Source organism: Mesorhizobium sp. XAP4 (assembly GCF_029269325.1).
Taxonomy (GTDB): Bacteria; Pseudomonadota; Alphaproteobacteria; order Rhizobiales; family Rhizobiaceae; genus Mesorhizobium; species Mesorhizobium ciceri.
This window is the reverse complement of record NZ_JARIXW010000005.1, coordinates 447,682-502,883: the sequence shown is the minus strand read 5'-3', so window position 1 is coordinate 502,883 and position 55,202 is coordinate 447,682. Positions and strand designations below refer to the sequence as shown.

The 55,202-nt window shown below is 63.3% G+C and carries 56 protein-coding genes, 1 tRNA gene and 1 riboswitch (2 of these 58 only partly in view); of the genes, 33 read left to right on the top strand and 24 right to left on the bottom strand.

What is annotated here, in order from left to right; translation table 11 throughout:
* A protein-coding gene (locus tag P3C39_RS23830) for a CbtA family protein (RefSeq protein WP_275954236.1) crosses the window boundary here: on the bottom strand, positions 1 to 146 show its 5' portion. 106 nt of this gene lie to the left of the window's left edge; 146 of the gene's 252 nt are visible here — the first part of the coding sequence; it begins with the start codon at positions 144 to 146; the stop codon falls past the left edge of the window.
* Positions 147 to 148: 2 nt separating this feature from the next.
* On the opposite strand from P3C39_RS23830, the gene P3C39_RS23825 reads away from it, so the two are divergent.
* Positions 149 to 694 (top strand): histidine phosphatase family protein, encoded by a 546-nt coding sequence (locus P3C39_RS23825; protein ID WP_275954237.1) that lies wholly within the window; start codon positions 149 to 151, stop codon positions 692 to 694.
* Positions 695 to 1,448: 754 nt separating this feature from the next.
* Here P3C39_RS23825 and P3C39_RS23820 read toward each other — a convergent pair.
* A tRNA-Leu gene (locus P3C39_RS23820) sits at positions 1,449 to 1,533 on the bottom strand.
* A 468-nt stretch (positions 1,534 to 2,001) separates the two neighbouring features.
* On the opposite strand from P3C39_RS23820, the gene P3C39_RS23815 reads away from it, so the two are divergent.
* Positions 2,002 to 2,589 carry a YqaA family protein gene (locus tag P3C39_RS23815; protein WP_013529435.1) on the top strand — a complete coding sequence of 196 codons (588 nt, stop codon included), beginning with the start codon at positions 2,002 to 2,004 and terminating at the stop codon, positions 2,587 to 2,589.
* A gap of 34 nt (positions 2,590 to 2,623) precedes the next feature.
* A complete protein-coding gene (locus P3C39_RS23810) occupies positions 2,624 to 3,142 on the top strand; it encodes a disulfide bond formation protein B (protein WP_013529434.1) in 519 nt (172 codons plus the stop codon).
* 470 nt (positions 3,143 to 3,612) lie between these two features.
* Here P3C39_RS23810 and P3C39_RS23805 read toward each other — a convergent pair whose 3' ends face one another.
* Together P3C39_RS23805 and P3C39_RS23800 are read right to left on the bottom strand one after the other, a co-directional pair.
* Positions 3,613 to 4,170 (bottom strand): HNH endonuclease, encoded by a 558-nt coding sequence (locus tag P3C39_RS23805; RefSeq protein WP_006328497.1) that lies wholly within the window; start codon positions 4,168 to 4,170, stop codon positions 3,613 to 3,615.
* Positions 4,171 to 4,298: 128 nt separating this feature from the next.
* Positions 4,299 to 4,940, bottom strand: a complete 642-nt coding sequence (locus tag P3C39_RS23800) for a DNA-3-methyladenine glycosylase (protein ID WP_275954238.1) — start codon at positions 4,938 to 4,940, stop codon at positions 4,299 to 4,301.
* A 74-nt stretch (positions 4,941 to 5,014) separates the two neighbouring features.
* Between P3C39_RS23800 and gluQRS the strand changes: the two genes are divergently transcribed.
* Both gluQRS and P3C39_RS23790 read left to right on the top strand, forming a co-directional pair.
* The gene (gluQRS, locus tag P3C39_RS23795) at positions 5,015 to 5,890 is read left to right on the top strand and encodes a tRNA glutamyl-Q(34) synthetase GluQRS (RefSeq protein WP_275954239.1); all 876 of its coding nucleotides are present in this window, start codon (positions 5,015 to 5,017) and stop codon (positions 5,888 to 5,890) included.
* Positions 5,891 to 6,035: 145 nt separating this feature from the next.
* Complete coding sequence (locus P3C39_RS23790; protein WP_013529431.1) at positions 6,036 to 6,932, top strand: DMT family transporter; 897 nt, start codon at positions 6,036 to 6,038, stop codon at positions 6,930 to 6,932.
* 86 nt (positions 6,933 to 7,018) lie between these two features.
* Here P3C39_RS23790 and P3C39_RS23785 read toward each other — a convergent pair whose 3' ends face one another.
* Positions 7,019 to 7,870, bottom strand: a complete 852-nt coding sequence (locus tag P3C39_RS23785) for a YihY/virulence factor BrkB family protein (RefSeq protein ID WP_032809466.1) — start codon at positions 7,868 to 7,870, stop codon at positions 7,019 to 7,021.
* Positions 7,871 to 7,925: 55 nt separating this feature from the next.
* Here P3C39_RS23785 and P3C39_RS23780 point away from each other — a divergent pair, with 55 nt between their 5' ends.
* The 7 genes from P3C39_RS23780 (at position 7,926) to P3C39_RS23750 (ending at position 13,566) form a co-directional block, all read left to right on the top strand.
* The gene (locus P3C39_RS23780) at positions 7,926 to 8,792 is read left to right on the top strand and encodes an SDR family oxidoreductase (protein WP_084652739.1); all 867 of its coding nucleotides are present in this window, start codon (positions 7,926 to 7,928) and stop codon (positions 8,790 to 8,792) included.
* A 24-nt stretch (positions 8,793 to 8,816) separates the two neighbouring features.
* Positions 8,817 to 9,008: a twin transmembrane helix small protein gene (locus tag P3C39_RS23775; protein WP_013529428.1), complete on the top strand. Its 192-nt coding sequence runs from the start codon at positions 8,817 to 8,819 to the stop codon at positions 9,006 to 9,008.
* A gap of 25 nt (positions 9,009 to 9,033) precedes the next feature.
* Positions 9,034 to 9,615: a cob(I)yrinic acid a,c-diamide adenosyltransferase gene (locus P3C39_RS23770; protein ID WP_013529427.1), complete on the top strand. Its 582-nt coding sequence runs from the start codon at positions 9,034 to 9,036 to the stop codon at positions 9,613 to 9,615.
* Positions 9,616 to 9,643: 28 nt separating this feature from the next.
* A complete protein-coding gene (locus P3C39_RS23765) occupies positions 9,644 to 10,444 on the top strand; it encodes a rhomboid family intramembrane serine protease (RefSeq protein WP_275954240.1) in 801 nt (266 codons plus the stop codon).
* A 198-nt stretch (positions 10,445 to 10,642) separates the two neighbouring features.
* A complete protein-coding gene (locus P3C39_RS23760) occupies positions 10,643 to 11,392 on the top strand; it encodes an electron transfer flavoprotein subunit beta/FixA family protein (protein WP_275954241.1) in 750 nt (249 codons plus the stop codon).
* 158 nt (positions 11,393 to 11,550) lie between these two features.
* A complete protein-coding gene (locus tag P3C39_RS23755) occupies positions 11,551 to 12,480 on the top strand; it encodes an electron transfer flavoprotein subunit alpha/FixB family protein (RefSeq protein ID WP_275954242.1) in 930 nt (309 codons plus the stop codon).
* A 207-nt stretch (positions 12,481 to 12,687) separates the two neighbouring features.
* Positions 12,688 to 13,566, top strand: coding sequence for a 3-hydroxybutyryl-CoA dehydrogenase (locus P3C39_RS23750; protein WP_013529423.1), 879 nt, complete (start codon positions 12,688 to 12,690; stop codon positions 13,564 to 13,566).
* A 56-nt stretch (positions 13,567 to 13,622) separates the two neighbouring features.
* On the opposite strand, the gene P3C39_RS23745 is transcribed toward P3C39_RS23750, so the two are convergent.
* The 3 genes from P3C39_RS23745 to P3C39_RS23735 all read right to left on the bottom strand — a co-directional run bounded on the left by P3C39_RS23745 (position 13,623) and on the right by P3C39_RS23735 (position 17,009).
* Positions 13,623 to 15,683 carry a PAS domain S-box protein gene (locus tag P3C39_RS23745; protein ID WP_275954243.1) on the bottom strand — a complete coding sequence of 687 codons (2,061 nt, stop codon included), beginning with the start codon at positions 15,681 to 15,683 and terminating at the stop codon, positions 13,623 to 13,625.
* Between the two features lie 134 nt (positions 15,684 to 15,817).
* Positions 15,818 to 16,456 carry an NrsF family protein gene (locus tag P3C39_RS23740; RefSeq protein WP_013529421.1) on the bottom strand — a complete coding sequence of 213 codons (639 nt, stop codon included), beginning with the start codon at positions 16,454 to 16,456 and terminating at the stop codon, positions 15,818 to 15,820.
* A gap of 1 nt (position 16,457) precedes the next feature.
* Complete coding sequence (locus P3C39_RS23735; RefSeq protein WP_275954244.1) at positions 16,458 to 17,009, bottom strand: sigma-70 family RNA polymerase sigma factor; 552 nt, start codon at positions 17,007 to 17,009, stop codon at positions 16,458 to 16,460.
* Positions 17,010 to 17,270: 261 nt separating this feature from the next.
* Between P3C39_RS23735 and P3C39_RS23730 the strand changes: the two genes are divergently transcribed.
* The 3 genes from P3C39_RS23730 to P3C39_RS23720 all read left to right on the top strand — a co-directional run bounded on the left by P3C39_RS23730 (position 17,271) and on the right by P3C39_RS23720 (position 21,112).
* Positions 17,271 to 18,278, top strand: a complete 1,008-nt coding sequence (locus P3C39_RS23730; protein WP_275954245.1) for an iron ABC transporter substrate-binding protein — start codon at positions 17,271 to 17,273, stop codon at positions 18,276 to 18,278.
* 174 nt (positions 18,279 to 18,452) lie between these two features.
* Positions 18,453 to 20,033, top strand: a complete 1,581-nt coding sequence (locus tag P3C39_RS23725; protein ID WP_275954417.1) for an iron ABC transporter permease — start codon at positions 18,453 to 18,455, stop codon at positions 20,031 to 20,033.
* Positions 20,030 to 21,112: an ABC transporter ATP-binding protein gene (locus P3C39_RS23720; protein ID WP_013529417.1), complete on the top strand. Its 1,083-nt coding sequence runs from the start codon at positions 20,030 to 20,032 to the stop codon at positions 21,110 to 21,112. The genes P3C39_RS23725 and P3C39_RS23720 overlap by 4 nt, the downstream gene beginning before the upstream one ends.
* Positions 21,113 to 21,148: 36 nt before the next feature.
* Here P3C39_RS23720 and P3C39_RS23715 read toward each other — a convergent pair whose 3' ends face one another.
* From P3C39_RS23715 to ugpB, 4 genes are all read right to left on the bottom strand, one after another.
* Positions 21,149 to 22,210: a sn-glycerol-3-phosphate import ATP-binding protein UgpC gene (locus tag P3C39_RS23715; protein WP_275954246.1), complete on the bottom strand. Its 1,062-nt coding sequence runs from the start codon at positions 22,208 to 22,210 to the stop codon at positions 21,149 to 21,151.
* Between the two features lie 7 nt (positions 22,211 to 22,217).
* Positions 22,218 to 23,066 (bottom strand): sn-glycerol-3-phosphate ABC transporter permease UgpE, encoded by an 849-nt coding sequence (gene ugpE, locus P3C39_RS23710; protein WP_013529415.1) that lies wholly within the window; start codon positions 23,064 to 23,066, stop codon positions 22,218 to 22,220.
* 9 nt (positions 23,067 to 23,075) lie between these two features.
* Entirely contained in the window at positions 23,076 to 23,996 is a 921-nt protein-coding gene (gene ugpA / locus P3C39_RS23705; RefSeq protein WP_275954247.1) for a sn-glycerol-3-phosphate ABC transporter permease UgpA, read from the bottom strand.
* A gap of 157 nt (positions 23,997 to 24,153) precedes the next feature.
* Positions 24,154 to 25,464, bottom strand: coding sequence for a sn-glycerol-3-phosphate ABC transporter substrate-binding protein UgpB (gene ugpB, locus P3C39_RS23700; RefSeq protein ID WP_013529413.1), 1,311 nt, complete (start codon positions 25,462 to 25,464; stop codon positions 24,154 to 24,156).
* A 361-nt stretch (positions 25,465 to 25,825) separates the two neighbouring features.
* On the opposite strand from ugpB, the gene P3C39_RS23695 reads away from it, so the two are divergent.
* A complete protein-coding gene (locus tag P3C39_RS23695) occupies positions 25,826 to 28,258 on the top strand; it encodes an EAL domain-containing protein (RefSeq protein ID WP_275954248.1) in 2,433 nt (810 codons plus the stop codon).
* A 1-nt stretch (position 28,259) separates the two neighbouring features.
* On the opposite strand, the gene P3C39_RS23690 is transcribed toward P3C39_RS23695, so the two are convergent.
* Positions 28,260 to 28,949 (bottom strand): TlpA disulfide reductase family protein, encoded by a 690-nt coding sequence (locus tag P3C39_RS23690; RefSeq protein WP_063169085.1) that lies wholly within the window; start codon positions 28,947 to 28,949, stop codon positions 28,260 to 28,262.
* Positions 28,950 to 28,984: 35 nt separating this feature from the next.
* On the opposite strand from P3C39_RS23690, the gene argH reads away from it, so the two are divergent.
* From argH to P3C39_RS23660, 6 genes are all read left to right on the top strand, one after another.
* The gene (gene argH / locus P3C39_RS23685) at positions 28,985 to 30,385 is read left to right on the top strand and encodes an argininosuccinate lyase (RefSeq protein ID WP_275954249.1); all 1,401 of its coding nucleotides are present in this window, start codon (positions 28,985 to 28,987) and stop codon (positions 30,383 to 30,385) included.
* A gap of 151 nt (positions 30,386 to 30,536) precedes the next feature.
* On the top strand, positions 30,537 to 30,743 hold the full coding sequence (locus tag P3C39_RS23680; protein ID WP_013529409.1) for a lipoprotein: 207 nt from the start codon (positions 30,537 to 30,539) through the stop codon (positions 30,741 to 30,743).
* Between the two features lie 62 nt (positions 30,744 to 30,805).
* Positions 30,806 to 32,074, top strand: a complete 1,269-nt coding sequence (gene lysA, locus P3C39_RS23675) for a diaminopimelate decarboxylase (RefSeq protein WP_027162899.1) — start codon at positions 30,806 to 30,808, stop codon at positions 32,072 to 32,074.
* 39 nt (positions 32,075 to 32,113) lie between these two features.
* Positions 32,114 to 33,055 carry a threonine/serine dehydratase gene (locus P3C39_RS23670; protein ID WP_275954250.1) on the top strand — a complete coding sequence of 314 codons (942 nt, stop codon included), beginning with the start codon at positions 32,114 to 32,116 and terminating at the stop codon, positions 33,053 to 33,055.
* A gap of 238 nt (positions 33,056 to 33,293) precedes the next feature.
* Positions 33,294 to 35,882 carry a TIGR02302 family protein gene (locus P3C39_RS23665; RefSeq protein ID WP_013529406.1) on the top strand — a complete coding sequence of 863 codons (2,589 nt, stop codon included), beginning with the start codon at positions 33,294 to 33,296 and terminating at the stop codon, positions 35,880 to 35,882.
* A 112-nt stretch (positions 35,883 to 35,994) separates the two neighbouring features.
* Positions 35,995 to 36,366, top strand: coding sequence for a glyoxalase superfamily protein (locus P3C39_RS23660; protein ID WP_063169090.1), 372 nt, complete (start codon positions 35,995 to 35,997; stop codon positions 36,364 to 36,366).
* Here the strand turns inward: P3C39_RS23660 and P3C39_RS23655 are convergent.
* Entirely contained in the window at positions 36,345 to 37,226 is an 882-nt protein-coding gene (locus P3C39_RS23655; protein WP_024503767.1) for a LysR family transcriptional regulator, read from the bottom strand. The two genes, P3C39_RS23660 and P3C39_RS23655, sit on opposite strands and share 22 nt — an antisense overlap.
* Positions 37,227 to 37,448: 222 nt before the next feature.
* Here P3C39_RS23655 and P3C39_RS23650 point away from each other — a divergent pair, with 222 nt between their 5' ends.
* Complete coding sequence (locus tag P3C39_RS23650) at positions 37,449 to 38,396, top strand: DMT family transporter (protein WP_024503766.1); 948 nt, start codon at positions 37,449 to 37,451, stop codon at positions 38,394 to 38,396.
* Here P3C39_RS23650 and P3C39_RS23645 read toward each other — a convergent pair whose 3' ends face one another.
* The 3 genes from P3C39_RS23645 to P3C39_RS23635 all read right to left on the bottom strand — a co-directional run bounded on the left by P3C39_RS23645 (position 38,397) and on the right by P3C39_RS23635 (position 40,212).
* Positions 38,397 to 38,768, bottom strand: a complete 372-nt coding sequence (locus tag P3C39_RS23645; protein WP_024503765.1) for a response regulator — start codon at positions 38,766 to 38,768, stop codon at positions 38,397 to 38,399.
* Between the two features lie 74 nt (positions 38,769 to 38,842).
* Positions 38,843 to 39,385: a hypoxanthine phosphoribosyltransferase gene (gene hpt, locus P3C39_RS23640; RefSeq protein ID WP_027162903.1), complete on the bottom strand. Its 543-nt coding sequence runs from the start codon at positions 39,383 to 39,385 to the stop codon at positions 38,843 to 38,845.
* Between the two features lie 182 nt (positions 39,386 to 39,567).
* Positions 39,568 to 40,212, bottom strand: a complete 645-nt coding sequence (locus P3C39_RS23635; protein ID WP_027162904.1) for a hypothetical protein — start codon at positions 40,210 to 40,212, stop codon at positions 39,568 to 39,570.
* Between the two features lie 192 nt (positions 40,213 to 40,404).
* Here P3C39_RS23635 and ftsE point away from each other — a divergent pair, with 192 nt between their 5' ends.
* From ftsE to P3C39_RS23620, 3 genes are all read left to right on the top strand, one after another.
* Positions 40,405 to 41,064, top strand: coding sequence for a cell division ATP-binding protein FtsE (ftsE, locus tag P3C39_RS23630; protein WP_010911739.1), 660 nt, complete (start codon positions 40,405 to 40,407; stop codon positions 41,062 to 41,064).
* Positions 41,057 to 42,052, top strand: a complete 996-nt coding sequence (locus P3C39_RS23625; RefSeq protein ID WP_013529399.1) for an ABC transporter permease — start codon at positions 41,057 to 41,059, stop codon at positions 42,050 to 42,052. The genes ftsE and P3C39_RS23625 overlap by 8 nt, the downstream gene beginning before the upstream one ends.
* Positions 42,053 to 42,185: 133 nt before the next feature.
* Complete coding sequence (locus tag P3C39_RS23620; protein WP_024503762.1) at positions 42,186 to 42,911, top strand: YdcF family protein; 726 nt, start codon at positions 42,186 to 42,188, stop codon at positions 42,909 to 42,911.
* Here the strand turns inward: P3C39_RS23620 and P3C39_RS23615 are convergent, their stop codons facing one another.
* Positions 42,912 to 43,544 carry a pyridoxamine 5'-phosphate oxidase family protein gene (locus tag P3C39_RS23615; RefSeq protein ID WP_027162905.1) on the bottom strand — a complete coding sequence of 211 codons (633 nt, stop codon included), beginning with the start codon at positions 43,542 to 43,544 and terminating at the stop codon, positions 42,912 to 42,914.
* A 24-nt stretch (positions 43,545 to 43,568) separates the two neighbouring features.
* Positions 43,569 to 44,039 (bottom strand): DUF1348 family protein, encoded by a 471-nt coding sequence (locus P3C39_RS23610; protein WP_013529396.1) that lies wholly within the window; start codon positions 44,037 to 44,039, stop codon positions 43,569 to 43,571.
* Between the two features lie 118 nt (positions 44,040 to 44,157).
* Between P3C39_RS23610 and P3C39_RS23605 the strand changes: the two genes are divergently transcribed.
* On the top strand, positions 44,158 to 45,060 hold the full coding sequence (locus tag P3C39_RS23605) for a LysR family transcriptional regulator (RefSeq protein WP_275954251.1): 903 nt from the start codon (positions 44,158 to 44,160) through the stop codon (positions 45,058 to 45,060).
* Positions 45,061 to 45,178: 118 nt separating this feature from the next.
* On the top strand, positions 45,179 to 45,979 hold the full coding sequence (locus tag P3C39_RS23600; protein ID WP_013529394.1) for a 1-acyl-sn-glycerol-3-phosphate acyltransferase: 801 nt from the start codon (positions 45,179 to 45,181) through the stop codon (positions 45,977 to 45,979).
* 25 nt (positions 45,980 to 46,004) lie between these two features.
* Here the strand turns inward: P3C39_RS23600 and P3C39_RS23595 are convergent, their stop codons facing one another.
* From P3C39_RS23595 to P3C39_RS23585, 3 genes are all read right to left on the bottom strand, one after another.
* Positions 46,005 to 46,631 carry a LysE family translocator gene (locus tag P3C39_RS23595; protein WP_063173156.1) on the bottom strand — a complete coding sequence of 209 codons (627 nt, stop codon included), beginning with the start codon at positions 46,629 to 46,631 and terminating at the stop codon, positions 46,005 to 46,007.
* A gap of 90 nt (positions 46,632 to 46,721) precedes the next feature.
* Positions 46,722 to 47,669, bottom strand: coding sequence for an aldo/keto reductase (locus P3C39_RS23590; RefSeq protein WP_275954252.1), 948 nt, complete (start codon positions 47,667 to 47,669; stop codon positions 46,722 to 46,724).
* A 120-nt stretch (positions 47,670 to 47,789) separates the two neighbouring features.
* Positions 47,790 to 48,311 (bottom strand): gamma-glutamylcyclotransferase, encoded by a 522-nt coding sequence (locus P3C39_RS23585; protein ID WP_224674428.1) that lies wholly within the window; start codon positions 48,309 to 48,311, stop codon positions 47,790 to 47,792.
* Positions 48,312 to 48,453: 142 nt separating this feature from the next.
* Here P3C39_RS23585 and P3C39_RS23580 point away from each other — a divergent pair, with 142 nt between their 5' ends.
* Both P3C39_RS23580 and P3C39_RS23575 read left to right on the top strand, forming a co-directional pair.
* A complete protein-coding gene (locus P3C39_RS23580) occupies positions 48,454 to 49,452 on the top strand; it encodes a DUF2125 domain-containing protein (RefSeq protein WP_224674429.1) in 999 nt (332 codons plus the stop codon).
* A gap of 7 nt (positions 49,453 to 49,459) precedes the next feature.
* The gene (locus tag P3C39_RS23575; protein WP_275954253.1) at positions 49,460 to 50,383 is read left to right on the top strand and encodes a sugar kinase; all 924 of its coding nucleotides are present in this window, start codon (positions 49,460 to 49,462) and stop codon (positions 50,381 to 50,383) included.
* A 7-nt stretch (positions 50,384 to 50,390) separates the two neighbouring features.
* Here the strand turns inward: P3C39_RS23575 and P3C39_RS23570 are convergent, their stop codons facing one another.
* Positions 50,391 to 51,326 (bottom strand): prephenate/arogenate dehydrogenase family protein, encoded by a 936-nt coding sequence (locus P3C39_RS23570; RefSeq protein WP_224674431.1) that lies wholly within the window; start codon positions 51,324 to 51,326, stop codon positions 50,391 to 50,393.
* A 5-nt stretch (positions 51,327 to 51,331) separates the two neighbouring features.
* Entirely contained in the window at positions 51,332 to 52,441 is a 1,110-nt protein-coding gene (gene hisC, locus P3C39_RS23565) for a histidinol-phosphate transaminase (RefSeq protein ID WP_224674432.1), read from the bottom strand.
* 137 nt (positions 52,442 to 52,578) lie between these two features.
* Positions 52,579 to 52,656: riboswitch (SAM riboswitch) on the top strand.
* Positions 52,657 to 52,770: 114 nt separating this feature from the next.
* Here hisC and P3C39_RS23560 point away from each other — a divergent pair.
* From P3C39_RS23560 to P3C39_RS23550, 3 genes are all read left to right on the top strand, one after another.
* Entirely contained in the window at positions 52,771 to 53,940 is a 1,170-nt protein-coding gene (locus tag P3C39_RS23560; protein WP_013529386.1) for a homoserine O-acetyltransferase, read from the top strand.
* 58 nt (positions 53,941 to 53,998) lie between these two features.
* Positions 53,999 to 54,613 carry a methionine biosynthesis protein MetW gene (gene metW / locus P3C39_RS23555; RefSeq protein ID WP_013529385.1) on the top strand — a complete coding sequence of 205 codons (615 nt, stop codon included), beginning with the start codon at positions 53,999 to 54,001 and terminating at the stop codon, positions 54,611 to 54,613.
* A 160-nt stretch (positions 54,614 to 54,773) separates the two neighbouring features.
* On the top strand, positions 54,774 to 55,202 hold the 5' end (the start) of the coding sequence (locus P3C39_RS23550; RefSeq protein ID WP_063169100.1) for a glycosyltransferase. 564 nt of this gene lie beyond the right edge of the window; the window shows 429 of its 993 coding nt (coding positions 1-429); it begins with the start codon at positions 54,774 to 54,776; its stop codon lies off the right edge, out of view.

The window sequence follows — 55,202 nt, the reverse complement described above, 5'->3', positions numbered from 1 at the left end:
TGGATGCCGAGTGAAGCGACGCGGAAATCCCACAATACAACAGCGGAAAACTGCTCGGGCACCTCGTTGATGGGCGGCAGCGCATATTCAGCGATCGCCATCACGACGATATAGGCAGCTACCGCATGGCAGGATGAGAGCAACACGCTTGACGCTGGTTTGCAGCGGTATCACGCACCAGATGCGCAAGGGTGGATTTCCGCTCGACGCGCCGCTGGAAAAGCGCTCGATCGAATTGGCGCGGGCTCTTGGGCAGCATTTTTTAAGGGCAGATCGTGTGTTCGTGGCGCCATCGCTGCGCGCCAGGCAGACAGCCGAGTTGCTGGGGCTTAGTGCAACGGTGATCGACAGCCTGCGAGACCAGAACTACGGCTTTTGGGAAGGCAAGACGTTGGAGAATATCGAGGCGGAGCAGCCTGGAGCCCTTGCCGCATTTCGAGCGGATCCCGCTTACGTTCCTGGAGGCGGTGAGTCACTCACTCAAGTTGCCAGCCGAACCGCAGGATTCCTGGATTCGATGCGGTCGGCAGGCGGGCAACTGATAGTGATTACCCACCCGGCGGTGGTGCGGACAGCCATGATCCACATATTGGCGGCGCCGCTGACTTCATACTGGCGAATCGATACCCCGCCACTTTCCTTGATTAGTCTTTATTCAGATAGTACGCGCTGGGTACTTCGCACATCTGGTTGACGTCGCATTTTCGCTGGAACTCGACGACCTGGACTCGTCGCTTTATGTGTCATGTTTCGCGGCCAGCGCTCTGTTTCTGGCAAACTGCTACTCTATTTTAAATAGAGAAATGACCCAAACCGGCGCAACCATGGTTACCTGGTCGCTGGCGATGTCTGCGTTCAAAAGCGATAAATTTTATCTCTACGGCCGACATAGGGCGCAAAGCTGCAGTTCAAAAGGTAGCACGCTTGGAAGTTCGTGCTGATGCGCAATCTGGCGCATGTGCCAGAAGTCGACGCGTTCATGATGCCCAAAACCGGATCGAGTGCCCCATTTTGTCCAAAAGCAACCGCAATTCGGGCTGAGGCGCCACCCAGAAAGTTCGAAAAGCTTCCAGAAACCTCAGGGGAATTGGAGGCCGCATCAGACATTACGGCCCACGGATATTGCAGCGAACGTCCGCGATGAAGCGGCCAATATCGTCGGCAAAAGAGCGTCCAAATAGGACTGTCGGCGGCTCTGTCGTGCGAACGAAAAAAGAAGAGAAGCAGAACTTTCGTGTGCGGTTTTTGCACATGACCTTCCGCAACTATTTGATTTTGCTTACCTGTCTGTCCCATCCATCACTGGTGCGGTCGCTGCAACGGCGTCCAAAGCGGCTGAATCGCGTGATTTCGGAGAATTGTGACGGTGAAGCCAATCGAACGCCCGAAACCATGACGCCATTGCCGGATGAGTTTCAGCAGAAGGCAACGTTAAGAGATCGAAAAGATGGTGCGGGTGGCCGGGGTCGAACCGGCACTCCTTTCGGAACTGGATTTTGAATCCAGCGCGTCTACCAATTCCACCACACCCGCACATTTGCCGCCGATTCTGTCCGTCGCTCTCTGCACCTATACTGCACCTAGAGCGAATTTCCAGTTTCGAGGCCTCAAACTTCTGTTTCATTAACCCCTTGAAACCACGACTTTTTCACTTCGTTGTGATTTCTGTGGATATGGTAGACAAAACCCTTTTTGAGTCGAGCGCGTCTACCAATTCCGCCATAGGGGCTCAGGCCGGGCGGCCTGGATGGCGCGGGACTATACGGTTGGAGGCCTGTTCGTCAACTGGCCAATTCCTCGTCGCCCCGGATGCGACCAAACTGCGCCTTTCGATTTCGTGACGGGGCTGCCATTGTGCAGCGCGGAAAATCTTTCTAGACAGGCGGCGCATCAAAGCGCGGCACGTCTGCGGGGACGGATGGCGTGCGCTGGGTCTTTGTTCTGTGCATGCCGTTACACCCCAACCTGCCTGCAATTGAACGACACGCATTAGGAGTGCCGATGCTTCGCGGACTTTACGACTGGACCCTGTCGCTGGCGGCCCGCAAATCCGCCGAATGGTGGCTGGCCTTCATCGCCTTCGTCGAAAGCTCGGTGTTCCTGGTGCCGGCCGACGTGCTCTATCTGCCGATGGCGCTGTCGCGGCCGGATCGCGCCTACCGCTATGCGCTGATCGCCACCGTCGCCTCGGTGCTGGGCGGCATCGCCGGCTGGTTCATCGGCCACTATGCCTATGACGCGGTCGCCAGGCCGATCCTCGAATTCTACGGCAAGTACGACGAGTTCGAGCAACTGCGCGCGGGCGCCGGCGTCGGCTTCATCGTCCTGATGCTGATCACATCGGGTGCCGCCCACCTGCCGCCGATCAAGGTGGTGACGATCCTGTCCGGCGTCATCGGCGTCAATTTGCTGCTGTTCATCGTGCTGGCGATCGTGGCCCGCGGCGCCCGCTTCCTGCTGCTCGCCTGGCTGCTGCGCCGCTATGGCGAACCGATCCGCGAATTCATCGAAAAGCGCCTCGGTCTGATCGCCGGCGCCGGCGCGGTTGCCCTGATTTTGCTCTATATCCTGGTCAAATACGCGTTCTGAACATTACCATTGCGAGCCGGACGGACCGATTGAAATGACAGCGACCATGAATGCCGACACCGGACGCCAGCGCACGCTGACCGCCTTGTTCCTCGCCGTCGCCATGGCCGCCACCGTCGGCTCGGCGCTCGGCTTCCAGTATCTCGGCGGCTACATCCCCTGCCACCTCTGCCTCGAACAGCGCACGCCCTACTATATCGGCGTGCCGCTGATGGTGCTGGCGGTGATTGCGTCGATGCTGCACGCACCCAGCTGGCTGACGCGCGGCCTGCTGGCCGTCGGCGGCATCCTGATGCTCTACGGCCTCTATCTCGGCGTCTACCACTCCGGCGTCGAATGGCAGTGGTGGGCCGGCCCGACCGATTGCACGGCGGGCGCCGGGCCGGTCGACACCGGCGGCAAGGGCGTGCTCGACGCGCTCGACAAATTCGTGCCGCCATCCTGCGACAAGGCCGCCTTGCGCATCCTTGGCCTGTCGCTGGCCGGCTGGAACGCCATCGCCAGCCTGATCCTCGCCGCCGTCGCCTTCCGCGGCGCCCTCACCCGCGACTAAGCCAATTCGATTGAACGGCGCGACGCAGAGTTCGCGCAAAAATTCGCCGGGCTGAGTCGGATAGGCGCAGCTTTCGACATCCGAGCCAAGTCGACCCCCACTCCGTCTCGGCTTCGCCGAGCCACCTCTCCCCCGATCGACGGGGTAGAGGAAGGGCGCGAGCCTGTTGTAGCCAGGACTCCTCTAAGAGAGGCTCCCTTCCTCTCCCTCCGGGGGGGAGAGGTGGCGCTGCGAAGCAGCGACGGAGTGGGGGAAGCCGGTCCTTAAGCGCGAAGCCGCTGATAAGTGAGCGCGACTGAGCCCGCGATATCGGGGAGCGTCAGATTATCATGGTCTGAGGAACCCGTGAGCACCGGCCTATGCCGACCGTAGCCTCAACCGCCACGAACACCACGAGTGCTTCGGCCGGCGAAGGCCGGAAGCGCAGAAAATCGCTTCAGGCGGCCAGCCTCCCGAATTCTCGAACGATCTCAGGGTTCGAGTTCGACATCCCAGTACAGATAATCCATCCAGCTCTCATGCAGATGGTTGGGCGGAAACAGGCGGCCATTGTTGTGCAGATCGTGCACCGTCGGCTGGAAAGGCTTCTGCAGCGGCCACATCTTGGCGTGCGCCGGCATCATGCCGCCCTTCCTCAAATTGCACGGCGAGCAGGCGGCAACGACATTCTCCCACGTCGTCGCGCCGCCGCGATGGCGGGGGATGACGTGATCGAAGGTCAGGTCCTCCGGCGTGCCGCAATATTGGCACTGGAAGCGATCGCGCAGGAAGACGTTGAAGCGGGTGAAGGCCGGGTGCCTGGAGGGCTTCACATAGGCCTTAAGACTGACAACGCTCGGCAGCTTCATCGAGAAGGTCGGCGAGGAGACGGCGTGCTCGTATTCGGCGACGATGTTCACCCGGTCGAGGAACACCGCCTTGATAGCGTCCTGCCACGACCAGAGCGACAAGGGGTAATAGCTGAGCGGACGGTAATCCGCATTCAGCACCAGTGCTGGAAGCCCATCCGGAGATACGGCAACCGTCACGTGTTCACCTCCTTGGTTCTAGACCCGAACGGCACGGATACTGTAAGCCCGACATGACAGGGATGTGAAGCGGATTGTCGCGTCGCTAAAGCGCCAAAAATGCATGATTTTTATGATTTTTCGCGGATTCAGGCCGGCGGCGCGGCGTCCCGCCCTCTGGTTTCACGATAATAGGACCAGAAAAGCCGCGATGCGACACCTCGCCACGGGCTCCATGATTCGGCCAATGCGATCAGCGTTTTCTCCGGCGGACGCGGCTCGATGCCGAGCGCGTGGCCGACCGCGCTCTGCAGCGCGACATCACGCGCGGGGAAAATGTCGGGGTGCCCGGCGGCGAATAAAAGGTACACTTCCGCCGTCCACGGACCGATGCCGGACACCGCCGTCATCGTCGTGATCGCCTCCTGGGCATCGAGGGAACAGAGGTGATGCAGGTCGAGGCCGTCGACCACGGCCTGGGCAATTGCGATCAGGCCACGCTGCTTCGGCCGCGACAGGCCGGCCTCGCGAAACATGTCCTCGCCGGCGGCCAGGATGGCCTGCGGCGTCAGCGGATCGACGAGCTTGGTCAGCCGGCCGAAGATCGCATCGGCGCTGGCGCGGGACACTTGCTGCGAGACGACGATCGACGCCAGGCTTCGAAACCCCGGTTCGGACAGCCGCAGCGGCACCTCGCCGGCCATGCCGCGCACCTTTTCCAGGCGCGGGTCGATCACGCAAAGCGCATCGAGCCCCCGGGCAATGTCGTCCGATGTCGCGATACGCTGCATGCTTTCTTGTTCCTGAACCGGCAGCACGGTAGCAATTGGCAAAACCGCCGCACAACCCGATTGCCGCCGCAGAGATGACACTCCTGACATTCCGCTTCGCGCCCAGCCCCAATGGCGACCTGCATCTCGGCCACGCCTATTCGGCGCTGCTCAACCGGAAGCTGGCGGCACGGGCAGACGGCCGCCTGCTGCTGCGCATCGAGGATATCGACACGACGCGCTGCACGCCGCAATTCGAGGCCGGCGTGCTTGCCGACCTGAAATGGCTGGGGCTTGGCTGGGAAGAGCCGGTGCGCCGCCAATCCGAGCATTTCGCCGAATACCAGGCGGTGCTCGAGCGGCTGGTCCGGGAGGAACTCGTCTATCCCGCCTTCATGAGCCGTGGCGAGATCCGCGCCTTCATCACCGACAGTGAAAAGCGTGGGCGCGACTGGCCGCGCGATCCCGATGGCGTGCCGCTCTACCCCGCCGCTGACAAGGCGCTGCCAGTCAAGGAACGCCAGCGGCGGATCGCCGGGAATGCGCCCTTCGCCTGGCGGCTGGATGTCGATGCCGCCTTGGCGCGTGTCGGCAAGGACCTGTCTTGGACCGAATTCGCCGACGAGACGCTTTCCGCGACACGCTCGATCGAAGCCCGTCCGCAGGACTGGGGCGACGTGATCGTGGCGCGCCGCGATATCCCGACCAGCTACCACCTCGCCGTCGTCATGGACGATGCCCTGCAAGGTGTCAGCCACGTCGTGCGCGGACAAGATCTGTTTTCCGCCACCGGCGTGCAGCGCCTGCTGCAGCAACTCCTGGGACTGCCGCAACCGGCCTATTTCCATCATCGCCTCATCCTCGGGCCCGACGGGCGAAAACTGTCGAAGAGCCTGGGCGATACCGGCCTTGCCGCCTTGCGCCATGCCGGCGCATCGCCTGACGACATCAGGCGAATGGTCGGGCTTTGAGCCCGGTGAGACCAAGAAGCCACCCCAGATGGGCCGGCGTTGAATTCCGGTGATCTATGGATCAACCGTTTCGCTTTGCGCGCCGGGGTGAACGGGATTAGAGCATCGCCACGGCAATTCTCTCCAGTGCGGCGGACTCCGGAACATGCACAGCATCAAGCGGTTCATTCCCGCCACCTTCGTCGTTCTGTGGGCGACCGGCTTCATTGGCGCACGCTACGCCATGCCATGGGCGGAGCCGTTCACCTTCCTCGCCGCGCGGTTCGTCATCGCCGCCATCCTGCTGGCCGTCCTGATGCTTGTATTGGGTTCGAAAAAAGCCACCCGCGAGGAGGCGCTGCATGCCACCGGCGCGGGCATCCTGATGCATGGCGTCTATCTCGGCGCTGTGTTCTGGGCCATCCACAGGGGCATGCCGGCCGGCTTTTCGGCCCTCATCGTCGGCCTGCAGCCGCTGATCACGGCGGTGCTTGCCGGCAAGTTTCTCGGCGAGGCGATCCTGCCGCGCCATTGGCTTGGCCTTGGCATCGGCCTTATCGGCATCGTCATCGTGCTGTGGCCGAAGCTCGGCGCGCTCGGCGGCGGCGTGACCGCGGCGACATTGACAGCCTCGCTGGTTTCGGTGCTCGGCATGAGCGCCGGCACCATCTGGCAGAAGCGCTTTGCCTCCGGCGGCGACCTCGTCGCGGCGACCATGTGGCAATATGTCGGCGGTGGCTCGCTGATGCTCGTCGCCTCCCTCGCCTTCGAAACCCACACCGTCGTCATCAATGGCGAACTGATCTTCGCCATGGCCTGGCTGGTGCTGGTGCTGTCGCTCGGCGCCATCTTCCTCCTGATGGTGATGATCCGCGACGGCGAGATGTCGAAGGTGGCCTCGCTGTTCTACCTGGTGCCGGCGGTGACGGCGATCATCGCCTGGGCCCTGTTCGACGAGCAACTCAACGCACTTCAGATTTCCGGCATGGCGATCACGACATTCGGCGTTGGCCTGGCAACGGCGCGGCAGGCCAAGGGAAGAACTGTGGAATTGAGGAATTGAGGAATTGAGGAAGAAGCACAGACAGCGCCGGATATGGCCCGCTTTTTCTCCAATTCTTCAGTTCTTCAATTCCTCAATTCGACCTGTCATCCGACCCGCGCGCGCGCCTCCAGGTAGCGGCTGATCGCGGCATTGAGCTCGCCGCCGAGGATGAAGATCGCCGAGACCATGTAGAGGAAGACCACGGCGATCATGATCGAGGCCAGGCCGGCATAGGTCGTCACATAGGACGAGAAGTGGTCGAGATAGGTGGCGAAGATGGTCGAACCGATAAGCCATGCCGCCAGCGTGAAGACGATGCCCGGCACCAGCGAGACGAAGCGGCGCTTGCCCGCCGGCAGCCAGAAATGGACGGCAAACAATCCGCCGACAATGACCGCCGAAGCGATGACGTAACGCCATAGCGTAATGGTGCCCATATAGGGCTTGATCCAGTCGATATGGGCTTCCGCGAGCCGCGCCAGCAGCGGCGCGAACACCAGGAGCACGCTGATCGCCAGGAAACCGGCCGTGGCGATGAGAACGAAGACGATGCTCTGCACCCGGCGGTAGATGATGCCGCGCGTTTCCGAGACGCGGTAGGCGCGGTTGAGCGACGTGCGCAGCGCCTCGATGCCGTTCGAGGCAAAATAGGCCGCAAGCACCACACCATAGGTCAAAAGGTCGGTGCGCCTGACGGTCAGCACATTGAGCACTTCGCGCGCGATCGGCTTGGCGATCTGTTCGGGCCAGGTGTCGAAGACCAGATGCACGGCCGTGTCGGAGAACGCCTGCGCGCCGAGGAAGCTCGCCAGCGTCGTCGCGAAGATCAGGAACGGGAACAGCGCCATCAGCGAGGTGATCGCCAGATGGCTGGCCATCGCCCAGCCGTCATCGGTGTTGAAATGGCCAAGTGCGTCGTAGAGGACCCGCTTGAGGGCTACGATCTTCCGCAACAAGAACCGCGCCCTCCAATTGTCTCCACGCCGGGAATATGGGAAGGGATTGCGGCAAATGGCAACCCTTGGCGAAACCACGAACAGTCCGGCGCAGAAGTTGCGCTCGATTATCATCACCGGTGCGTCTTCGGGAATAGGCGCGTACTGCGCCCGCGCGTTGAAGGCGGAGGGCTGGCGGGTGTTCGCAACGGCGCGCAAGCCACAGGACCTCGCCGCGCTCGAAGCCGATGGCATCGAGGCCTTCTATCTCGATTATTGCGAGCCGGACTCCATCGCCGCGCTGGTGACGGCGGTGCTCGACCGCACCGGCGGCCGGCTCGACGCCCTGTTCAACAACGGCGCGTATGCGCAGCCGGGCGCCGTCGAGGATCTGCCCGTTGCCGCGCTCAAGCAGCAGTTCGAGGCGAATTTCTTCGGCTGGCATGATTTGACCCGCCGGCTGGTGCCGGTGATGCGCCGCCAGGGTCACGGCCGCATCGTCCACTGCTCCTCGATCCTTGGCCTCGTGCCGGTGCGCTTTCGCGGCGCCTATTCTGCGTCGAAGCACGCACTGGAGGCCTTGATGCTCTGCCAGCGCCAGGAACTGGCGGGCAGCGGCGTCCACGTTTCGCTGATCGAGCCGGGGCCGGTGAAGTCGAAGATCGCCAGCAATGGCCTCATTTGGTTTCTCAGCAACATCGACCACGAGAATTCCGTGCACCGCGTGGACTATGCGGCGCAACTCGAGCGACTGCGGGCCGGCGGCAGCCAATCGGCCTTGAAGCCAGGGCCGGAAGTGGTTCATGCGGCGCTGCGCCATGCACTTCTGTCGCGGCGCCCACGCCCGCACTATGTGGTAACAGTGCCCGCCAGGATCGGTGCGGTGCTCAGACGCATCCTGCCGGCATCGATGCTTTACCGCCTGATGGCCAAACGCGCCTGAACGCCAAACAACTGGAACGAAGCAATGGCAACCGTCTTCAACATTCTCGCCATTCTGGTCATGGTCGCCGTTGCGGTCGTGCTTGTTCGCGGCCTCATCAACATGATGCGCGGCGGCTCCGGCGTCACCTCGAACAAGCTGATGCAGGCACGAGTCATGCTGCAGGCCGTGGCGCTGGTGCTGATCCTGCTGGCGGTGTATTTCACCCGCAAGTGAGGATGCCGGCGGCCGGGGAGGCGAAATGGTCAAGCTCAACAAGATCTACACCCGCACCGGCGATGATGGCACCACGGGTCTCGGCACCGGCGAGAGGCGGCTGAAATCCGATCTGCGGGTAGAGGCCTACGGCACGGTCGACGAGGCCAATGCCTGCATCGGCATCGCCAGGGTCCACACGGCCGCGGCCCATCCCGCGATCGACGCCATGCTGTCCCGCATCCAGAACGATCTGTTCGATCTCGGCGCCGATCTCGCCGTACCCGACGACGGCAAGCCGCTCGGCTATGAGCCGCTTCGCATCGTCGCCGTGCAGACCGACCGGGTCGAAAAGGACATCGACCTTCTCAACAAGGAGCTTCAGCCGCTCAAATCCTTCGTGCTCAATGGCGGCACAGCGGCGGCGGCGGCACTTCACCTTGCCCGCACCGTGGCAAGGCGAGCCGAAAGGCTGATGGTCGCCCTGGCCCAGGACCCGAACGAGCACGTCAACCGCGACGGTCTGAAATACATCAACCGCGTCTCGGATTTCCTGTTTGTCGCCGCCCGGGCGGTCAATGACAACGGAAACGCCGACGTGCTATGGGTTCCCGGCAAGAACCGCTGATTGTCGAAAGCGGAAGAGGGCCTGGGGCATGTTCATCCCGCTTTACGACACCAACAGGCTGCGCCACATCCGCCTGCAATATGTGACCATCGGGCTGATCGTGGTCAACGCCCTGGTCTACCTCGCCACCGCGCTCGGCGGCGAGAGTTTCTCCAATGCCGCCGTGCTTGGTCTCGGCTTCATCCCGTCGGTCGTCCATGACACCGCCGAGCTCGATCCCCGTTTTATCGTCATCCCCGAAAGCCTGAGCTATCTCACCTATTCCTTCCTGCATGCCGACATCTTCCACCTCGGCGGCAACATGCTGTTCCTGTGGGTGTTCGGCGACAATGTCGAGGACGCGCTCGGTCACATCCGCTACCTCATCTTCTACCTGTTGTGCGCGATCGCCGGCGCCGCCTTCCAGGGCCTCGTCGCCTGGGACTCGCAGGTGCCGCTGATCGGTGCCTCGGGCGCCATCGCCGGCGTGGTCGTCGCCTATCTGATCCTTTATCCCAGGGTGAAGGTCTGGGTGTTGGCCTTCGCCCGCATCCCGCTGCGCATTCCGGCCTTCATCCCGCTCATCCTGTGGGTCCTCTTCCAGGTGGTGATGTTTGCCGCCGGCGGCGAGGATCAGATCTCCTGGGCCTGCCATATCGGCGGCATCATCGCCGGCGCCGTTCTGGTGCTTGTCTTGCGTAGCCGCGGCGTGCCGCTGTTTGCCGGCGCCGACGACGACGTCGCGCCCGCCGCTCCCGACCAGCCGCCGGTTGCCACGGAACCGCTGATCCCCGATCAACCCGCCGTGACACCGCGCTGGGGACGCGGAAACGCTTCCAGTTCGGACTGAACCGATTTGAGCCACTTGCAGCGTATTGACGTGCAGGGTTGCCGCAACTACGGAAACGTCTCCGCCGCAACCTAAGGCGGGCAAAGACCAGAATTTCCATCCGGCCAGAATTTCCACCTGGAATGTCGGCTTTCGACAACTCAGAACGGGCACAGGCTGTTATAGCGCGCCCAATTAGCGTGAAGAGGTGACAGGCAAATGAAGATCCTTGTGCCCGTGAAGCGGGTTGTGGATGCGAACGTCAAGGTTCGCGTGAAGGCTGATGGTTCGGCGGTGGAGCTCGCCAACGTCAAGATGGCGATGAACCCGTTCGACGAGATCGCGGTTGAAGAGGCGATCCGGCTGAAGGAAGCTGGCAAGGCGGAAGAAATCATCGTCGTCTCGATCGGCCCGCAGCAGGCGCAGGAAACCCTGCGCACGGCGCTCGCCATGGGCGCCGACCGCGCCATCCTGGTCAAGACCGACGAACAGACCGAGCCGCTCGGCGTCGCCAAGGTGCTGAAGGGCGTCGTCGACGCCGAGCGGCCCGGCCTCGTCATCCTCGGCAAGCAGGCGATCGACGACGATTCCAACCAGACCGGCCAGATGCTGGCGGCACTGTTGGGCTGGGCGCAGGGCACCTTCGCCTCCAAGATCGTGCTCGACGGCGACAAGGCCAAGGTGACGCGCGAAGTCGATGGCGGCCTGCAGACGGTGGAACTGAAGATGCCGGTGATCGTCACCGCCGACCTTCGCCTCAACCAGCCGCGCTATGCCTCGCTGCCCAACATCATGAAGGCCAAGAAGAAGCAGCTCGACGAGAAGAGCCCGGCCGACTACGGCGCCGACGTCAAGCCGCGGCTGAAGGTCATCAAGACCGAAGAGCCGAGCGGCCGCAAGGCAGGCGTCAAGGTCAAGAGCGTCGCTGAGCTGGTCGACAAGCTGAAGAACGAAGCCGGCGTGCTGTAAGGAAATCCGATGAGGCCGGCCTGCAAACGGCTGGCTTCTCCGCTTCCGGTGCTCACGTACAGAAGTACGCTCCGCTCCGGTTCTCGAAACCAACCGTTTTCGACTCGGCCTGACCGGATTTCAGGGAGCCGCGAAGACGAAAGTCAGGAATATCATCAATGGCTATTCTTCTGATTGCAGAACACGACAACGCAACCCTTTCCGACCAGACCGCCAAGGCGCTGTCGGCCGCGCTGCAGATCGGCTCGGACGTGCATGTGCTGGTTGCCGGCAAGGGCGCCAAGCCGGCAGCCGACGCTGCCGCCAAGCTGAAGGGCGTGAGCAAGGTGCTGTCGGCCGAGGCCGACGAGCTTGCCGAGCGCCTGGCCGAACCGACGGCAGCGCTCATTGTGTCGCTGGCGGGCGCCTACGACACCATCATCGCGCCGGCGACCTCGTCGGGCAAGAATGTCGCGCCGCGCGTGGCTGCGCTCCTCGATGTCGCGCAGGTGTCCGAGATCATCGAAGTCGTATCGCCCGACACCTTCAAGCGGCCGATCTATGCCGGCAACGCCATCCAGACGGTGCAGTCGAGCGACGCCAAGAAGGTGATCACCGTGCGCACCGCCTCCTTCCAGGCAGCCCCCGAGGGCGGCTCGGCAGCCGTCGAGACCGTCAAGGCCGCGGCCAATCCGGGCCTCTCCACCTTCATCGAGAACAAGCTTTCCGAGACCGACCGTCCGGAGCTGACCTCGGCCAAGATCATCATCTCGGGCGGGCGCGCGCTGGGCTCCTCGGAGAAATTCCAGGAGGTCATCCTGCCGGTTGCCGACAAGCTCGGCGCCGCGGTCGGCGCTTCCCGCGCCGCCGTCGATGCCGGCTATGCGCCGAACGACTGGCAGGTCGGCCAGACCGGCAAGGTGGTTGCCCCCGATCTCTACATCGCGGTCGGCATCTCCGGCGCCATCCAGCACCTTGCCGGCATGAAGGATTCCAAGGTCATCGTCGCCATCAACAAGGACGAGGAGGCGCCGATTTTCCAGGTTGCCGACTACGGCCTTGTCGGCGACCTGTTCGTCATCCTGCCGGAACTGCAAAAGGCGCTTTGACGCTTTCTGCCAAAGCGTATTAAATGGTGAGGGTGGGGTAGACGAAGTCGCCCCGCCCTTTTAGTTTGCACCGCACAAAAAGCAGGCCGCAAAGGCTGAAAGCAATCCAGCAAAGTGCGCAGCGGTTTTGCGTCCGGGATTGCGGTAAAATAAAAGGTGGAGCGCTTTCGCAGTTCAAGCGGAAGGGTTCAGGACGGGATCGGTGTAATGAGCAAGATCGAGACGATCGGCATCATCGGCGCGGGCCAGATGGGTGGCGGCATCGCCCATGTCTCCGCGCTTTCAGGCTACAAGGTATTGATCTACGATATCTCGCCCGACCGCATCGAGAAGGGCATCGCCACGATCAGCGGCAACATGGCCCGCCAGGTGGGGTCCGGCAAGCTCGACGAGAAGGTGCGCAACGATGCGATGGGCCGCATTTCGGCCGCGCCCGCGATGGCCGATCTTGCGGGTGCTGACCTGGTGATCGAGGCGGCGACCGAGGACGAGACGGTCAAGCGCAAGATCTACGCCCAGCTTTGTCCGCAGCTCAATCCCGAAGCCATCCTGGCGACCAACACCTCGTCGATCTCGATCACGCGGCTTGCCGCGCAGACCGACCGGCCCGAGCGGTTCATCGGCATACATTTTATGAACCCGGTGCCGCTGATGAAGCTGGTCGAACTGGTACGCGGCATCGCCACCGAGGACCAGACCTTCGAGGCAGCCAAGACCTATGTGAAGCAGCTCGACAAGACGATCACGGTCTCGGAGGATTTTCCTGCCTTCATCGTCAACCGCATCCTGCTGCCGATGATCAACGAGGCGATCTACACGCTCTATGAGGGTGTCGGCTCGGTCGACGCCATCGACACCGCGATGCGGCTCGGCGCCAACCATCCGATGGGGCCGCTGCAGCTGGCTGACTTCATCGGGCTCGATACCTGCCTGTCGATCATGCAGGTGCTGCATGACGGCCTGTCGGACTCCAAGTACCGCCCTTGCCCGCTCCTGGTGAAATATGTCGAGGCCGGCTGGCTCGGCCGCAAGACCGGGCGCGGCTTCTACGACTATCGCGGCGAGCATCCCGTCCCGACGCGCTGAGCGGATCGTCGGCGCAAATCAGGGACAAGCCTTTCGGTTCAACGGCGACGGGTCTATCAGGAGGCCACCGCCAGTGGCTCTGTCCGGCCATCCACGATCTGTGCGTCGGGCGCCACGGAGACACAGCCACGGCCCGCCGCCTTGGCGGCATAGCAAGCCGCATCGGCCCTGGCGATGATCTCGTCGACCTCGCCACAATTGGCATTGATCGCAGCCAACCCGATGCTGGCGCCGATCACGTGAGGACGGCCGTCCCAGGTGAAGTCTAGCCCGCCGATCGCATCGATGATGGAGCGCGCCGCGATCTTGGCGCCGGCTGCCGAACCCGATTTCAAAATGACCGCGAATTCGTCGCCGCCGAGGCGAGCGACGATGTCGTCTGGACCAAGCACGCCGCGAATAGCCACGGCAACCCGCTTCAGCAGCGCGTCTCCCGCCGCGTGGCCACCCGTGTCGTTGACCAGTTTGAAGTGGTCGAGGTCGATGAACATGAACTGATGTCCGGCGCCTCCGACCGACCTTGTCGTGTCGCCGACCGACCGTGTCGTGTCGCCGACCGACCTTGTCGTGTCGGCGGTGCCGTCCTTGCGCGCCTGGCCGACGAGGTCCTCCATGGCGCGGATGAAGCTGGAGCGGTTGGCAAGGCCGGTCAGCGCATCGTGTGCGGCGGCGTGGGCGAGCTGGCGCTGCAGCGCGCGCGCATCGGTAAAGTCCTGGAAGACGATGACCAGCCCGCAGAATTCGTTGCGGTCGTTGACGATCGGCGACACCACCTGGCGGATGCTGCAGCGCGTGTCGTCGCGCCGGATGAGGACGGCGCGGCTGTTCTGGTCGGCGGGCGCATGAACGCCAACCGCGGGCCGGGTCACGCCGATCCTGTGCCCCGTCTCCTCGTCGACCGCCCAGTAGACATGGCCAAGCATCTTGCCGAGAGCCTCGCCGCCGGCAATCCCGGTCAGCTTTTCGGCGACCGGGTTCATGAAGGTGATCCGGTTTGCGGCATCGGTGCAGATCACGGCATCGCCGATCGATTGCAGCGTCACCCTCAGCCGCTCCTTTTCATCGGCAAGCATTGCCGCCGACACGGTGAGGCGCTCTTCGGCCTCCTTGCGGCGGGTGATGTCGGTCAAGCTGCCGATGGCCCTGATCAGCCGTCCATCCTCATCACGTTCGATGGCCTTGCCGCGGTCGAGGATCCACACCCAGTGGCCATCCTTGTGGCGCATCCTGAACTCGGCCTCAAAGAACGGTGTCTTGCCCTCGAGATGAGCGCGATCCGCTTCGGCGACAGTCTCGCGATCATCAGGATGGATCATCGTCAGCCAGCGGTCGGTGTCGCCATCGAGCTCGCCATCCGCATAGCCCAGCATCTTGACCCAGGTCGAGGAATAGGTCGTGCCGCCCTTGCGCATGTCGAGGTCCCAGACGCCCTGGCCGGCGCCGGCGAGCGCGAAATTCCAACGCGTTTCCGCTTCGGCAATGCGCGCCTCGGCCTGCTTGCGAGCGTCGATGTTCTCGATTTGCGAGACGAGATAGAGCGGGCGGCCGCTGGTCTCATCGCGAATGACCGAACCGGCAAGATGGGCCCAGACGGGCGTTCCGTCCTTGCGGAGATAGCGCTTCTCGAAATGGAAGGAATTGACCGTGCCCGCCTTCAGATCGTCCATCGTCTCCCGCCCGATCTGCTGGTCGTCGGGATGCGTGATCTGGAAGAAAGTCAGCGTCTCGATCTCTTCGCTTGTGTAGCCAAGCATGGCCGCGAAGGCCGGATTGGTCTGGCGGATGCGCCCATCGAGACCGACAACGACGATACCGATCGCTGAATCCTCCATGGCGCGGCGGAAGCGCAGCTCGCTCTCGGCGATCTGTTGGCGATCCCTGCTGATCCTGCGGATGGACAGGGCGGCGAGGAACAGCGCGCCCGCCGCCACCGCCATCGCGATCTGCAGGCAGAGTTTCAAGGCTTCGGTGCCCAGGTCCAGGTGCGACAGCAGGATCGAGGCCGCCAGCACGCCCAGGCCGGCGACGAGCAACGCCAGCCCTGCACGCCCAAGAGATTCTCGGCTGGTCAATCCTCGCCACATCACGATACGTGCCACCCCCGTGCGCAAACGCATGTTCTCGCCTCAACCTTGGCGGATCGATTTTAAGGAAAGGTTGCGTCAGGCATTCCGGTGCCATCGCTAACCGGCAAACAATTGCCGGCATGATTAAGGATCGGTATGCGCGAGCGGGCGAGCGTGGCGCAACGCTACCAGCGCACGAAAAACCGTCCGCCGAGCGCGCCAAGCAATGCGAGCGCTGCAATCGCTATCGTGTACCAGGTGGCGACGAAAAGCGGCGAATCGTCGAAGCAGTGGGCGGCATAGAAGGTTGCCGCCAGCCCGCCGGCGAGCAGGCCTGCCACCGCACCGGCAAGCACCGGCCGTGTCGGCGCCCCGTAGCGCAGCATCCACAGGAAGATGGCAAGCGGACCGAGGCCGATCAGCGGGATGAATGCCATGCAGATCATCATGTTGGAGCCGACCATTTTGGTTCCCCACAGCGCCTCCGGCACCATGAAAAGCTCCAGAACCACCGCCACGGCTACCAGCACTGGCGCCGCAGCCATCCCAACCATCGCCCGGCCCGTTGATGCACCCGGCGTCGACAAGGCACGGATCAGGGCGAAGGCGCTGACGGCAAGCACGATGGTGAAAACAAATTTGGAAAGGAAGCGCATCGTGTGCGCGGCCGCCATGAAATCCGGGCGTGGGCCGATGGTCAGCAGAAAAACGACGGCCGCGATCACCGCTGCCGCACCGGCGGCCAGCCACCAGGCCGATTGCAGCGGCATCGCCTTGCTGGTTGCATCGGCGTCCAGCGCCTTGATGAGATCGTCCGTTCTCATGTCATTCCCGCCCGAACCGCCCCTGCCCGAATCGCTTGGCTATCGCGGCAAGTCCGCGATGCAGCGACACCCGCACCGCCGTCTCACTGATGCCGAACTTTGCCGCCGTCTCGCCGATGGACCGCCCTTCCACCGACACGGCCGAGACCACGGAGCGCTGAGCCGGCGACAGACCGTCCAATGCACGGTTGATGTCGCGCTCGCTGACGGTCTCGGTTTCCGGCTCGGCGAACGTCTCGGCGATATCGTCGACGTCGATCTCGATGCGCCGTCCGCGCCGCCTGAACGCATCGATCAGCTTGAAGCGGGCAATCGCATAGACCCACGGCAACACCGGCGCATCCTGACGCCAGGTATGCCGTTTCAGATGAATGGCCAGCAAGGTTTCCTGCACGACATCCTCGGGATCGACCCCGCCCTGCACGATCTTGCGCCTGGCAAAACCGCGAACCAGCGCGGCAATCCGGTGCAGAAAGTCGGCGTAAGCCCTTTCATCTCCCGCGATCGCGGCCCGCATCAGCCGGGAAAGTTCGGCCTCGTCCTTGCCGCTCACAAGAGTTCACTCCCCGATTTTCGCGTCTCGGCGCTGATTTGTTACGTGGCCGGCGAAATAATGTCCAAGCCAAACTGTCGGCAAATCACGAAAGTTTGCGGCATCGCCGAACCGTGAGCATCACGCGGAATTGTCCGTTCGGCACCGGCCTTTGCACGTCAGCGACCGATTGAAGCACATCAACAATGTTGACTATAGCTGTCAGGTATCGATAGGTGCAGCCGTGACAGACCTAGGACCCCCGAAATCGAGGACAATGCCATGAAATACGCTCTTTCCACCCTCGCCGGCGCCGCCGCGCTGGCAATCAGCCTCATCGCCGGTCCGGCAAAGGCGGAAGAGGATGGCATCATTGTCTACAACGCCCAGCACGAAAGCCTGACCAAGGCGTGGGCCGAAGGCTTCACCAAGGAAACAGGCATCAAGGTCACCGTGCGCAATGGCGGCGACAGCGATTTCTCCAACCAGATCCTCGCCGAGGGCGCTGCTTCGCCCGCAGACGTCTTCCTGACCGAAAACTCACCGGCCATGGCGCTGGTCGAAAGCGCCGGCCTGTTCGCGCCGGTCAACGCGGACACGCTTGCACAGGTTCCCCAGGACTATCAGCCGGCCAGCGGCAAATGGGTCGGCGTTGCCGCGCGCAGCACGGTCTTTGCCTATAACAAGACCAAGCTGACTGCCGACCAGTTGCCCAAGTCGATGCTGGACCTCGCCGATCCGAGCTGGAAAGGCCGTTGGGCCGCCTCCCCCTCGGGCGCTGATTTCCAGGCCATCGTCAGCGCCCTGCTCCAGCTCAAAGGTGAAGCCGCTACCGCCGACTGGCTGAAGGCGATGAAAACCAATTTCACCGCCTACAAGGGCAACAGCACGGTGATGAAGGCGGTCAATGCCGGCGAGATCGAAGGCGGCGTGATCTATCACTATTACTATTTCGGCGATCAGGCCAAGACCGGCGAAAACAGCAAGAATGTCGCGCTGCACTATTTCAAGAACCAGGATCCGGGCGCCTTCGTCTCGATCTCCGGCGGCGGTGTGCTGGCTTCGAGCAAGCATCCGAAGGAAGCCCAGGCGTTCCTGAAATGGCTGACAGGCAAAGGCGGTCAGGACGTGCTGAAAACCGGCGATTCCTTCGAGTACGCGGTCGGCAAGGGTGCGGACTCCAACCCGAAGCTGGTGCCGCTCGCCGATCTGCAGGCGCCGAAGGTCGATGCCACGACGCTGAACTCCAAGAAGGTCACCGATCTGATGACGGCAGCCGGCTTGCTTTAGTTGCCATTCGTCCTAAAAGGACACCCGACCACGCTCCCGCGGGAATTCGCCTTCCGCGGGAGTGATTTTGTTTTTCGAGATGGCATTCGTCGATGACGACACGCTGTGTTCCCGACCGCGATCGCGGTCCTTCAATTGCTGCCGCTGGACGGCAACGGCACGGCGTCTGACCTGATGCAGTCCGCGGTCGATCTCGCGCATTCGGGCCTGGCTTCGGGCACAGGCCGAAGGGCTCGGCGACGCGCACCGCTTTGGCTGGTCCTCGCCGCCATCTTCGTTGCGCTGCTGGCGCTGGTGCCGCTTGCCTTCATTATCTGGATCGCGGTGCAGACCGGCTGGGAAACAGTCTCGGCACTGGTCTTCCGGCCGCGTGTCGGCGAGCTTCTGGTCAACACTGTCCTGCTGGTCGCGCTCTCGGTGCCGATCACCATCGTGCTGTCGGTTTCGCTGGCCTGGTTGACCGAGCGCAGCGACCTGCCGGGCGCCCGGCTCTGGGCCTGGCTGTGCGTGGCGCCGCTCGCCATCCCGGCTTTTGTGCACAGCTATGCCTGGGTCACCATGGTGCCGGGACTGCACGGCCTGTGGGCCGGCGTGCTGGTTTCCGTGATCGCCTATTTCCCGTTCCTGTATCTGCCAGTGTCGGCGGCGTTGCGCCGTCTCGATCCCGCCCTGGAAGATGCCGCCGCCGCACTCGGCCTTGGGCCCCGGCGCGTGTTCTGGCGGGTCGTGCTGCCGCAATTGCGGCTCGCCATCTGCGGCGGCTCGCTGCTGGTCGGCCTGCATCTGCTGGCCGAGTACGGCCTCTATGTCTTCATCCGCTTCGACACCTTCACCACGGCGATCGTCGACCAGTTCCAGTCGACCTTCAATGGACCGGCCGCCAACATGCTGGCCGGCGTGCTGGTCAGCTGCTGCTTCGTGCTGCTCGGCCTCGAAGTGCTGGTGCGCGGCGAGGAGCGCTATGCCCGTGTCGGCTCCGGCGCGGCGCGCCATCAGCAACGCACAAGCCTCGGACGCGCCACCCTGCCTAGCCTGCTCTTGCTTGTCGTCATCACGCTTTTGGCGCTCGGCGTGCCGTTCGTCACCATTGGCGGCTGGCTTGCCGCCGGCGGCGCCGCTGTCTGGCGCTTGGACGAGATCGGCCTGGCGCTTGGCCAGACGCTGTTCCTGGCGCTCGCCGGCGCGTTGCTCGCCACCGTCGCCGCCATGCCGATGGCCTGGATCTCGATCCGCGCGCCGGGGCCATTGCAGCGTCTTCTGGAGGGCTGCAACTACATCGTCGGCTCGCTGCCCGGGGTCGTCATCGCACTGGCGCTGGTCACCATCACCGTACGCATCGCGCTGCCGCTCTACCAGACCTTGTTCACCATCCTGGTTGCCTATGCGCTGATGTTCCTGCCGCGCGCGCTGGTCAGCCTGCGGGCATCGATCGCGCAGGCGCCGGTCGAGCTCGAACGCGCCGCTTCCAGCCTCGGCCGGCCGCCGCTGCAGGCGCTGTGGTCGACGACGATCCGCCTGTCGGCGCCGGGTGCCGCGGCCGGCATGGCCCTGGTGGCGCTCGGCATCATGAACGAACTGACCGCCACCCAGATGCTGGCGCCCAACGGCACCCGCACGCTGGCGATGGCTTTCTGGTCCTACAGTGGCGAGATTGATTATGCCTCGGCGGCACCCTACGCCTTCATCATGGTGGCGATGTCGCTGCCCTTGACCTGGCTGCTCTATGTCCAGTCGAAACGGATGGCCGGACGATGAGCTTTCTCGAAATCAGCGGCCTGCACAAGCAATACGGCCCGGTGGCGGCCCTTGCCGGCGTCGACCTCAGCGTCGCCAGCGGCAGCCGCACGGCGATCGTCGGTCCTTCCGGTTGCGGCAAGACGACCCTGCTGCGGCTGATTGCCGGCTTCGAGGCTCCGGACCAGGGCCACATCACGCTCGACGGTGCCATATTGGCCAACGGCGGCGCTGCGGTGCCGGCATATCGCCGAGGCATCGGTGTGGTGGCGCAGGATGGTGCCCTGTTTCCGCATCTGACCATTGGCGACAATATCGGTTTCGGCATGGGCCGCGGCGAGGACAAGCGCGCTGAGCGCATCGTCGAACTCGCCTATATCGTCGGGCTCGACAAGGCGATCCTCAAACGCCGCCCGCACGAGCTTTCCGGCGGCCAGCAGCAGCGTGTGGCGCTGGCCCGGGCCATGGCGATGAAGCCCAGGCTGATGCTTCTCGACGAGCCGTTCTCGGCGCTCGATACCGGCCTGCGCGCCTCGATGCGCAAGGCGGTGGCCGAACTTCTGGAGGCCGCCGGCATCACCACCATCCTGGTGACGCACGACCAGGCCGAAGCGCTGTCCTTCGCCAGCCAGGTCGCGGTGATGCGCGACGGCAAGTTCTCGCAAATCGGCACGCCGCGCGAGCTCTATCTCAAGCCGAAGGACAGGATGATCGCCGAATTCCTCGGCGACGCCATCATCCTGCCGGCCAAGATATCAAATGGCTTCGCCAACTCGCCGCTCGGCCGCATCGCGGTCGACACCCATGACAGCCGCGATATCGCCCGCATCATGCTTCGCCCGGAGCAGATCGCGCTGAAGAGAACGTCGCGCGAGGGTATGTCCGGCACCTCGGACATGCTGTTCGGCGAGGTGACGGAATCCGAATTCGCCGGCTCGATGTGCACGGTCGCGGTGCGGCTCTTGAACAATGCCGATCCGCCCGATGCGGCAGCGATCGGCAACACGCCGCTGGTCCTGCGCAAACCGGGCATGGACGCGCCGGCGGTCGGCGAGATCGTCCGCCTGACTGTATCGGGAAAGGCGCATGTCTTCGCCTGAACGCCGCGTGGGTGCAGCGTAGGCATATCTTTCTGATTAGCCGACGCGCTTTCCGGCCTGATCGAACCAGTGCAGCTTTTCTGGCTTGGCAACCACGCGCAATTGGTTGCCAACCGTGGCGGTGGCGCGACCCGCGACCCGCACGACGATCCTGCTGCCACCTGCAGCACAGTGAAGGAAACTTTCGGCGCCTACCGGTTCGACTGCCTCGACCAGCGCCGGCAAGATGAGCGCGCCGGACGGTGCCTCGGACCCGAAGGTGACGTCGGCATCCTCGGGGCGGAAGCCGAGCGTGACGGCGTTCGCAGGCGCAAATTCAATCGTCTTGCCATCAGCCAGCGCCGGACCAGCCGGGCCTTGCGAAAGGGGCAGGAGATTCATCGGCGGCGCGCCAATGAAGGAAGCGACGAAGGTCGAGGCCGGCCTTTCGTAGACGTCGAGCGGCGCCCCCATTTGCTCGACCAGTCCGGCATTCATGACGACGAGGATGTCGGCCAACGTCATCGCCTCGAGCTGGTCATGTGTGACATAGACCGACGTGACGCCAAGCGAGCGCTGCAGGTTCTTTATCTCGACGCGCATCTGGCCACGCAATTTGGCATCGAGATTGGAAAGTGGCTCGTCGAAAAGGAAAACCCTCGGATTGCGCACAATGGCACGACCCATGGCGACACGCTGGCGCTGGCCGCCGGAAAGCTCGCGCGGGCGGCGGTCGAGCAGCGCCGAAAGTTCCAGTATTTTCGCCGTCGCGCGGACCCGGCTGTCGATCTCATCTTTCGGCGTGCCGCGGTTGCGCAGCCCATAGGCCATGTTGTCGTAGACTTTCATATGCGGATAGAGCGCGTAGTTCTGGAACACCATGGCGATGTCACGCTCGGTCGGACCGGTTGAGTTTACGATCTTGCCGTCGATCGCAACTGTTCCCGAGGAGATGGTTTCAAGCCCGGCGATCATTCTGAGCAGCGTGGACTTGCCGCAACCCGACGGGCCGACCAGCACGCAAAGCTCCTTGTCGGGAACCGCGATTGAAACGCCCTTCACGGCCTCGAAACCGCTGGGGTAGACCTTCTTCACATCCTTCAGATCGACGGTCGCCATCAGCTTCTCACTTTTCGGAATCGACCAGGCCGCGAACGAACCAGCGTTGCATCAGCACCACGACCAGGATCGGCGGCACGATGGCCAGCATCGCTGTAACCATGACCAGGTGCCATTGCGTATCGGCATCGGCGAAGGAGACCATCTTTCTGAGCGCGATGACGATCGTGTTCATGTTGCTGCTGTTGGTGACGAGCAACGGCCACAGATACTGTGTCCAGCCATAAATGAAGAGGATGACGAACAGCGCCGCGATATTTGTCCGCGACAGCGGCAACAGGATATCGAAGAAGAAGCGCCACGGCCCCGCACCGTCGACCCGCGCCGCCTCAACCAATTCGCCAGGAATCGTCATGAAGAACTGGCGGAACAGCAGCGTGGCGGTGGCCGAGGCGATCAGCGGGATGATCAGGCCCGCATAAGTGTCGATCATGCCGAGATCGACCATCACCTTGTAGGTTGGCAGGATGCGCACCTCGACGGGGAGCATCAGGGTGATGAAGATCAGCCAGAAGAAGGTCATGCGCAGCGGAAAGCGGAAGAACACGATCGCATAGGCAGACAGGATCGAGATGAATATCTTTCCCACCGCGATGCCGAGCGCCATGATCGTCGTGTTGAGCAGCAGCCTGCCGACGCTGACGCCGCCGATGCGGCCGACACCGCCGAACAATGCCTCGCTGTAATTGTTCCAGAACTGATCGCCGGGCAGGAGCGGCAATGGCGGCCTGAGGATCGTTTGCAGCGTCTGCGTCGAGGCAACGAACGTGTAGTAGATCGGGAAGGCGACGATCAATATGCCGAGGATCAGCATGGCGTGGGCGATGACGGTGCGGAGCGGTGACTGGCCGATCATCGCTCGCCCTCAGCCGTAATGGACTTTGCGTTCCACATAGCGGAACTGGATGGCGGTGAGCGAGATGACGATGACCATCAGGATAACCGACTGCGCCGCCGAGTCACCGAGGATCAGATTGACGAAGCCGTCATTGTAGACCTTGTAGACCAGCGTCTCAGTCGTCTTGCCCGGACCGCCCCCGGTGACGGCATGGACGATGCCGAACGTGTCGAACAGGGCATAGACGGTGTTGACGACCAGCAGGAAGAAGGTCGTCGGCGCAAGCAGCGGGAAGACGATGGTCCAGAATCGCTTGGTCTCGCCGGCGCCGTCCATGGCCGCGGCCTCGATCAAGGCTTTCGGCACCGCCTGCAGGCCGGCGACGAAGAACAGGAAATTGTAGCTGATCTGCTTCCAGGCAGCGGCGGACACCAGCAGGATCATGGCGTGGGTGCCATTGAGCAGTGGATCCCAGGCGATGCCGAAACTCCTCAGCATGTAGGCCAGCGACCCGATCGAAGGGTTGAAGAGGAACAGCCACAGCATACCGGCAATCGCCGGCGCCACCGCGTAGGGCCAGATCAAGAGCGTGCGGTAGAGACCTTTGCCGCGCACCACCTTCTCTGCCATGACCGCAAGCAGGAGCGCCACGCACATGGCGACGATAGCGGTCGCAAGGGAAAACACCACCGTGACCTTGATCGAGTTCAGGTAGGCCGGATCGGTAAGCACTTTCCTGAAATTGGCGAACCAGACGAACTTGGTCCTCAGCCCGAACGGATCCTGCCTGAGCATGGATTGGTAGAACGCCTGACCGGCCGGCCAGTAGAAAAAAACGAGCGTGATGGCCAGTTGCGGCGCCACAAGCAGGTAGGGAAGGACCTTGTTGGGGAACACGACGCGAGGGGTCACGGAGCCACTCCGAGGTGATGAGGCGGGCGGCACCATGCGGCACCCCTCTCCGCCAAGATGGCTTTGATGAGCGTTTCGGACTGGACATCATCGACCATTGGCGAAATCGCAAAGGACGGCAAAACTCCCCTCACGAGGGGAGATGCCCGGCGGGACAGGTGGGTGCGCCGTAGAGCAAGGACCTGCGCTCGCTCTAATTCCCCAGCGCTTCCTTGATCGCGGCATTGCCACGCGTAACCGCATTGTCGAGCGCCTGCTGCGCGGTCTGCTGGCCGGCGAGCATCTTCTCGAACTCCTCGTTCTGGATATCGCGCACCTGCGGCAGATTCGGCAGACGTACGCCCTTGGAATTGTCGGTCGGCGTCTTACCCGTCATCTGCAGGATCGGGGTCTCGCGGCCGACATTCTTGTCATAGAAACCGGACTTCTTGGTCGCTTCATAAGCCGCCAGCGTTACCGGCAGATAACCCGACTTCTGGTGCAGGTATTCTTGCACCTCGGTCTTCGACAGGTAGGCGAAGAAGGCCGCGACGCCCTTGTATTCCTCATCGGATTTGTCCGCGAAAACCCACAGGCTGGCGCCACCCGGCGTCGTGTTCTGCGGCGCACCCTTGGCGTCGCTGTCATACGGCAATTGGCCAATGCCGTAATTCATGCCGGACTTGACGATATCGCCAAGTCCGCCGGACGATTCGGTCATGATCCCGCATTCGCCCGCAAGGAAGATCTGCTTGGCTTCGGAGGTGCGGCCGCCATATTTGAAGGTGCCGTCCTTGGCGAGGTCCGCCAGCGCCTGGAAATGGTTGACGAAAATCGGCGCGTTGATCTTGAGCTCGACATCGCCGCCGGCCAGACCGTTCTGCTGGGTGGCCCATGACACGTCATTCCAGGCCGCGAAATTCTCCAGATGTATCCAGGTCAGCCAGGTCGAGGTGTAGCCGCAGGCGGCCGCGCCGCTCGCCTTGATCTTCTTGGCGTCTTCCCACACTTCATTCCAGGTCTTGGGTGGGCTATCGACGTCGAGACCAGCCTTCTTGAAGATATCCTTGTTGTAATAAAGGATCGGCGAGGAGGAGTTGTAGGGGAAGGAGAGCATGGTGCCGTCCGGCTTCGAATAATAGCCGACTATGCCTGGCAGATACTGGCTCTTGTCGAAGGTCATTCCAGCGCTGGTCAACACATCGGCTGCGGGCTTGATGGCACCTTCGGCCGCCATCATCACGCCGGTGCCGACGTCGAACACCTGGATGATGTCTGGCGCCTGGCCCGCGCGGTAGGCGGCAATGCCGGCATTCAGCGTCTCGGGATACGTGCCTTTGAACACCGGAACGAGCTCATAGTCGCTCTGGCTGGCATTGAAATCTTTGGAGATCTTGTCGACGACTTCGGCATTGGCGCCAGTCATGGCATGCCACCAACTGATCTGCGTGACGGCAAAAGCGGAGGTTGAGGAAAGCGTCATAAAGGTAGCGGCAACACCGGCCGCGAAGCCGAAGGACTTCATGTTTCATCTCCCGTTTGTCATTGGCGAAAGGGGGCACTCCCGCGAAGGCAATATGTGTCGCTCATGACAATCAGACAACGGTTTTGTTGCAGATCGACGAACTTCACCCTTTACCTGACGCAACGCTCGCCTCCGCTTGGAGGCATGGAGAGCGATACGGTTAGCCGGCTTAGCGCGACGACAAGCGCGCCAGGAAGCACCGTCGGGACTGTCAAGCTGGCTTTCGGCGCGTCAGCCCTGATTGCAGCCGCAGCAACCCGAAGAGACACGCCAAGGTTGCAGCCGACTTTATCGATCCCTCAACGGCAACGCGCTACTCAATCCTGCTGCCCTGTTTATTTCCAAAGATCAGGTGAAATAAATGCTGACGGTCTACAATTGTATCGTCAACGAACATGATCTGAGACTGGTCGCACTCGCCGCGTTGATCTGCGGAATTTCCTGCTTCTCTGCTGTCAACCTGCTTCAGCACATAAGCCGTTCCACAGATCGGAACCGGCTTGCCTGGCTGATGATCGCGGCCACTTCGACCGGCTTTGGCATCTGGGCAACGCACTTCATCGCCATGCTCGCATTCACACCGGGCATACCCAGTGCTTATGATCCGGCACTCTCCGTGCTTTCGCTCGCTGCTTCGGTCACTTTGACGGCAGCCGGCATGTGGATCGCCACCTTGCGGGATGAGTTCGACTATCATCTCGTCGGCGGCGCCGTGCTGGGCGGCGGTATCGCAGCCATGCACTACATCGGCATGGCGGCGTTCGAGGTTCAGGGCCGTATCGAGTGGAACCTGTTGCTTGTCGCCGTTTCCCTGCTGGCCGGCGTAACGCTCGCGGCGCTGGCGCTGCGTGTCGTGCAGCGCCGCCCCTCCTTGAAGGCGACATCCGGCGGCGCGGTGCTGCTGACGCTGGCGATCTGCACCCTGCATTTCATCGGGATGGGTGCCGTCTCGATCTTCCCCGATCCCTCGATCGTCATATCCGAATACACGATCGAGCCGACCTCGCAGGCTTTCGCGGCCGCCGCCGCCACACTGGTGATCCTGGTTCTGTCGGCATCGGCGCTGTGGATCGATTTGCGCTTCCGTCGCCAGAAGCTCGAGGTCGACCGCATGCACGGCCTGGCCAATGCCGCCGTGGAGGGGCTGATCGTCTGCGACGGCAACCGCATCATCAGTGCCAATGACAGCATTGCGGCACTGACGGGCAAAGCAACAGCGACCCTGAACGGAATGCAGCTTGGCGATCTCTTCGGATCCGATATGTCGGGCTTCGGCGAACAGCCGCAGGAGGCCGAATTGAGCGGTCGCGATGGCACGAGCATTCCTGTCGAGCTGATCGCCAGGAGCATCGACTACTGTGGCAAACCGCACAACGTGGTCGCGGTCCGCGACATTCGCGAGCGCAAGAAGGCGGAACAGGAGATCCTGCGGCTTGCCCATTTCGATCCATTGACCGGACTGGCCAATCGCCGCAGCTTTTCCGGCCGGCTGGAGACGGAAATCGCTGCGATGGTCCGGACCAGGAAAGGCGGCCAGCTTGCGCTTCTGCTGCTTGATCTCGACCGGTTCAAGGAGGTCAACGACCTGTATGGGCACGGCGCAGGCGACGCCATGCTGCAGAAGGTTGCGCAGTGCGCGACCGGTATCCTTCGTCCAGGGCAGATGGTGGCGCGGCTGGGCGGCGATGAGTTCGCCATCATCGCGCCGAACCTGGCCGACCCGTTGGAGGCGGGCCGTATCGCCAACGCGGTGCTGACCGCCATGCGCGAGGAAAACCGGCTCTCGGTCGGCGGCGGCCTTGTGTCGGCAAGCATCGGCATTGCGCTGTATCCGTCGGATGCCGAAAACCAGGCCAGCCTGATAAGCCACGCCGATACGGCACTCTACCGGGCCAAGACCGAAGGCAAGGACACTTACCGTTATTTCGAAGCATCGATGGGGGCCGAGGCCCGCGACAAGCGCGTCATGGAGCACGAACTGCGCCAGGCGGTCGCACGCCAGGAGTTCTATCTCGTCTACCAGCCGCAGAAAGAGATCAGCAGCGGAAAGATGGTCGGCTTCGAAGCGTTGGTCCGCTGGCGGCATCCGACTCGCGGCGACGTGTCGCCGGCCATATTCATCCCGGTGGCCGAAGACAGCGGCGCCATTGGCCAGATTGGCGAATGGGTGCTGACGGCTGCCTGCGAGGAAGCCGCCCGCTGGGAAAATCCGCTGACAGTGGCCGTCAACGTTTCGGCGGTGCAGCTCCACAACACGAATTTCAGCCGCAAGGTCCACGAAACATTGCTGAATTCCGGCCTGGCGCCCGGCAGGCTCGAGCTTGAGATCACCGAGACGGCGCTTGTCAAGGACATGCCGCGGGCGCTGGCCACCTTGCGGCAGGTCAAGGCGCTGGGCGTGCGCGTGGCCATGGACGATTTTGGAACCGGCTATTCCTCGCTCTCCAACCTCCGCGCCTTCCCCTTCGACAAGATCAAGATCGATGGCTCCTTCATCAAGTCGGTCGACAAGAATGGCCAGGTCGCGGCGATCGTGCGCGCCGTCCTGGGACTTGGACGTGGTCTCGGCCTGCCGGTTCTGGCGGAGGGGGTCGAGACGCTCGGCGAACTGAAATTCCTGGACGCCGAAGCCTGCGAGATCGGCCAGGGCTATTATATCGGCAGGCCAGCTCTCATCGAAGAATTCGGCGAGCTGACCGGTGTCGTCGCACCCGCTGTCGGCAGCAAACCCGCTACCTTGCGCGACAGAAGCGTTCTGGCCTTCGCACCGGCACCTGCGCTAGCCACACGCTAGACTAGAGGCTCTCGGGCTTGAGTGCCGTCTCGACCAGCCGCCTGGCGTCCGGCCCCGACCATTCGGCCGGGCCGTTCATATGGGCGATCAGGCAGCCCTCGCCGTCGACCAGCATGGTGACAGGAAGGCCTAGCGCCAGGCCGCGCTTCTTGAGGTCGTTGAACAGCGCCATCGTCGAATCCCGGTAATAGCCAAGCGTCGCGACGCCGGTATCGCTGAGGAACTTCTTCGGCTTCACATCGTCGCCGGCATCGACATTGACGGCGATCACTTGAAAGGCGTCGCTGCCCTTTTCCTTCTGCAGCGCATCGAGCGCCGGCATTTCGGCACGGCACGGCGCGCACCATGTCGCCCACAGATTGAGCAGCACCGTCTTGCCGGCATGATCGGCAATCGTCATCGGCTTGCCGTCCGGACCGTTGAAGGCAAGGCTCTTCAGGGATTGTGGCGGATCGGCCGGCAAAAGTGCCGCGACCTCACCGGTGGCCGAAGCCGCGACCTTCTTGGCGCGGTCGCTCTTGGCCGCGCAGGCCACGTCGTCCTTGCTCTCACCCACGGCAGCTTGTGCCGGTGCATTGTTGCCAGACCGGCTCTCGCTGACATATACCGCGACCGCGCCCGCCAGCGCGCCCGCCACCAAGGCGGCGAGGATCAGGCGCGGGGCCGGGAAGAATCTACTACCGTCTGCCATTTTCTCAAAACTGCTCCGAAGCACGGGTTATAGCCATGAGCGACAAGAAAACCAGCAACCAGATGTGGGGCGGACGTTTTGCCTCGGGTCCGGCCGCCATCATGGAAGCGATCAACGCGTCTATCTCCTTCGACCGCAAACTCTATGCGCAGGACATCAAAGGCTCGATCGCCCATAGCGAGATGCTGGCGCAAACGGGCATTATTTCGACGGCCGATCAAGAAAAAATCGCTGACGGGCTGAACACGATCCTGAGAGAGATCGAGGCCGGCAGCTTCGAGTTCTCGACGCAGCTCGAAGACATCCACATGAACATCGAGGCGCGGCTTGCCGATCTGATCGGCCCGGCCGCCGGCCGGCTGCACACCGCCCGCTCGCGCAACGACCAGGTGGCGGTCGATTTGCGGCTCTGGGTCAAGGAGGAGTGCTTTCGCGTCGCCGAGGCGTTGAAGGGGTTGATTGAGGCGTTGCTGGAGCGGGCCGAGGAGCATGCGGCGACCGTGATGCCGGGCTTCACCCATATGCAGGCGGCCCAGCCGGTGACCTTCGGCCATCACTGCATGGCCTATGTCGAGATGTTTTCGCGCGACCTGTCGCGTGTCCGCGATGCGATCGAACGCATGGACGAAAGCCCGCTCGGTGCCGCCGCACTTGCCGGCACCAGCTTCCCGATCGACCGCCACCGAACCGCCAAGGGGCTCGGCTTCCGCGAGCCGATGCGCAATTCGCTCGACAGCGTCTCGGATCGCGATTTCGCGCTCGAGTTCCTTGCCATGGCCGCGATCTGCGCCACGCATCTGTCGCGGCTGGCCGAAGAGATCATCATCTGGTCGACGCCGCAATTCGGCTTCGTCAGGCTGTCGGACTCGTTTTCCACCGGCTCGTCGATCATGCCGCAGAAGAAGAATCCCGATGCCGCCGAACTGGTGCGCGGCAAGACCGGCCGCGTCACCGGCCATCTGGTCGGCCTGCTGACGGTGATGAAGGGCATGCCTTTGACCTATGGCAAGGACATGCAGGAAGACAAGGAATCGGTGTTCGACGCCGCCGAGACGCTCGACCTGATGCTGGCGGCGATGACCGGCATGGTCTCGGACATGACGGTCAACGCAGCCGCGATGAAGAAGGCCGCCGGCTCCGGCCACGCGACAGCAACCGACCTTGCCGACTGGCTGGTGCGCACGCTCGGCCTGCCGTTCCGAGAGGCGCATCATGTCACCGGCCGGGCGGTAGCGCTGGCCGAAGACAAGAAGGTGGGGCTGGAGAAGCTTTCGCTGGAGGATCTGCAGTCGATCGATCCCGGCATCACGGCCGACATATTCTCAGTGCTGGCGGTGCAGAACTCGGTCAAGAGCCGCACCAGTTTCGGCGGCACCGCGCCGTCGGAAGTGAGGAAGCAGATCCGCGCCTGGAAAAAGCGACTGGCGAAAGCGTAATGCCGGATGTTGCGCCAGCAATATCCCGGACATGCGACCAGCAATATCCGGACGTTGCGCGAGATATTGCGACGAGCAATATCTCGGGGTGCAATGCGCCGAGAACTCGGCTAAAAGCGGCGGCTGACAAACGTTTCGGACGGATGGATCGATGACCGGAAGCAGGATTTTGGTGACGCTGACGCTGCTGGTGGCGATCGCGGCCGTCTCGGCCTGCGGCAGGAGGGGCGGTCTCGACACGCCCTATGAGGCGGCCGTGCAGGCGCGCAAGGATGCCTCGAAGGCCCATCAGCCCGTGCCGCCGGAGCCAGAAAAACCGGTCAAGGACAAGAAGTTCATCCTCGACCCGCTGATCTAGGCCGACGAGAGCGGGGCCTTCCAACCCGATCTCATCTTGCCGCAACTTCCGGAATCACTCCCGTGAACCATTTCGACTACCGCGACGGCGTGCTCCATGCCGAGGACGTGGCGATACCAGATATCGCCGCACAGGTCGGCACGCCATTCTACTGCTACTCGACGGCCACCCTGACCAGGCACTACCGGGTGTTTGCCCAGTCCTTTGCCGGGCTCGACACGCTGGTCTGCTACGCCATGAAGGCCAATTCCAACCAGGCCGTCCTGCGGACGCTGGCGAAGCTCGGCGCCGGCGCCGACGTGGTTTCGGAAGGTGAATTGCGCCGGGCGCTGGCCGCCGGCATTCCGGCCGGCAAGATCCTGTTTTCGGGCGTCGGCAAGACTGCGCGCGAAATGGACTTTGCCCTTGCCGCCGGCATTCTCTGCTTCAACGTCGAGTCCGAGCCTGAACTCGAGCTGTTGTCGGCGCGAGCCGTTGCCCTTGGCAAGGTGGCGCCGATCTCGCTGCGCATCAATCCCGATGTCGACGCCAGGACCCACAAGAAGATCTCCACCGGCAAGGCCGAGAACAAATTCGGCATCCCGTGGCAGCGGGCGCGGCAGGTCTATGCCCGCGCGGCAACGCTTCCCGGCATCAGGATCACCGGCATCGACACCCATATCGGCAGCCAGATCACGGAGCTGCAGCCCTTCGACGACGCCTTCGCCCTGCTTGTCGATCTGGTCGGCGCGCTGCGGGCGGACGGCCATGCCATCGAGCATATCGACCTCGGCGGCGGCCTCGGCATCCCCTATCGCGTCGACAACAACCCGCCGCCGCTGCCCGATGCCTATGCCCAGATCGTCAGGAAGCATGTCACCAAGCTCGGGCTGAAGGTGATGTTCGAGCCGGGCCGGCTGATCGTAGGCAATGCCGGTATCCTCGTCTCGGAAGTGATCTTCGTAAAGGAAGGCGACGCCAAGAACTTCCTCGTCGTCGACGCCGCCATGAACGATCTCATCCGGCCGACGCTCTACGATGCCTTCCACGATATCCGTCCGGTCGTGCAGCCGCCGGCGGACACGCCGCGCATGATGGTCGACGTCGTCGGCCCGGTCTGCGAGACCGGCGATTATATCGGCCTGGACCGCGATCTGCCCAGGCTGAAGGCCGGCGACATGATTGCCGTCTCCACCGCGGGCGCCTATGGCGCGGTGCAGGCCGGCACCTACAACACCCGTCTGCTGGTTCCGGAGGTGCTGGTCGACGGCGACCGGTTCCACGTCGTGCGCCCACGCCTGACCTATGACGACCTGATCGGGCTGGATTCCGTGCCCGACTGGCTTGCATAGAAGCGCCGGAAACACACCGACCCGTCACAGGGAGCAATCATGACGAACGGCATCACCGTCACACGCGAGCGCATTGCCGCGATGGAACCGCGCATCCGCCCCTATATCAGGCACACGCCGGTGCTGCGCGTCGACATGGCCGATTTCGATCGGCAGCCGCTGGCCGTCGACCTGAAGCTCGAATGCCTGCAGCATTCCGGCTCGTTCAAGGCGCGCGGCGCCTTCACCAACCTGCTGGAGCGTGCGGTCCCAAAGGCCGGTGTCGTCGCAGCATCGGGCGGCAACCATGGCGCGGCCGTCGCCTATGCCGCCATGCGGCTTGGCCACAAGGCGACCATCTTCGTTCCCGAAGTGAGCCCGGCGGCCAAGCTGGAACGGATCCGCTCCTATGGCGCCGAGCTGATCGTCGGCGGCGCCCGCTATGCCGAAGCGCTGGCCGCCAGCGAACGGTTCGCCGAGGAGACCGGCGCCTTGCAGATTCACGCCTTCAACCAGGAGGAAACGTTGGTCGGCCAGGGCACGCTTGGGCTCGAAATCGAGGCCGATTTGCCTCGGATCGACACGCTGCTGGTCGCTGTCGGCGGCGGCGGCCTGATCGGCGGCATCGCTGCCTGGTTCGCGGGCCGCATCCGCATCATCGCCGTCGAGCCGGAAGGAGCGCCGACGCTGCATCGCGCCTTCGAGGCCGGACACCCCGTCGATGCGCCGGCCGAGGGCATCGCCGCCGATTCGCTGGCGCCAAAGCGCGTCGGCGAAATGATGTTCCCGATCGCCGAGGCCTATGTCGAACGCTCGATCCTGGTCAGCGACGACGACATCGTCGCCGCGCAGAAGGCGCTGTGGAACCGAACCCGCATCATCTCCGAGCCGGGAGGTGCGGCCGCCTTTGCCGCGATCCTGTCGGGCCGCTATGCGCCGGCCCAGGGCGAACGGGTCGCCGTGCTGGTCTGCGGGGCGAATGCGGATCCCACTACCTTCTAAAGGGCCTGCTGCCTTCTAAAGGGTATGCAGGATGGAACTATAACGGTCCACTTCACGTTTTTTCGAACCGCCTCGCCTTTGCCGTGTTTGCTGGTATTCTTTGAGTCGTGAGGCGTCGGGCTATCTGCCCGCTCCACAGCATGATCCCGAAACATGGAATCCCTTTCGGAACAGATCATGCTCAAAGGGATAGGGCCGCATCCCGGTTTCGGGATGCCATAGGCTCAAGGAAGGGCCGATGACGCAACGACCCACCTTCAGCAGCGATCGCGGCCTCGCCGGGCGGCTGGCTTTGAGCAGGCTGGCCACGCGGGTCTCGATGGTGGTCGAGCGCGGCTGGCCGTTGCTGCTTCCCCTCGTCATCGTTGCCAGCCTGTTCCTCAGCATCTCCTGGCTCGGGCTATTCTCCCGGCTGCCGGATATGGCGCGCATCGGCCTGGTCGCTGCCTTTGCCATAGCAGCACTGGCCGCGCTTTATCCCCTGCGTTTCTTCCGCCTGCCGGGCGCCGGCGAAATCGACCGCCGCATCGAGGCAGCCAATCAACTGTTGCACAGCCCGGTGCTGGTGCAGACCGACCGGCCAAGCGGCCGGGAAAGCAGCTTCTCGCAGGCGCTATGGCGCGAACACCAGAAGCGCATGGCCGGAAAGCTCGACAACCTCGGCGCCGACCTGCCGCGCACGCGCGTGCCGGAGCGCGACCCTTGGGCCCTGCGCGCGGTAGCGGCCCTTTTGCTCGTTACCGCCTTCGCCTTCTCCTTCGGGCCGACGGGCGGCAGGATCAGCGACGGGTTCAATGCCCATGGCGCGCGCGATATCGTGCCGCCGCGCATCGACGCCTGGGTGACGCCGCCGTCCTACACCGGCAAGCCGCCGATCTTCCTGACCGCCGACGCCAACCAGGCCATCCCGACCTTTACGGTTCCCGAAGGCAGTGACGTTTCGCTGCGCGTGACGGGCGGCTCAGGCGAGGAAACGCTCGGCTACGCCGACAAGAATGGCAATTCCCGCGCCATCGACCCGGCTGCGCCGCAGGCCGCCGCCAAGCCGGCTGCAAGCCCGGCGACGCCGTCCAAGGTGCGCCAGTTCACCAGCAAGCTGACCGGCGACGGCACGCTGACGCTGACGTCGGGCGAGGACCAGCTCGGCCGCTGGGCCTTCGCGGTCGTACCGGACAAGCCGCCGCAGATCCGCTTCGTCGGCGAGCCCAAGCGCGCCGCCAACGGCGCCTTCGAGCTCAACTACCAGATCGACGACGACTATGGCGCCGCCACCGCCAAGGCGGTGTTCGCGCTTGCCGATCCGCAGGCGCCGAATGCGCGTCCACTGTACGGTGCACCTGAAATGCCGCTGACGCTGCCGCGCCGCGGCGGCAAGTCGAACGCCGCCAGGACCTCGAAGGACCTGACCGAGCATGTCTGGGCCGGCAGCAGCATCAAGCTGACGCTGGTCGCCACCGACGATGCCGGGCACACCGCATCGAGCGAAACCAAGACGCTGCTGATGCCGGAGCGGCCTTTCGCCAATCCGCTGGCACGCGCCGTGATCGAACAGCGCCGCCTGCTGGCGCTCGACGCCAACGCCAAGCCGCGCGTGCTCGACCTGATGGACGCCATCACGCTGCGGCCGGAAGACACCTTCGACAACATGTCCCACTACCTCGCCATCATGAGCGCCCGCACCCGGCTGAAGATGGCCGACAGTGACGATCAATTGCGCAGCGAGGTCTCCTATCTCTGGGAAATCGCGCTCGGCATCGAGGAAGGCAATCTTTCGGCCGCCGAAAAGCGGCTGCGCCAGGCGCAACAGGCGCTGCAGGACGCCATCAAGAATGGCGCCAGCGACGCTGAAATCGAAAAGGCGATGAAGGAACTGCGCGAGGCGATGAACCAGTTCCTGCAGGAATTCGCGGAGCGCGCCAAGCAAAATCCCAACGCCCCGCAGATGCAGCAGAATGGCCAGGAACTGCGCCAGAGCGACATCGATCGCATGATGGACCAGATCGAGAACCTGGCGAAGTCCGGTGATCGCGACAAGGCCCAGCAATTGCTGTCGCAACTGCAGGACATGATGAACAATCTGCAGGCCGGCCGTCAGCAGCAAGGCGGCCAGCAGGACAGCGAGATGCGCCAGCAGATGGACAAGCTGGGCGAGATCCTGCGCCGTCAGCAGGAGATGATGAACGACACCTTCCGCATGGATCAGATGCAGCGCGGCGAGCGCCAGCGCGGGCAGAACCGTGACGAGCAGCTCGGCGAAGGCGGCCAGGATGAGGACAGACCCGGCGTCGGCGAAGACCGCGATCCGCTAGCCCGGCAAAAGCCGATGACGCCCCAGGAATTCGCCGATGCGCTGAAACAGCTGCAGCAGGGTCAGGGCCAGTTGCAGAGCGACCTCGAACAGCTGAAGAAGGGCCTCGAAGGCATGGGTATGGAGCCCAATGAAGGATTTGGCGAGGCCGGCAAGTCCATGGGCAATGCCGAACAGGCACTCGGCGAGGGCGAAGGCGATGCGGCCGTCGGCCATCAGGGCCGGGCGCTGGAAGCGCTGCGCAAGGGCGCCAAGGACATGATGAAGCAGATGCAGGCCATGCAGGGCGACCAGGGTGGCGGCGAGGAAGGCGGCCGCCAGCAGAACGCCGATCGCGATCCGCTCGGCCGGCCGCGCGCCAGCCAGGGTCCCGATTTCGGCGATTCGGTGAAGGTGCCCGACGAGATCGACGTGCAGCGCGCCCGCCAGATTCTGGAAGCGATCCGCAAGCGGCTCGGCAATGCGCTCAGCCCTGACATCGAACGCAGCTATCTGGAACGGCTGCTCGAGCTGAAATAGAGCAATTCCAGGAAATGTGTGAAGCGGTTTTCCGTCCGGAATTGCGAAAAAACAAGGGGATCGCCGCCCCCGTCCATCCCACCTGAAAACCCTCTCGCACGGTTGCACCACCATGCCCAGACTTGGCGCCGTCACACCCATCCTGCGCATCTTCGACATTGCCAAGGCGCGTGAATTCTATGTCGGCTTCCTCGACTTCAAGGTGCAGTGGGAACATCGCTTCGCCGACGACGCGCCGCTCTACATGGCGATCGGCCGCGACGGCTGCGTCCTGCATCTCAGCGAACATCATGGCGACGGTGCACCCGGCATCGCCCTGCGCATCGAGGTCGAGGACATCACGGCTCTTCATGGCGAGCTGACCGGCAAAAACTACCGCTTCGCCAGGCCAGGCGTGGAAGAGACGCCTTGGAAGACCCGCGAGGTATCGGTCGCCGATCCGTTCGGCAACAGGCTGCATTTCTACGAGGATGCCGCCGGCTGACTGAGCCTGTTGACGAAGGCTTCGCGGATCGCATCCTGCATGCCGTCGATCGCCTCGCCTGACGCGTTCGGGTTGCGGTGCATCACCACGTTCGAGGAATCGATGGCGCCGAATCCGTCCGCCGTGGTCAGTTCACGACAGCCGTCCGGAATGTTGCTGCGCGAGATCGGCGCGATCGCCAGTCCGGAGGTGACGGCGAGCTTGAGGCCGCCGGTGGTATCGCTGGTATAGGCGACGCGATAGGCAAGATCGCGCTGCTCCAACGATTTGATGGCGAAGTCCTTGCACCAGCCGGCCCGGTTGTAGAGCGCGATCGGCACCGGCTGTTCCTCATGCATGTGATGCAGGGACGATGTCACCCACACGGTCGGGTCGTGCATCAGCACTTCGCCGCCGGCGGGATCCTGCCATTCGAACACCACGCACAGATCCAGCTCGCCGGCAGCGAGCGCCGCCATCTGTGCCCCGGAATGGGCATAGCGCACGGTGACCTCGACCTGCGTATGACGCTTCGAGAAAGCGCCGAGCGCGCGCGACAGGATGGCGTGGCCATATTCCTCCGGAATGCCGATGCGCACCGGCCCGCCAAGCGGCGCTGCTGCCATCGATGCCGACGTCTCGTCGAGCAGCGAGACGATGCGGCGGGCGTTGACGATGAGTTCGCCGCCGCGCCGCGTCAACGCGACGCCGCGCGAACCGCGCTCGAACAGGCTGGCGCCGATCAGATCTTCGAGCTTCTTCATCTGCATCGACACCGCGGATTGGGTGCGGCCGGCCTGCTCCGCCGCCTTGGTGAAATTGCCGGTCTCGGCAATCGCCACGAAGGTGCGCAGGAGGTCGCTGTCGAGGGTCGGCCGCATGAAATCCGCCATAAGAGAATTTGATTGCTGGCATCATTCCAATTCGTTTGCAACATGTCAAACGGCGGATGATAGTCGCCTCACCCATTGGATATGCGGCTGCGAAATCAGCCGCGGACCAATCAAGAGTCCTCACTCGTGCCCGCTGCCCGAAACGGTGGCGGGTTCTTTTTACCCCGCAGGCGGCAGCTTCGGATCGTACGCGCAGGAGCCTGGATGCAGATGCAAAATCGGATGGTGGGCGGCATCCTGAGCCTGTGCCTCGGCGTGCTGGTCTTTTCGCTGCAGGATCCGCTCGTCAAAGCCGTGTCGAGCGGTTATCCAGTGACCGAGGTGATGGCGATCCGCTCGATCGTCGCTCTGCCGATCCTGATCGTTCTGGTGCATGCCGATGTCGGCTTGCGGGCGATCCTGTCGAAGCGATTCGGCATGCTGACGGTGCGCGCCTTCATCCAGTTCACCTCCTATACGATGTACTACCTGGCCATCGCCGCCTTGCCGCTTGCCGATGCGGTGGCGCTTTATTTCATGGCGCCGCTGTTCATCATGGTGCTGGCCGGGCCCTACCTTGGCGAGCGCGTCTCCTGGCAGACACTGGCAACCGTGCTGATCGGCTTGTTCGGCGTCCTCGTGATGCTGCGCCCCGGCGCAGGGCTGTTCGACTGGGCAGCGCTGCTGTCGCTGGGCTCGGCGGCGCTCTATGGTTTTTCGCAGCTGATGGCCCGCAAGATCGGCGACACCGAATCGTCCACCGTGATGGCCTTCTATCAGAACGGCGCCTATCTGGTTGGCGCCGCCGTGGTTGCCGGCGCGTTTCACCTTGCCGGCATAACCCACGCCGTCCACCCCAGCCTGGAATTCCTGGTACGGCCATGGCTTTGGCCGACGCTGCCGGATTTTCTCAAGATGGCCGCCTGCGGTTTCGTCGCCTCCGCCGGCATGATCCTGCTGTCGCAGGCTTACCGGATGGCGCCGGCCAACCGCGTTGCCACCTTCGAATATACCGGCATCCTGTGGTCGCCGCTGTGGGGTTTCCTGTTCTTCGCCGAGGTGCCGCGGTCGACGACCGTGATCGGTGCCGCCTTGATCATCGGCGCCGGTCTGCTGGCGCTCAGCACCGAACGGCGCAAGAGTACTCCACCTGTGCTCGCTGCTGCCGACCCAGCCTGATCAGGCGAAGCAGATCAGCGCCCGTTCGACACGCGAGCGGATTTCAGCCAGCGTGAAGGGCTTCTGCACGACATCGAGGATGATGCCGTTCAATTCCTCGGCGCGCTCGCGCTGGTCGGCATAGCCGGTCATCAGCACGATCTTGATGGCGGGAAACAATGCTGCCGCCGCTATCGCCATCTCGATGCCGTCCATCTCCGGCATGCGGATATCGGAGACGACGAGATCATAGCCGCCACGCGCGGCCTGGATCAGCGCAAGCCCCTGCGCGCCATCCGCCGCGATATCGATTGTGTGCCCGGCGCGTTCAAGCGCGCGGGCGGCCAGGGTGCGGACGGACTCATCGTCCTCGACGATCAGAAGCTTTGCCATGGCCGGCATATTTGGCCGCCAAAAGTTGACTTTTCCTGAAAGCGCTGAGGATCAGCAAACCTTTTTGATGCCGCTCAGGCATCCCCTTTGACGACACCGACAAAGGGCAACTCGCGAAAGGCATGGGCTACATCCATGCCGTAGCCGACGACGAAATAGTCGGGGCAGTCGAAGCCGACATAATCGGCATTGAGTTCGGTCTGGCGGCGCATGCGCTTGTCGAGCAGCACGGCGATCGAACAGCTCTTGGCGCCCCGCGACAGCATCAGCTCCCGGGTGAAGCTCAGCGTCTTGCCCGATTCGAGAATGTCGTCGATCAGCAGCACGTCGCGGCCAGCGACCTCATTGTCGATGTCGCGCAGCACCCTCACCTCGCCGCTGCTGGTGCCGGCGCCATAGCTGGAGATGAAGATGAATTCGACCTCCGGCGACAGGCCGACATCGTGCATGGCGCGGATGAGATCTGCGGCGAAGATGAACGACCCCTTCAGCACCGAGATCACCAGGAGGTCATGGTAGTCGTGTCCGGCAATCTCCTTGGCGAGTTCGAGATTGCGCCGCGCGATCGCCGATGCAGAAAACAGGACTTCGATGTTCTTGCCGCGTACAATTGGCATTTTTCGCCCCGCTGATTTTCTTGCCTAAACGCGTTCACGCCCAGCATGTGTTGAGATTCAGGTCAGGCTGAGTCGAAAACGGTGGTTTCCGAGAACCGGAGCGGAGCGTACTGAAGTACGTGAGCACCGGAAGCGCACGAAACCGCCGTTTGCGGCCAGTCTCACCTGAATATCAGCACACGCTATTCGGCGAAGGTGACCGATACAGTTCTTACACCGTTTCTAGGCACGTCGAGCCGGCTGGCAAAGCCGAATCTTTCGCCAGAGGCCAGCGAACGGCCGGATGTCCCCAACGTATAGCGGGTGATGTGCCCGTCATTGCCGGTCACCCGGATTTCAAGCGGCGGCAGCTGCGCCGGTTTGGCGCCGTCATTGGCGGCCTCGCCATCGACGAACAGCGCAGGGTTCGGTCCGGAAGCATCGACGCGTGACGTGACGCCCGAAATGCTGAGCGCCGACGCTTGCGCGCTGGACAGGAACGGCACCTGGCGCACCAGCGCGTGCCCGCCGGAAACCCAGAAGGCGGCCAAGGCAGCGCCGATGCCGGCGATCCAGAAGATCGGCCCGCCGCGCGAGGTTGGCGGCCGCTCCGGCGGGGCTTCGGGCTTGCGCAGCATGTCCATGCCTTCGATGGGTGGCATGACGATCGCACGCGGCAGCGGCGAAACGCTTTCCACGGCAGGCGCAAGGCGCGGCATCACCACGTAATCGGCATCGACGATGTCGGCGGCCGAACCACGCATGAACCGGTCCGCCGCGGCAATTGCCGCCGGATCGGTCATGATTTCGCCGGAAACCGGGCGCGCGGTTCGATCGTCAGCCATCATGGCCCCAGCATTGCAGCACGTGTTCGCTTTTCGTTTCTTTTGCGTAAACACAAATGGTTAACGCTTCCCCACCGGAGCCCTCGTGACGAGTCGAAAGAGCCTAGGAATTAACCGCCGGTTAACCATGCCGGCCGATGGTCTTTACCCAGAACAGGCCGGCTCACTGCCGTGCCGAATTTCAGGTCGTCGAAATTGATTCGCTTCGAAAATGTCGGCCTCCGCTATGGCATGGGTCCGGAAATCCTCCGCGACATCTCCCTGCACATTCCGGAGCGCTCCTTCCAGTTCCTCAGCGGGCCTTCGGGCGCCGGCAAGACGACCTTGCTGCGCCTGCTGTTCATGTCGCTGAAGCCAACGCGCGGGCTGATCACCATCTTCGGCAAGGATCGCTCCCGCATTTCCCGCACCGAGCTGCCGCATCTCAGACGCCGGATCGGCGTGGTGTTCCAGGATTTTCGGCTGCTCGACCACATGACCACCTATGAGAACGTCGCGCTGCCGCTGCGCGTGCGCGGGCGCGAGGAGGCGAGCTACCGCACCGATGTCACCGAGCTGTTGAAGTGGGTCGGGCTGGGCGAACGCATGCATGTGCTGCCGCCGGTTCTGTCCGGTGGCGAGAAGCAGCGCGCCGCGATCGCGCGGGCGCTGATCGAGCAGCCGGAAATCCTGCTCGCCGACGAACCGACCGGCAATGTCGATCCGCCGCTGGCGCGACGCCTGCTGCGGCTGTTCATCGAACTCAACCGTCTCGGCACCGCCGTGGTGATCGCCACCCACGACCTCGGCTTGATGGAGCAGGTCGACGCGCGCCGCATGATCCTGGCCGGGGGAAGGCTGGATATCTATGACTGAACTGTCCGCCGAACATTTTGTGGAAAGGGAGCAGGACGCCGAGGCGACCGAAGCAAAGCCGCGCGCCCAGCGCAGGATGGCGCCGATCGTGCCGGCGCAGAACATCGCCGGCCGGGCGCTGGTGCTAGTCATCGCCATCATGACCTTCCTGTCCTGCCTGACTTTCGGCGCGGTGACGCTGGTGCGCGACACAGCGTCCGTCTGGGAGAACCAGATTTCACGCGAGGCAACGATCCAGATCAAGCCGGTCGACGGCCTCGACATGGAAGCAGCCCTTACCCAGGCCTCCCAGATCGCCGGCGAATTCCCCGGCGTCAAGGCGACCCGGATCATCGACCGCGAGGCGACCGCGCGGCTCCTTGAGCCCTGGCTGGGCTCGGGCCTCAACATCGACGAATTGCCGGTGCCGCGACTGATCATCGTCACCATCGACGAGAACAGCCCGCCCGATTTCGCCGCCATACGCGCCGCGATCACCCCGAAACTGCCGAGCGCATCGCTCGACGATCACCGCACCTGGGTCGACCGGCTGGTGGCGATGGCCCGCACCACCGTGACCATCGGCATCGCCGTGCTGGCGCTGATGCTGTCGGCGACCGTGCTGACCGTGGTGTTCGCGACGCGCGGCGCCATGGCCGGCAACGGTCACATCATCGAAGTCCTGCATTTCGTCGGCGCCGAGGCACGCTTTATCGCGCGCGAATTCCGCCGGCATTTCCTGGTCACCGGCATGAAGGGAGCGGCGGCCGGCGGTGCTGCGGCAGTGCTCGTGTTCATCGTCTTTTCGTGGTGGTCGTCGCGCAATATGGCGACGCCGCAGGCCGACCAGGCGACCGCCCTGTTCGGCAATTTCGCCATCGGTTCGGCAGGCTATCTCGGTGTCGTCTTGATGGTGCTGGTGATCGGCGGACTGACGGCGGCAACCTCGCACGCCACCGTCGTTGCCTATCTCAGCGACATCGATGTCCGCCAACCGGATGCAGGCTAATTCATGTCGCCCAAAAGTGGGAACCGGTTTTGGGACAACGACATGGATAAAACAGGGTGATCACGAATAGAGAATTCGCGTAACGCAAAGTGCGTCTTTTACCTACCCAAGGCCGCATTTCAGGATTAACCATATGGCGATGGACGCGCGGGATTCGACCGGTACGGCTGGGCAGATGCCAGTGGTGGTTGCACGTTCGCATGACCGCCGCGCTGTGAGCCGTCTAAGAGCCACGTTGCGCCTATCCGCCCTCTCCGTCCTCATCCTTGCAACTTTGTTTGCCGGCGGTTTCGGTTGGTTCGCCAACAAGGTCAGTCACCTGACGACGCCCGCCAATCCGGCCAGGGCAGACGCGATCATTGTCTTGACCGGCGGCCAGTCCCGCCTCGATGCCGCGATGGATCTGCTGGCGTCCGGCAAGGGCGAACGGCTGCTGATCAGCGGCGTGCATCCTTCGGCCAGCCGTCGCCAGCTGCAGGCGGCAACCGGCGGCGACAAGAATCTGTTCTCCTGTTGCGTCGACATCGACCGCGCCGCGCTCGACACGATCGGCAATGCCGAGGAAAGCGCCAAATGGGTCGAGAGCCACGCCTATGGCACGGTGATCCTCGTCACCAACAATTATCATATGCCGCGCAGCCTGCTGGAAATGGGCAGGCTGCTGCATGGCGCCAAGCTCGAGCCCTATCCGGTGGTCAATTCCAACCTCGACAATGGCGGCTGGCTGACCAAGCCGCGGGCATTGCGCGTGCTGTTCACCGAATACAACAAATATCTGCTTGCGCTGGCGCGCGGCATCGTGCCTGTCAAGCCGACGCCCAACGGCATCGCGCTGGCCGAAACCGCGGCCGGCGGCTGATTATTCCCCTGCGGCCGCGCCCGAATTTCCCCTGAGCCGTGCGATCTCCTGCTCAAGGCGTTCGATACGCTTGTCCCGCTCGCCGAGTGCCGCCGCGACGTCGGCTGCCTCGAACCGTTGTGGAATATGCTGCGGGCAATTGGCATCCCAGGCCGAGACCGTGAACAGGACGACCTGCTCGGCGCGCGCTCTGTAGCCTTGCGGCATCAGTTTCGCCATCAGCTCGGCGTCACTCTCGACGACCCGCGCCGTGCCCCAGATCTTGATGCGCTGGCGGTGCATATAGTCGATCAGGAACAGGAACGCCCTTGGATTGTCGGCCAGATTGCCCTGCGTGATGAACTGCCGGTTGCCGGAAAAATCCGCGAAGCCGATCGTATGTTCATCCAGCACCTTGAGGAAGCCGGCCGGCCCGCCGCGATGCTGGACATAGGGCTGCCCCTCGCGGTTGGCGGTCGACAGGAAGACGCTCGTCTGCATTTCGATGAAGGCGGCAAGGTCCGGGGTGATGCCGGCCTGCCAGCCGCCACGCTCCTCGACGCGGGCGTAGGACTGACGTGAGCCTTTGCGGGCCTGGATCGCCTTGACGGTCGGCGTGAAGGCGACGTCGCTGGTGAAAGCATGCGCGTTCATGGAAAGTTTCCTTGCGGCAAGATGCTAAAGTCCGAGCTCCGACAATGTCGGGTGGTCGTCCGGCCGCCGGCCGAGCGGCCAGTGATACTTACGATCGGCCTCGCCGATCGGCAGGTCGTTGATGCTGGCGATGCGCAGACGCATCAGCCCGTGTTCGTCGAATTCCCAGTTCTCGTTGCCGTAGCTGCGGAACCATGAACCGCTGTCGTCGCGCCATTCATAGGCGAAACGCACGGCGATGCGGTTGCCGTGGAAGGCCCAGACCTCCTTGATCAGCCGGTAGTCGAGCTCGCGGCTCCATTTGCGCGTCAGGAAGGCCTGGATGGCGTCGCGCCCTTGCAGGAACTCGGCGCGGTTGCGCCAGCGGCTGTCCTTTGTATAGGCGAGCGCAACCCGCGCTGGATCGCGTGAATTCCAGGCATCCTCGGCCATGCGCGCCTTCTGCGCTGCGGTCTCGGCGGTAAACGGCGGCAGCGGCGGGCGGGCTTCGGACATGGCAACTCCTTTTCGGGCCATGCTGCAGGCAGGGCCGACAGACTGGAATATAAGCCTTCCATCATTCAAAGGCAGGTGGCATATTCGCAACTTGTCCTTCCATTTTTCGGAAGAAGCTATGGATCGTCTCGAGGCCATGTCGCTCTTTGTCGCCGCGGTGGAGGCCGGCAGCCTTTCCGCGGCCAGCCGCCGTTTCGGCATTCCGCTGGCGACGGTCAGCCGCAAGATTTCCGATCTCGAGCGCCATCTGAACACACGCCTCCTGAATCGTTCGACGCGACGGCTGACACCGACCGATGCCGGCCAGGCCTATCTTGCCGCCTGCCGCCGCATCCTGGACGACGTCGGCGAGGCCGAACGCACGGCCGCCGGCGAATACAGTGTTCCGACCGGCGAACTGGCCATCACCGCGCCGGTCGTCTTTGGCCGCCTGCACGTGCTGCCGGTCGTCACCGGCTTTCTCGCCGCCTATCCCGACGTGGACATCCGCCTGACATTGGCCGATCGCATAACCCAGTTGGTCGAGGACCATTTCGATCTCGCCATCCGCATCGGCCGATTGCCCGATTCGAGCCTGGTCGCCATCGGCGTCGGCGCGATCCGCCGCGTCGTCTGCGCCAGCCCGGCCTATCTGGCCGAACACGGCACGCCAACGACCCCGGAGGATCTGGAAACACACGATTGCATCACCTTCGAGGGGCTCGCCTCCGCCGCCAGTTGGAGCTTCATCAAGGGCAAGGCCGAAATCCCGGTTCGGGTCCGCTCGCGGCTTCAGGTCAACACCGCCGAAGCGGCCATCGATGCCGCGATTGCCAGCGTCGGGCTGACGCGTGTGCTTTCCTACCAGATCGAAGCCGCGCTGCGGTCCGGCGCGCTGCGCGTCCTGCTGCAGGAATTCGAGCCGGCGCCATGGCCGGTAAGCCTGGTGCATGCGGGCCACGGCCTGCTGCCGGTCAAGCTGCGCGCCTTCCTCGATTTTGCCGCTCCACGCCTGAAGGAGCGGCTGGCGCGGCTGATGTAGCGGAACCAGGCCACCCCATCGACGACCGTTCTTCGTCGCCAACCAAAGCGCCTGCGGCCATTTCCTTTTTTCCCGCGCTTGGTGTAACCAACGCTCACCTCCTCACCGGGCTCCCCCAATGCTCTACATCAGATCGCTGACGTTCAATTTCGTCTTTTACGTCAACCTGATCGTCCAGATGATCCTCTGGACCCCCTACTATTTCCTGTCGCCCCGGCACCGCGCCTGGTTCGTGCCGAAATTCTGGTCGCGCACCTCGATGTGGCTTTACGAGAAGATCGCCGGAACGAAGAACGAGATCACCGGCCGGGAAAACCTGCCCGAAGGCTCCTTCATCCTGGCACCAAAGCACCAGTCGTTCTGGGACGCGATCGCCTTCTTCCCCTTCCTTCAGGACCCGCTCTACATCCTCAAGCGCGAGCTGACCTGGATCCCGTTCTTCGGCTGGTACATCATGAAGATGCGCATGATCCCGGTTCATCGCGGCAGCCGTTCGAAAGCACTGAAGGCCGTGGTCGCCGCGACCAAGGAAGAGATGGCGCGCAATCCCCGCCAGCTCATCATCTACCCCGAAGGGACAAGACGCGCGCCGGGCGACGAACCGGCCTACAAATACGGCATCGTCGAAATCTACACGCAGCTTGGTGTTCCGGTGGTGCCGGTTGCCCATGTCGCCGGCCTCTATTGGCCGCGCCGCAAATTCCTGCGCTATCCCGGCACCATCAAGGCGCGTTTCCTGCCGCCGATCCCACCGGGACTGAGCAAGGACGAATTCATGGCCCGGCTGATCGGCGAGACCGAAGCTGCCTGCGACCAGTTCCTGATGGATGCGGCGCGCGGCCCGAACCCGCCTGCCTTGCCGCCGACAGCGGTGAAAAGGCTGCAAGAGCTGGACAACGCCGCAAGAACCAAAGTCTGAACCGGAAGTCTCCGGCCGGCAGTTCTCAGCCGAACACCGCCAGCGCGGTGGTCAACGCCAGCGTCGCGGCAAAGACCAGGTTGATGATCCGCGAGGCCGCCGGCCGGCGCAGGAAGCGCGCGAACCCAGCCCCCGCGACAAGCCACAGAGCGTGGATGGCAACGATCATCGGGGCGAGAACCGCCAGCTTCAGCCATAGACCAGGCTCAGTGGCGCCCTGTTTGGACGAAGCACCGGCGAACACGGCGGCGATCGCCACATAGGCCTTTGGATTGGCGACCGCGAGAAGAAATCCAGCCAGCCATGTGGGACGCGAAGTCTCGGCGGCGCGGGCGGCCAGCGGCGGCGCCGTAGCGATCTTGAAGGCGAGATAGAGGATGTAGGCCGCGGAGGCCAAAGCCAGCAACGGCGCCAGCTTCGGCATCGAGGTGAGCACTGCCATGACCCCGGTCGCGACAACCAAAAGCACGGCGATCGTGCCCAGGATGATTCCCCAGGCATAGCCCAGGGAATGGCGCAAACCGAAGGCGGCACCAACGGCGGTGACGCTTATCGTTGCCGGCCCCGGGCTGCCCATGACGACGGCGGAGGCAAGCACGAGCGCGCACAACTGGCGCCAAAGATCCGGCTGCAAAAGAAGCGGCTCAGTCATCTCACCCTCTGTCTTGCCCCGTGCGAAGGAGGCTATGGCAAGACAAGAGGGTCGTCTTGGACGTTCGTGCGAGGAGCGGCCGCCGAAACTTCAGTCGCTTGCTTTGTCGAGTTCGGCCATGTCGGCGGCGCTCAGCTTCAGCGACGCCGCCTTGATCAGGCTGTCCATCTGCTCGGGCTTGGTGGCGCTGGCGATCGGCGCGGTGACGCCCGGCCGAGCGATCACCCAGGCAAGCGCGACTTCCGCCTGCTTGGCCGAATGCCTTGATGACACCGCGTCGAGTGCCGCAAGGATGCGCATGCCGCGCGCATTGAGATAGTCCTTCACGCCGCCGCCACGCGGGCTTTGGCCGAGATCGGCCTCGCTGCGGTATTTGCCGCTGAGGAAACCTTTGGCCAGGCTGAAATAGGTGATGACGCCGATGTCCTCGGCCACGCACAGATCGCGCAACGGCCCGTCAAAGGATGAGCGATCGTAGAGATTGTATTCCGGCTGCAGCACCTCGTAGCGCGGCAGACTGCGCAGGCTCGCCACATCGAGTGCCGCACGCAACTGGCCGGCGTCGAGGTTAGAGCACCCGGCATAGCGAATCTTGCCCTTGGCGAGCAGCTTCTCGTAGGCGCCAAGCGTTTCCTCATAGGGCGTCGCAGGATCCGGCCAATGCGACAGATAGAGATCGATGAATTCGGTCTGCAGCCGCTTCAACGATGCGTCGACGGCCTTTTCGATGTAGGCGGCGGACAGGTCCTTGTGTCCCTGTCCCATATCCGAACCGACCTTGGTGATCACCACGACCTTGTCGCGACTGCCACGGTCTTTCATCCATTTACCGATGATGGTTTCCGATTCGCCGCCCTTGTGGCCTGGAACCCAGCGCGAATAGGCGTCCGCCGTATCGATGGCGTTGAGGCCGGCGCCGACGAAGCGGTCGAGCAGGTCGAACGAGGTTTTCTCGTCGGCAGTCCAGCCGAAGACGTTGCCGCCCAGAACCAGCGGCGCGATGGACAAGTCGGTGCGACCGAGATGACGTTTCTGCAAGGCGGATCTCCGGGATGATTGGGCGGGCAAATGGCGCCCGCGGGCTGAGGGTTGGAGCCTAACCTAGGTCTTGCCTGAACGAGGTCAAAGGCCTGGCGGCCTTTTTCCGCAGAGCCAGCTTCACAAAGGCGCGACCTGCAGCGCCACCTCTTCCAGCCAATGATCGCGAATGCCCAGCGCCTCGAGATGCTCCAGCGTGCTCAGCACATAGTCCTCGTTGTTGCCGGACTGGCCGACCGCACCGCGCACCACGGCCGCCGCATGTGCAGCGTCGAGCGCTCCGGCATATTGCTCGTGCTGGCGGTCGACAATGTAAACCACCGCGTCGACCGTACCGCCGCCGTCGAGGCGAACCTTGAGCAGACGCTCCAGATAGACATTGGTGACCAGCTCGCGCTCGCGCAGATAGGCCATAACCTCGTCGCGCAAGTCGCCGGGGACGCGGAATGCGAGGCCGACGCAGGACCCGCCACGATCGAGGCCGAGCACCAGCCCCGGCCGCTCGCGCGTGCCGCGATGCACGAAGGAATAGACGCAGAGCGAGCGCCGGTAGCCATGCAGGCGGGCACGCTGTGTTTCGACATGCGCGAATCCCGGCCGCCAGATCAGCGAGCCATAGCCAAACACCCAAAAATCGCCCATATCGCCGCGCCTGATTGCAAAAGATGCCAACACCGCACCCGGACCGGTGTTTTTTCCGCCCGTCCCGTCTAACTATTCGTCTGTCCACCTGGCGGAATCGACTACCCGTCCGCAATACCCATGCGTTAACGAGAGCCAAAGCATGACGTCAAGTGACGAACGCCAGCCGAACAAACGTCGCCGCCTGATCTGGCTTGCAGCATTCATCGTCGTGCTGTTCGCCCTCTACAGCGGCGGCTGGTTCTATCTGGCTGACCGCGTCAGGAGCGAGGCCGACAAGGCGGTTGCCACGCTCAACAAGAATGGCGTCGAGGCCGGCTGCGCCAATCTCCAGGTCAGCGGCTATCCCTTGAGCTTTACCGTCTCCTGCGACAACCTCGCCTATGAGGACGATGCCAAGAACATTGCGGCCTCGGCCGGCAGTTTCAACGCAGCCGCCCAGATCATCCAGCCTCTGTCGCCGGTTGCCAATCTGCGCGGCCCGCTCAGGACCTCCGTGCCGGACATGGTGCCGCTGTGGATCGACTGGGACAATCTGCAGGCCAATTTCAAATTGTGGTGGCCGCTGCCGCGGCGGATTTCGCTGGAGGCAGAGGGCCTTTCCGGCCAGACCGATCCGGCCGACGATACCGATCCGGTGCAACTGTTCAGTGCCGGCAAGGCATCAGGTCAGTTGCAGCCCAACGGCGAGGATATCGACTATCTCGGCAGTTTCGGCGATCTCGAGGTCGACCCCGACGCAATTGGCGGGCGCGTGCTTCCGGCGCTCGATGCCAGCGGCGACGTGACATTGAAGAACGGCGTCGCACTGATCGGCACGCGGGTGAAGAGCCTTCGTGGCCAGGCGATCGAAATCCGCAACCTTGACCTGTCGTCGGGGACGGCGCGCATCACCGTTTCGGGACCGCTCTCGGTCGATGCCGAGGGCCTGGTCAACGCCGACCTGATGATCAGGTTGAAGGACCCGAAAGCGGTGGCGGCCATCCTCGGCACCGCCATACCCGAGCAGAAAAGCCAGATCGAGCAGGGTTTTTCTGCCCTGGCGGTGCTCGGCAACGAACCGTCCATGCCGCTGAAGGTGGTCAGGGGCAAGGCCTCGCTCAGCTTCATTCCGCTGGGCAAGATCAAGCCGGTCGAATAGCTCAGCCATGGCAAAACCGGTGAAGCTGCTGAGCGTTGGCGCATTGACGCTGGACACCATCCTGCGCGTCGAGACGCTGCCCATGCATCAGGGCAAGTTCATGGCCTCCGACGGCGTCCAGATCGCCTCGGGCATGGCCACCAGCGCCGCCTGCGCCGCCCATCGCCTGGGCGCCGAAGTATCGCTGTGGGCGAGTGCCGGCGACGATGCCGTCGCCGACCAGCTCATCGCCGGCATAGAGGCCGAAGGCGTCGATTGCACCTTCGTGCGGCGCGTCAGAGGTGCCCGCTCGGCGCTGGCCTCGATCCTGGTCGACGCGCATGGCGAGCGCATCATCGTGCCGTTCTATGACAGGCTTGCCCAGGCCGATCCCGATGTCCTGCCGGTCGCCGACCTCATGGCATTCGATGCCGTTCTGGTAGATGTCCGCTGGCCGGGTGCGGCGGCACTCGCCCTGAAGGCGGCGCGCGCCATCAGCAGTCCGGCGATCCTCGATGCCGACACCGCGCCGCTGGAGGTCCTTGAGCAGTTGTTGCCGCTCGCTACGCACATCATCGCTTCGGAGCCGGCAGCGCGCATCGTCTGCGGCCAGGCGCTCGATCCGGAAACGGCTTGCGCCGATCTCGCCAGCCGCACCGACGCTTTTGTCGCAGTGACAGGCGGCGCGGCGGGCAGTTGGTGGCACGACCGTCGCGCTGGCTGCGTGCGCCATGTCGCGGCGCCAAAAATCAAGGCGGTCGACACGCTCGCCGCCGGCGATGTCTTTCACGGCGCCTTCGCCGTCGGGCTGGCGGAAGCCATGCCGGTCGAGCAGGCTTTGCGGTTTGCCAGTGCGGCCGCGGCGCTCAAATGCCTGCGCTTCGGCGGCAGGCTTGGCGCGCCGAACCGAGCCGAGACGCTGGCCATGGTTGCGCAGACCTGGCCTGCCTGAGACAGACCTAGCCCTTCGCGGGGTGCTCGACCGCCTGACGGCCGAAATCGGGAACGTCGATGTCCTGGCCGGCTTCGATGATCGAGCGGCGCACGGCGCGGGTGCGGGTGAACAGGTCGAAGAGTTTTTCGCCGTCGCCCCAGCGGATTGCGCGCTGCAGCGACGCCAGATCTTCCGAGAACCGCGCCAGCATTTCGAGGATGGCGTCCTTGTTGTGCAGACAGACATCCCGCCACATGGTCGGATCGGAGGCGGCAAGGCGGGTGAAGTCGCGGAAGCCGGAAGCCGAATATTTGATCACTTCGGATTTGGTCACCGACTGCAGATCATCGGCGGTGCCGACGATGTTGTAGGCGATGATGTGCGGCAGATGCGAGACGATGGCCAGCGTCATATCGTGATGCTGGGGATCCATCGTGTCGATGTTGGCGCCGCAGCGCCGCCAGAACTCCGACAGCCTCTCCAACGCGTCCGGGTCGGTGTCGGGCAGCGGCGTGAAGATGCACCAGCGATTGTCGAACAGGTCGGCGAAACCGGCGTCGGGGCCGGATTTTTCTGTGCCCGCCAGCGGGTGGCCGGGAATGAAATGGACACCTTCAGGCACATAAGGCTGCATTTGCGCAATGACAGACGCCTTGGTCGAGCCGACATCGGTGAGGATCGCGCCCGGCTTCAGCGCCGGCGCGATTTCCTCGGCAACCGCGCCGGACGATCCAACCGGCACCGAAATGATGACCAGGTCGGCATCGCGGACAGCTTCTCTCGCATCGGTGCTATAGCTATCGCCCAGCCCAAGCTCCTCGGCCCGTGCCAGCGTCGCCGCACTGCGGGTCGAGATGGATACGTGGCGGGCGAGGCCCTCGCGGCGGATGACGCGGGCCAGCGACGAGCCGATCAGGCCGATGCCGACCAGAGCGATCTTTTCAAACATCGGTGATGTCATGGTTTCTAGCTTTTCAGGAATGTCGTGAGAGCGGCGACAACGCCGCGATTGGCCTCTTCGGTACCGACGGTCATGCGCAGCGCGTTGGGAAAGCCATAGCCCGAAACGCGCCGCAATATATAGCCGCGCGCCGTCAGATAGTCGTCCGCCGCCGCTGCCGAATGTTTCTGGTCCTCGGGAAAATGAATGAGGATGAAATTGCCGACGCTGGGCGTCACCCGCAACCCAAGCTTTGTGAATTCCGCACTCAGCCAGGCCAGCCAGGTCTCGTTGTGCGCCACGCTGCGCTCGACATGGGCGCGATCTCGAATGGCGGCGATGCCGGCCTCGATCGCCGTCGCATTGACGTTGAAGGGGCCGCGCACGCGGTTGATGGCGTCGACGATGTGCATCGGCGCATACATCCAGCCGATCCGCGCGCCGCCGAGGCCGATCTTGGAGAAGGTCCGGGTCATCACCACGTTCTCTGCGCTGCCGACCAGTTCGATGCCGGCCTCATAGTCGTTGCGGCGAACATATTCGGCATAGGCCGCGTCGAGCACCAGAAGCACGTGCCTGGGCAGACCGGCATGCAGCCGGCGCACCTCCTGGAACGGCACATAGGTGCCGGTCGGATTGTTGGGATTGGCGAGGAACACGATCTTGGTACGCGGCGTGACGGCGGCCAGGATGGCGTCGATATCGGCGCGCTCGTCTGTTTCCTTGATCGTCACCGGAACGGCGCCCGCCGACTGGATGTAGATCTTGTAGACCATGAAGGCGTGTTCGGTGATGACGGCCTCGTCGCCGGGCGCCAGATAGGTCTGCGCTAGCAGGCCGAGGATCTCGTCGGAGCCGTTGGAGCAGATGATGTTCTGCGGGTTGAGGCCATGCACCTCGGCGATCGCTTCGCGCAGCCGCCTGGCGGTGCCATCTGGATAGACGTCAAGCTTTCCGGCAATCTCGCGCGCGGCTTCGATCGCCTTCGGTGAGGGCCCGAGCGGGTTCTCGTTGGAGGACAGCTTGTGGACCTTGGCGACGCCGGCAGGCGCCGTGCTCTTGCCCGGCACATAGGCGTCTATGTCCATGATGCCCGCGCGCGGGGTTGGACGTGCCTGGTCCGGTGTCTGGCTCATGTCGCAAAATCCGTCGAGAACGCTTCCTGAGGGAAGCCGCAGCGGAAATACAAGCCGTGGCCTGCAATGTCGAGAGGCGACAGCCTCCCGCCCAAGGCAGGCCGTTGACGCCGGCGCGCCACAGCCCTAGAAGGGGAGCGAACTTCCGTGGTGATTTGGCCGGTCGGCTTGCAGCCACGTTAAACAACTTGCTAAAGGGCCGTTTGCATCCTGTAACCGGCTTTGCGACCGCAATGCCGGTTTTTTGTTGTCCGCGCCGGCCGGACACCCGTATCGGCATCGACTTTCGACGAGTGCGATGCGTGGGCTCAAAGTGTGAGATGGATGTCATGGCCGTTCTGCGTGCCCGCAAAACCAACAACGAGGTCGACCAACCGTCGAGCCCGGTTTTGCGTTTTGGATCCGACAAGCCGCTCAAGCTGGACGCCGGTACGCTGCTGTCACCGTTCCAGATCGCCTACCAGACCTACGGCACGCTGAACGATGCCCGCTCCAACGCCATCCTCGTCTGCCATGCGCTGACCGGAGACCAGCACGTCGCCAGCACCAATCCGGTGACCGGCAAGCCAGGCTGGTGGGAAGTGCTGATCGGGCCCGGCAAGATCATCGACACCAATCGTTTCTTCGTCATCTGCTCCAACGTCATCGGCGGTTGCCTTGGGTCCACCGGCCCGGCCTCGACCAATCCCGCCACCGGCAAGCCCTATGGGCTCGACCTGCCGATCATCACCATCCGCGACATGGTGCGGGCGCAGCAGATGCTGATCGACCATTTCGGCATCGAGAAACTATTCTGCGTGCTCGGCGGCTCGATGGGCGGCATGCAGGTGCTGGAATGGGCGTCGAGCTATCCGGAGCGCGTCTTCTCGGCACTGCCGATCGCCACCGGCGCGCGCCATTCCTCGCAGAACATCGCCTTTCATGAGGTTGGCCGGCAGGCTGTCATGGCCGATCCGGACTGGCATGGCGGCAAATATTTCGAGCACGGCAAACGCCCGGAAAAGGGCCTGGCGGTAGCCCGTATGGCCGCCCACATCACTTACCTGTCGGAAGCCGCCCTGCACCGCAAGTTCGGCCGCAATCTGCAGGATCGCGAAGCGCTGACCTTCGGCTTCGACGCCGACTTCCAGATCGAAAGCTATCTGCGCCATCAGGGCATGACCTTCGTCGATCGCTTCGACGCCAATTCCTACCTCTACATGACGCGGTCGATGGACTATTTCGACCTCGCCGCAGACCATGGCGGCCGGTTGGCCGATGCCTTCGCCGGCACGAAAACCCGCTTCTGCTTGGTGTCGTTCACCTCGGATTGGCTGTTCCCGACCGAGGAGAGCCGCTCGATCGTGCATGCGCTCAACGCCGCCGGCGCATCGGTATCCTTCGTCGAGATCGAGACCGACCGTGGCCACGACGCATTCCTGCTCGACGAGCCGGAACTGTTTGCCGCGATAAACGGCTTCATCGGCTCGGCGGCCCGAGCGAGAGGGCTGAGCGCATGACCCGGAAAAATTGCAGGCTTTTCGGATCGGGATCATGCGCCAGGCGGGAGGCGAAGCCATGAGCGTCAACCGCGACCAGCGCGTCGACCTCGAAGTCGTCGCCAACCTCATCCCGCCACAGTCGCGCGTGCTCGATGTCGGCTCGGGCGACGGCTCGCTGCTCGAACTGCTGCAGGACACCAAGCAGGTCGACGGCCGCGGACTCGAGCTGTCGCAGCGCGGCGTCAACGAATGTGTGGCGCGCGGCCTCTCGGTCATCCAGGGCGACGCTGACAAGGATCTCGAATTCTATCCCGACAAGGGCTTTGACTTCGTCGTCCTGTCGCAGACGCTGCAGGCCACCCGCAACCCGAAGCTGGTGCTCGACGAACTGCTCAGGATCGGCAACCGCGCCATCGTCTCCTTCCCCAATTTCGGCCATTGGCGTGTGCGCCTGTCGCTGTTCCTCAACGGCCGCATGCCGGTGACCAAGGACCTGCCCTATTCCTGGTACGACACGCCCAACATCCACTTCTGCACCATCCGCGATTTCGTCAATCTGTGCGACGAACTCGGCGCGACAGTCGAGAAGGCAACCGCCCTCGACGCCGCCGGCCAGAAGATCGGCTTGTCGATGCCGTGGTGGTTCTGGAATTTCTTCGGCCAGCAGGCAGTGTTCTTGCTGAAACGGTAATTTCCTCACCGATCAAAGACCCGACTCGCCAAGCAACAGTGTGTTTGGCGCCGAGCAAAGTCGCCCTGTATGACGATCGCGAACCAGTGTAAATGGCGTCGACTGTTTGACAGCGGGCTAGTGCGGCTATAGCCACACTGACGGCTCGGGGGGGCAAAAAATGGTCGAAGAACGCGCAACTTATTCACTCGTCGTCGAAATGGAGAATGCAAAATCGATCGACTGGGGCGAGATCGGCGTTGGGATGAAGGCCTTGGCTCGGGAAATCTCATCGGTTTCAGCAACCGGTTCAGCGCGACCAAGGATCGTCATCTCTCACGGCGGAGCAGAGTCGGACAAAGAGGCGTTGCGTCGTGAGATTTCGAATGAGGCCCCGCAGCTCGGTCAGGTTGCCGAACTCGTCTTCACAGCTTTCCCTGGCGGCCGATATTACGACCTGAAGAACAACGGTATGCTGGCATCGGACGGAGATATCGTCATCTTTCTGGATTCCGACGTGGTCGCGGAACCAGGATGGCTATCAGGACTGCTTGAACCCTTTGAAAACTCTGAAGTTATCTGCGCAAACGGATATACATACCTTTCATAC

Excerpts from the sequence above, each read along its gene's own strand:
- P3C39_RS23595 (WP_063173156.1), bottom strand. The coding sequence starts at position 46,631 with ATGACTGAGCCGCTTCTTTTGCAGCCGGATCTTTGGCGCCAGTTGTGC.
- P3C39_RS23800 (WP_275954238.1), bottom strand. The coding sequence starts at position 4,940 with ATGCAGCGTATCGCGACATCGGACGACATTGCCCGGGGGCTCGATGCG.
- P3C39_RS23765 (WP_275954240.1), top strand. The coding sequence starts at position 9,644 with ATGTTCATCCCGCTTTACGACACCAACAGGCTGCGCCACATCCGCCTG.
- gluQRS (WP_275954239.1), top strand. The coding sequence starts at position 5,015 with ATGACACTCCTGACATTCCGCTTCGCGCCCAGCCCCAATGGCGACCTG.
- P3C39_RS23585 (WP_224674428.1), bottom strand. The coding sequence starts at position 48,311 with ATGGGCGATTTTTGGGTGTTTGGCTATGGCTCGCTGATCTGGCGGCCG.
- P3C39_RS23695 (WP_275954248.1), top strand. The coding sequence starts at position 25,826 with ATGCTGACGGTCTACAATTGTATCGTCAACGAACATGATCTGAGACTG.
- P3C39_RS23670 (WP_275954250.1), top strand. The coding sequence starts at position 32,114 with ATGACGAACGGCATCACCGTCACACGCGAGCGCATTGCCGCGATGGAA.
- P3C39_RS23770 (WP_013529427.1), top strand. The coding sequence starts at position 9,034 with ATGGTCAAGCTCAACAAGATCTACACCCGCACCGGCGATGATGGCACC.
- P3C39_RS23730 (WP_275954245.1), top strand. The coding sequence starts at position 17,271 with ATGAAATACGCTCTTTCCACCCTCGCCGGCGCCGCCGCGCTGGCAATC.
- P3C39_RS23570 (WP_224674431.1), bottom strand. The coding sequence starts at position 51,326 with ATGACATCACCGATGTTTGAAAAGATCGCTCTGGTCGGCATCGGCCTG.
- P3C39_RS23815 (WP_013529435.1), top strand. The coding sequence starts at position 2,002 with ATGCTTCGCGGACTTTACGACTGGACCCTGTCGCTGGCGGCCCGCAAA.
- P3C39_RS23720 (WP_013529417.1), top strand. The coding sequence starts at position 20,030 with ATGAGCTTTCTCGAAATCAGCGGCCTGCACAAGCAATACGGCCCGGTG.
- P3C39_RS23645 (WP_024503765.1), bottom strand. The coding sequence starts at position 38,768 with ATGGCAAAGCTTCTGATCGTCGAGGACGATGAGTCCGTCCGCACCCTG.
- P3C39_RS23620 (WP_024503762.1), top strand. The coding sequence starts at position 42,186 with ATGGCGATGGACGCGCGGGATTCGACCGGTACGGCTGGGCAGATGCCA.
- P3C39_RS23660 (WP_063169090.1), top strand. The coding sequence starts at position 35,995 with ATGCCCAGACTTGGCGCCGTCACACCCATCCTGCGCATCTTCGACATT.
- argH (WP_275954249.1), top strand. The coding sequence starts at position 28,985 with ATGAGCGACAAGAAAACCAGCAACCAGATGTGGGGCGGACGTTTTGCC.
- ugpB (WP_013529413.1), bottom strand. The coding sequence starts at position 25,464 with ATGAAGTCCTTCGGCTTCGCGGCCGGTGTTGCCGCTACCTTTATGACG.
- P3C39_RS23715 (WP_275954246.1), bottom strand. The coding sequence starts at position 22,210 with ATGGCGACCGTCGATCTGAAGGATGTGAAGAAGGTCTACCCCAGCGGT.
- P3C39_RS23775 (WP_013529428.1), top strand. The coding sequence starts at position 8,817 with ATGGCAACCGTCTTCAACATTCTCGCCATTCTGGTCATGGTCGCCGTT.
- P3C39_RS23740 (WP_013529421.1), bottom strand. The coding sequence starts at position 16,456 with ATGAGAACGGACGATCTCATCAAGGCGCTGGACGCCGATGCAACCAGC.
- P3C39_RS23655 (WP_024503767.1), bottom strand. The coding sequence starts at position 37,226 with ATGCGGCCGACCCTCGACAGCGACCTCCTGCGCACCTTCGTGGCGATT.
- P3C39_RS23790 (WP_013529431.1), top strand. The coding sequence starts at position 6,036 with ATGCACAGCATCAAGCGGTTCATTCCCGCCACCTTCGTCGTTCTGTGG.
- P3C39_RS23810 (WP_013529434.1), top strand. The coding sequence starts at position 2,624 with ATGACAGCGACCATGAATGCCGACACCGGACGCCAGCGCACGCTGACC.
- P3C39_RS23610 (WP_013529396.1), bottom strand. The coding sequence starts at position 44,039 with ATGTCCGAAGCCCGCCCGCCGCTGCCGCCGTTTACCGCCGAGACCGCA.
- metW (WP_013529385.1), top strand. The coding sequence starts at position 53,999 with ATGAGCGTCAACCGCGACCAGCGCGTCGACCTCGAAGTCGTCGCCAAC.
- hisC (WP_224674432.1), bottom strand. The coding sequence starts at position 52,441 with ATGAGCCAGACACCGGACCAGGCACGTCCAACCCCGCGCGCGGGCATC.
- P3C39_RS23690 (WP_063169085.1), bottom strand. The coding sequence starts at position 28,949 with ATGGCAGACGGTAGTAGATTCTTCCCGGCCCCGCGCCTGATCCTCGCC.
- P3C39_RS23600 (WP_013529394.1), top strand. The coding sequence starts at position 45,179 with ATGCTCTACATCAGATCGCTGACGTTCAATTTCGTCTTTTACGTCAAC.
- P3C39_RS23560 (WP_013529386.1), top strand. The coding sequence starts at position 52,771 with ATGGCCGTTCTGCGTGCCCGCAAAACCAACAACGAGGTCGACCAACCG.
- hpt (WP_027162903.1), bottom strand. The coding sequence starts at position 39,385 with ATGCCAATTGTACGCGGCAAGAACATCGAAGTCCTGTTTTCTGCATCG.
- P3C39_RS23605 (WP_275954251.1), top strand. The coding sequence starts at position 44,158 with ATGGATCGTCTCGAGGCCATGTCGCTCTTTGTCGCCGCGGTGGAGGCC.
- P3C39_RS23760 (WP_275954241.1), top strand. The coding sequence starts at position 10,643 with ATGAAGATCCTTGTGCCCGTGAAGCGGGTTGTGGATGCGAACGTCAAG.
- P3C39_RS23680 (WP_013529409.1), top strand. The coding sequence starts at position 30,537 with ATGACCGGAAGCAGGATTTTGGTGACGCTGACGCTGCTGGTGGCGATC.
- P3C39_RS23755 (WP_275954242.1), top strand. The coding sequence starts at position 11,551 with ATGGCTATTCTTCTGATTGCAGAACACGACAACGCAACCCTTTCCGAC.
- P3C39_RS23635 (WP_027162904.1), bottom strand. The coding sequence starts at position 40,212 with ATGATGGCTGACGATCGAACCGCGCGCCCGGTTTCCGGCGAAATCATG.
- P3C39_RS23650 (WP_024503766.1), top strand. The coding sequence starts at position 37,449 with ATGCAAAATCGGATGGTGGGCGGCATCCTGAGCCTGTGCCTCGGCGTG.
- P3C39_RS23750 (WP_013529423.1), top strand. The coding sequence starts at position 12,688 with ATGAGCAAGATCGAGACGATCGGCATCATCGGCGCGGGCCAGATGGGT.
- P3C39_RS23625 (WP_013529399.1), top strand. The coding sequence starts at position 41,057 with ATGACTGAACTGTCCGCCGAACATTTTGTGGAAAGGGAGCAGGACGCC.
- ugpA (WP_275954247.1), bottom strand. The coding sequence starts at position 23,996 with ATGGTGCCGCCCGCCTCATCACCTCGGAGTGGCTCCGTGACCCCTCGC.
- P3C39_RS23780 (WP_084652739.1), top strand. The coding sequence starts at position 7,926 with ATGGCAACCCTTGGCGAAACCACGAACAGTCCGGCGCAGAAGTTGCGC.
- P3C39_RS23745 (WP_275954243.1), bottom strand. The coding sequence starts at position 15,683 with ATGCGTTTGCGCACGGGGGTGGCACGTATCGTGATGTGGCGAGGATTG.
- P3C39_RS23665 (WP_013529406.1), top strand. The coding sequence starts at position 33,294 with ATGACGCAACGACCCACCTTCAGCAGCGATCGCGGCCTCGCCGGGCGG.
- ugpE (WP_013529415.1), bottom strand. The coding sequence starts at position 23,066 with ATGATCGGCCAGTCACCGCTCCGCACCGTCATCGCCCACGCCATGCTG.
- P3C39_RS23615 (WP_027162905.1), bottom strand. The coding sequence starts at position 43,544 with ATGAACGCGCATGCTTTCACCAGCGACGTCGCCTTCACGCCGACCGTC.
- P3C39_RS23575 (WP_275954253.1), top strand. The coding sequence starts at position 49,460 with ATGGCAAAACCGGTGAAGCTGCTGAGCGTTGGCGCATTGACGCTGGAC.
- P3C39_RS23580 (WP_224674429.1), top strand. The coding sequence starts at position 48,454 with ATGACGTCAAGTGACGAACGCCAGCCGAACAAACGTCGCCGCCTGATC.
- P3C39_RS23725 (WP_275954417.1), top strand. The coding sequence starts at position 18,453 with ATGCAGTCCGCGGTCGATCTCGCGCATTCGGGCCTGGCTTCGGGCACA.